This window comes from Mycobacterium sp. (assembly GCF_035314665.1).
In the GTDB taxonomy this organism is placed as follows: Bacteria; Actinomycetota; Actinomycetes; order Mycobacteriales; family Mycobacteriaceae; genus Mycobacterium.
This window is the reverse complement of the sequence record NZ_DATFZD010000065.1, coordinates 1-41461: the sequence shown is the minus strand read 5'-3', so window position 1 is coordinate 41461 and position 41461 is coordinate 1. Positions and strand designations below refer to the sequence as shown.

Annotated in this window: 38 protein-coding genes and 2 pseudogenes; 13 read left to right on the top strand and 27 right to left on the bottom strand. The window is 66.1% G+C overall.

Going from position 1 to position 41461, the window contains the following annotated elements:
• From VKI00_RS04970 to VKI00_RS04930, 9 genes are all read right to left on the bottom strand, one after another.
• The coding region (locus VKI00_RS04970) for a chorismate synthase (protein WP_324435901.1) at window positions 1–104 on the bottom strand (104 nt) is incomplete at its 3' end.
• A gap of 42 nt (window positions 105–146) precedes the next feature.
• A complete protein-coding gene (locus VKI00_RS04965; RefSeq protein ID WP_324435896.1) occupies window positions 147–581 on the bottom strand; it encodes a hypothetical protein in 435 nt (144 codons plus the stop codon).
• An 84-nt stretch (window positions 582–665) separates the two neighbouring features.
• Complete coding sequence (locus VKI00_RS04960; RefSeq protein WP_324435895.1) at window positions 666–1067, bottom strand: hypothetical protein; 402 nt, start codon at window positions 1065–1067, stop codon at window positions 666–668.
• A 24-nt stretch (window positions 1068–1091) separates the two neighbouring features.
• On the bottom strand, window positions 1092–1511 hold the full coding sequence (locus VKI00_RS04955; RefSeq protein WP_324435894.1) for a prepilin peptidase: 420 nt from the start codon (window positions 1509–1511) through the stop codon (window positions 1092–1094).
• 10 nt (window positions 1512–1521) lie between these two features.
• Window positions 1522–2340 (bottom strand): shikimate dehydrogenase, encoded by an 819-nt coding sequence (locus VKI00_RS04950; protein ID WP_324435893.1) that lies wholly within the window; start codon window positions 2338–2340, stop codon window positions 1522–1524.
• Window positions 2318–3559 (bottom strand): endolytic transglycosylase MltG, encoded by a 1242-nt coding sequence (gene mltG, locus VKI00_RS04945; RefSeq protein ID WP_324435892.1) that lies wholly within the window; start codon window positions 3557–3559, stop codon window positions 2318–2320. Before mltG ends, VKI00_RS04950 begins: the two co-directional genes overlap by 23 nt.
• Window positions 3552–4049, bottom strand: coding sequence for a Holliday junction resolvase RuvX (gene ruvX, locus VKI00_RS04940; protein WP_324435891.1), 498 nt, complete (start codon window positions 4047–4049; stop codon window positions 3552–3554). Before ruvX ends, mltG begins: the two co-directional genes overlap by 8 nt.
• Complete coding sequence (alaS, locus tag VKI00_RS04935; RefSeq protein WP_324435890.1) at window positions 4050–6755, bottom strand: alanine--tRNA ligase; 2706 nt, start codon at window positions 6753–6755, stop codon at window positions 4050–4052.
• 134 nt (window positions 6756–6889) lie between these two features.
• Window positions 6890–7279: a secondary thiamine-phosphate synthase enzyme YjbQ gene (locus VKI00_RS04930; RefSeq protein WP_324435900.1), complete on the bottom strand. Its 390-nt coding sequence runs from the start codon at window positions 7277–7279 to the stop codon at window positions 6890–6892.
• 176 nt (window positions 7280–7455) lie between these two features.
• Between VKI00_RS04930 and VKI00_RS04925 the strand changes: the two genes are divergently transcribed.
• Entirely contained in the window at window positions 7456–8082 is a 627-nt protein-coding gene (locus tag VKI00_RS04925) for an antibiotic biosynthesis monooxygenase (protein WP_324435899.1), read from the top strand.
• Between the two features lie 140 nt (window positions 8083–8222).
• On the top strand, window positions 8223–8843 hold the full coding sequence (locus VKI00_RS04920) for an antibiotic biosynthesis monooxygenase (protein ID WP_324435889.1): 621 nt from the start codon (window positions 8223–8225) through the stop codon (window positions 8841–8843).
• An 18-nt stretch (window positions 8844–8861) separates the two neighbouring features.
• Here the strand turns inward: VKI00_RS04920 and VKI00_RS04915 are convergent, their stop codons facing one another.
• The 4 genes from VKI00_RS04915 to VKI00_RS04900 form a co-directional block, all read right to left on the bottom strand.
• Window positions 8862–9197, bottom strand: a complete 336-nt coding sequence (locus tag VKI00_RS04915; protein ID WP_324435898.1) for a hypothetical protein — start codon at window positions 9195–9197, stop codon at window positions 8862–8864.
• Window positions 9198–9446: 249 nt separating this feature from the next.
• Window positions 9447–10367: a CoA ester lyase gene (locus VKI00_RS04910; protein WP_324435888.1), complete on the bottom strand. Its 921-nt coding sequence runs from the start codon at window positions 10365–10367 to the stop codon at window positions 9447–9449.
• A gap of 13 nt (window positions 10368–10380) precedes the next feature.
• The gene (locus VKI00_RS04905) at window positions 10381–11565 is read right to left on the bottom strand and encodes a CoA transferase (protein WP_324435887.1); all 1185 of its coding nucleotides are present in this window, start codon (window positions 11563–11565) and stop codon (window positions 10381–10383) included.
• Window positions 11565–12914, bottom strand: coding sequence for an LLM class flavin-dependent oxidoreductase (locus tag VKI00_RS04900; protein WP_324435886.1), 1350 nt, complete (start codon window positions 12912–12914; stop codon window positions 11565–11567). Before VKI00_RS04900 ends, VKI00_RS04905 begins: the two co-directional genes overlap by 1 nt.
• Window positions 12915–12983: 69 nt before the next feature.
• Between VKI00_RS04900 and VKI00_RS04895 the strand changes: the two genes are divergently transcribed.
• Window positions 12984–13592: a GntR family transcriptional regulator gene (locus VKI00_RS04895; protein ID WP_324435885.1), complete on the top strand. Its 609-nt coding sequence runs from the start codon at window positions 12984–12986 to the stop codon at window positions 13590–13592.
• A gap of 184 nt (window positions 13593–13776) precedes the next feature.
• Here VKI00_RS04895 and VKI00_RS04890 read toward each other — a convergent pair whose 3' ends face one another.
• Window positions 13777–15102, bottom strand: a complete 1326-nt coding sequence (locus VKI00_RS04890) for a replication-associated recombination protein A (protein WP_324435884.1) — start codon at window positions 15100–15102, stop codon at window positions 13777–13779.
• Window positions 15103–15188: 86 nt separating this feature from the next.
• Here VKI00_RS04890 and VKI00_RS04885 point away from each other — a divergent pair, with 86 nt between their 5' ends.
• The gene (locus tag VKI00_RS04885) at window positions 15189–16229 is read left to right on the top strand and encodes a hypothetical protein (RefSeq protein ID WP_324435883.1); all 1041 of its coding nucleotides are present in this window, start codon (window positions 15189–15191) and stop codon (window positions 16227–16229) included.
• On the opposite strand, the gene VKI00_RS04880 is transcribed toward VKI00_RS04885, so the two are convergent.
• Window positions 16216–17052 carry a DUF3097 domain-containing protein gene (locus VKI00_RS04880; RefSeq protein WP_324435882.1) on the bottom strand — a complete coding sequence of 279 codons (837 nt, stop codon included), beginning with the start codon at window positions 17050–17052 and terminating at the stop codon, window positions 16216–16218. The genes VKI00_RS04885 and VKI00_RS04880 overlap by 14 nt on opposite strands.
• Window positions 17053–17159: 107 nt before the next feature.
• Between VKI00_RS04880 and VKI00_RS04875 the strand changes: the two genes are divergently transcribed.
• Entirely contained in the window at window positions 17160–20495 is a 3336-nt protein-coding gene (locus tag VKI00_RS04875) for a transglutaminase family protein (RefSeq protein WP_324435881.1), read from the top strand.
• A gap of 23 nt (window positions 20496–20518) precedes the next feature.
• The gene (locus VKI00_RS04870; RefSeq protein WP_324435897.1) at window positions 20519–23182 is read left to right on the top strand and encodes a circularly permuted type 2 ATP-grasp protein; all 2664 of its coding nucleotides are present in this window, start codon (window positions 20519–20521) and stop codon (window positions 23180–23182) included.
• On the opposite strand, the gene VKI00_RS04865 is transcribed toward VKI00_RS04870, so the two are convergent.
• Entirely contained in the window at window positions 23179–24231 is a 1053-nt protein-coding gene (locus VKI00_RS04865; RefSeq protein ID WP_324435880.1) for a putative zinc-binding metallopeptidase, read from the bottom strand. The genes VKI00_RS04870 and VKI00_RS04865 overlap by 4 nt on opposite strands.
• A complete protein-coding gene (locus VKI00_RS04860) occupies window positions 24224–25177 on the bottom strand; it encodes a transglutaminase family protein (RefSeq protein ID WP_414687117.1) in 954 nt (317 codons plus the stop codon). Before VKI00_RS04860 ends, VKI00_RS04865 begins: the two co-directional genes overlap by 8 nt.
• A 109-nt stretch (window positions 25178–25286) precedes the next feature.
• Between VKI00_RS04860 and VKI00_RS04855 the strand changes: the two genes are divergently transcribed.
• Window positions 25287–25676: an MmcQ/YjbR family DNA-binding protein gene (locus VKI00_RS04855; RefSeq protein WP_324435877.1), complete on the top strand. Its 390-nt coding sequence runs from the start codon at window positions 25287–25289 to the stop codon at window positions 25674–25676.
• Window positions 25677–25939: 263 nt separating this feature from the next.
• A complete protein-coding gene (locus tag VKI00_RS04850) occupies window positions 25940–26383 on the top strand; it encodes a transglycosylase family protein (RefSeq protein ID WP_324435875.1) in 444 nt (147 codons plus the stop codon).
• A gap of 79 nt (window positions 26384–26462) precedes the next feature.
• Here VKI00_RS04850 and VKI00_RS04845 read toward each other — a convergent pair whose 3' ends face one another.
• Window positions 26463–26900, bottom strand: coding sequence for a nitroreductase family deazaflavin-dependent oxidoreductase (locus tag VKI00_RS04845; protein ID WP_324435873.1), 438 nt, complete (start codon window positions 26898–26900; stop codon window positions 26463–26465).
• Window positions 26901–27047: 147 nt separating this feature from the next.
• Here VKI00_RS04845 and VKI00_RS04840 point away from each other — a divergent pair, with 147 nt between their 5' ends.
• On the top strand, window positions 27048–27278 hold the full coding sequence (locus VKI00_RS04840; RefSeq protein WP_324435871.1) for a hypothetical protein: 231 nt from the start codon (window positions 27048–27050) through the stop codon (window positions 27276–27278).
• 5 nt (window positions 27279–27283) lie between these two features.
• On the opposite strand, the gene aspS is transcribed toward VKI00_RS04840, so the two are convergent.
• Window positions 27284–29077, bottom strand: coding sequence for an aspartate--tRNA ligase (gene aspS, locus VKI00_RS04835; RefSeq protein WP_324435869.1), 1794 nt, complete (start codon window positions 29075–29077; stop codon window positions 27284–27286).
• Window positions 29078–29115: 38 nt separating this feature from the next.
• On the opposite strand from aspS, the gene VKI00_RS04830 reads away from it, so the two are divergent.
• Window positions 29116–29997: an oxidoreductase gene (locus VKI00_RS04830; RefSeq protein WP_324435868.1), complete on the top strand. Its 882-nt coding sequence runs from the start codon at window positions 29116–29118 to the stop codon at window positions 29995–29997.
• A 115-nt stretch (window positions 29998–30112) separates the two neighbouring features.
• On the opposite strand, the gene VKI00_RS04825 is transcribed toward VKI00_RS04830, so the two are convergent.
• Window positions 30113–30655 carry a hypothetical protein gene (locus tag VKI00_RS04825; protein ID WP_324435866.1) on the bottom strand — a complete coding sequence of 181 codons (543 nt, stop codon included), beginning with the start codon at window positions 30653–30655 and terminating at the stop codon, window positions 30113–30115.
• A 167-nt stretch (window positions 30656–30822) separates the two neighbouring features.
• Between VKI00_RS04825 and VKI00_RS04820 the strand changes: the two are divergent.
• Window positions 30823–30952 (top strand): annotated as a pseudogene (locus VKI00_RS04820) (SRPBCC family protein); the annotation flags it as partial.
• A gap of 3 nt (window positions 30953–30955) precedes the next feature.
• Here the strand turns inward: VKI00_RS04820 and VKI00_RS04815 are convergent.
• The 4 genes from VKI00_RS04815 to VKI00_RS04800 form a co-directional block, all read right to left on the bottom strand.
• Complete coding sequence (locus VKI00_RS04815; RefSeq protein ID WP_324435864.1) at window positions 30956–32341, bottom strand: hypothetical protein; 1386 nt, start codon at window positions 32339–32341, stop codon at window positions 30956–30958.
• A 164-nt stretch (window positions 32342–32505) separates the two neighbouring features.
• Window positions 32506–33567, bottom strand: a complete 1062-nt coding sequence (locus tag VKI00_RS04810; RefSeq protein WP_324435862.1) for a sulfotransferase — start codon at window positions 33565–33567, stop codon at window positions 32506–32508.
• Window positions 33568–33620: 53 nt separating this feature from the next.
• Complete coding sequence (locus VKI00_RS04805; protein ID WP_324435860.1) at window positions 33621–34631, bottom strand: 3-oxoacyl-ACP synthase III family protein; 1011 nt, start codon at window positions 34629–34631, stop codon at window positions 33621–33623.
• Window positions 34632–34802: 171 nt separating this feature from the next.
• The gene (locus tag VKI00_RS04800; RefSeq protein WP_324435859.1) at window positions 34803–36296 is read right to left on the bottom strand and encodes a carboxylesterase/lipase family protein; all 1494 of its coding nucleotides are present in this window, start codon (window positions 36294–36296) and stop codon (window positions 34803–34805) included.
• A gap of 81 nt (window positions 36297–36377) precedes the next feature.
• Between VKI00_RS04800 and ypfJ the strand changes: the two genes are divergently transcribed.
• On the top strand, window positions 36378–37256 hold the full coding sequence (gene ypfJ / locus VKI00_RS04795; RefSeq protein WP_324435857.1) for a KPN_02809 family neutral zinc metallopeptidase: 879 nt from the start codon (window positions 36378–36380) through the stop codon (window positions 37254–37256).
• Between the two features lies 1 nt (window position 37257).
• Here ypfJ and VKI00_RS04790 read toward each other — a convergent pair whose 3' ends face one another.
• On the bottom strand, window positions 37258–38268 hold the full coding sequence (locus VKI00_RS04790; RefSeq protein ID WP_324435855.1) for an Rv2578c family radical SAM protein: 1011 nt from the start codon (window positions 38266–38268) through the stop codon (window positions 37258–37260).
• 126 nt (window positions 38269–38394) lie between these two features.
• On the opposite strand from VKI00_RS04790, the gene VKI00_RS04785 reads away from it, so the two are divergent.
• Window positions 38395–39423: a hypothetical protein gene (locus VKI00_RS04785; RefSeq protein ID WP_324435853.1), complete on the top strand. Its 1029-nt coding sequence runs from the start codon at window positions 38395–38397 to the stop codon at window positions 39421–39423.
• A gap of 94 nt (window positions 39424–39517) precedes the next feature.
• Here VKI00_RS04785 and VKI00_RS04780 read toward each other — a convergent pair whose 3' ends face one another.
• Together VKI00_RS04780 and VKI00_RS04775 are read right to left on the bottom strand one after the other, a co-directional pair.
• Entirely contained in the window at window positions 39518–40564 is a 1047-nt protein-coding gene (locus VKI00_RS04780; protein WP_324435851.1) for a hypothetical protein, read from the bottom strand.
• A 756-nt stretch (window positions 40565–41320) separates the two neighbouring features.
• Window positions 41321–41461: pseudogene (locus tag VKI00_RS04775) on the bottom strand (type VII secretion protein EsxI); the annotation flags it as partial.

Sequence of the window (41461 nt, the reverse complement as noted above, 5' to 3'; positions counted from 1 at the left end):
TCCGCGATGTCCTCGGACGTCAGGCTGACGCCGGCGACCATGCCTTCCAGCATGGCCACCAGCGCCCGGCCGTGAGATTCACCGGCAGTAGTCCATCGCAACACGTGTCCCATCTTCCCACGACCGGCACTGGGCCGGTCGGGGCGTCAAGCAGCGCGTTGCTCAGTACGCCGCAACCGTCGCAGCGTCGCGAGCTGCCAGACGCCCAGCACAAGCGCAACGTCGCCCGCGCCCGCCAGCGCCCAGTTGCCCGCGGCACTCAGCGGAAGCCAGCCCAGCGCTGCCGCCGCCCACAGCGTGGGTGCCAACAGCAAGTTGGCAACGCCGAAGCCCAACACCAGCCCTCGCGGTGTGGGACGGATCCGGTTCAGACCGAACAGCAGCGCGGGGCCGGCGGCCAGGAACGCCAGTCCGCCGATCAAAAGCTCCGCACGCGGCACGTTCCACCAGTCGCCGAGCCGACCGCTCAAGGCGGCGACCACCCCGCCCACGACGGTCCAAAAGCTGAGGTCGGCGGCGATGGATCGCCAACGCGTGGCGTCGGTTGGGCGGGTTCTGGCTGAAATAGTTGCAGTTGTCATACGGCGATGGTGCGGCCGGAACCACTGCCAACTCGACCAACGGCACTGCCAGAGGCTGCCAGTGGCCGGCGTGACAAGCGTTAGCTATGCCGGTGACAGCCACGGGTAGACCACGTCGACGTATTCGTCGCGGGATACGACAAGCGTTTCGGTGGGGGTGGACGTGTCGACGTAGAAATGGCCGCTGGTTGGACCACCTCCGCTGCCCTTGTCGCTCAGAACAGCAAGGTCTTTGATGATTTCGGCCGCCTTGGCGTGGTCAAGCCGCCACACCACGTGGCTAGAGTCGAGTTCGATATCGGCTGTGCCCGGCTCAATGCGGAACTCATGCGTCACTCCGTCGTGCTCTAGTCGCGACGACTGCTGCGGCTTGGCGTCACTGAGCGCGGCTTTGAACTCGTCGACTCCGCCGCCGTCCAAAGTCAAAAGCACTGCGTCGTCGCCGTAATAAAATTCAGGAAGAAAATTCACGCGAATGACGCTCATGGGTCTCCCTTCACGGCCGGTAGGTTACAGCTGGGCCAGCCCCAGCGCCGCCGCGCTGGCAGCACACATCGACAGGCCGTGCGGCACCGTCGTCGCCGACCAGCCGAGCCGGGCCACCACCCCGATCAGCGCGGTCAGCAGCGGCGCGCCGATCGCCGCGAGCAACCACACGTCGCCGCCGAAGCAGCCGGTCAGCGCACCCAGCCCGAGCGCCAGCTTCACATCCCCGGCGCCCATCGCCGCCGGCGCCGCGGCATGGACCAGCAGATACGCCGCAGCCAGCAGGACCGCCCCCAGCGCAGCGGCCCGGCCGTGCCCCGAGCCGGCCCCGACGAGCATGATTACGACGAAACCCGGCAGGGTCAGCCAGTTAGGCAGCCGACGTTGGCGGATGTCGTAGCCGGTCAGCGCCGCCATCCACAGCAACGCGGCCGCGATCAGCATGCGGGGCAGGCTAATCCAGCGCGGCGGTCATCGCCTCTCGCGGCGCGGGCAGCCCTGTGAATTGTTCGACTTGCGCGAACGCCTGATGCAGCAGCATCTGCAGGCCGCTGATCACCCGACCGCCCGCGGCGGCCACCGCCGTGGCCAGCGGCGTCGGCCATGGGTCGTAGATGGCGTCCAGCAGCACCGGTGCGTCGGCGAAGACCTCGGCGTACCGCCCTGCGACATCGGCCGGCAGCGTGCTGACCAGTACACCCGCGCCGCTCACCGCGCCGGCGACCGCACCGCCGTCCAGGTCGCAGAACCGGGCCGCGACGCCGACCCGGGCGGCCAGTTCGACCAGACGGGCGGCCTTGTCCGGGTTGCGGGCCACCACAGTGATGTCGCCGACGCCCAACTCGGCCAACGCCACAATCGCCGCCGGGGCGGTGCCGCCGGATCCGGATACCACCGCCCGGCCCGTCGCGGTCCCCAGCGCGCCGACCACACCGTCGATGTCGGTGTTGTCGGCGCGCCAGCCGCGCTGCGTGCGCAGCAGGGTGTTGGCCGATCCGACCAGCTCGGCCCGATCGGTGCGCTCGTCGGCGAACCGCAGCGCAGCGAACTTCCCCGGCATCGTCACCGAGACGCCGATCCACTCCGGCCCGAACCCGCCGACCACATCGGGCAGCTCGTCGGCGCCGCATTCGATGCGCTCGTAGGTCCACTCGGCTAGGCCGAGCGCGCGATAGGCGGCCAGATGCAGCTGCGGAGAACGCGAATGCGCGATCGGCGAACCGAGGACCGCCGCCTTTTTGGGGGCTCGGCTACCGCGCGCTGTCGAGGACACCGTTGCGCTTGGCCAGCTCGATGTTCGCCAGATGCTGTTGGTAGTCGCGGGTGAACAACGTCGTGCCCTGCGCATCGATGGTGACGAAGTACAGCCAGTCGCCGGCTTCGGGATGCTCGGCGGCGTTGAGCGCATCGGTGCCCGGCGAACAGATCGGCGTGGCCGGCAGCCCCTCGGCAACGTAAGTGTTCCAAGGCGTTTGCTGCGCCCGGTCGCCGTCAGTGGTGGCCACTTCCCGGCGGTCCAGCGGATAGTTGACCGTCGAGTCGAACTCCAGCGTGCGGTGTTCGGCCAGCCGGTTGTAGATGACCCGGGCGACCTTCGCGAAGTCCTGCGGCTTGGCTTCACGCTGAACCAGCGACGCCACCGCCAGCACGTTGTACGGCGACATGTTCATCGCGGTGGCGGTGTCCAGCAGACCCGATTTCACGTACTGCTCGGTGCTGGCGCTGATCAGCGTCTCCAGAATCGACTGCGGCGAGCCCGACGGGTTGACGTTGAACGTTCCCGGCGCGATCAGGCCTTCGATCCGGCGATGGTCGGCGCCCATCCGGGTGACCGGCTCGATGGCCCACGCCGGCACCGACAGTGAGGCGAGCGGGGTTTTTTCGGCCGCGCCCCGCAGGTCGTCCGCCGAGACGCAGTGCTTGTCCCCATCCAGCTCGACGCAGGTCGCCTTGGCGATCATCGTGAAGATGCCGGGCGTCACGTCGTTGGTCTTGACGTCGGTGGTGTCGTCGAGTTGCTGCCCCTCGGGGATGACCAGCTTGCCTACCCGGCTCCCGGGGTCGACGAGCCGCTTCACCGCCGAGGCCGCCGGGAGTTCGGTCCGCATCCGGTAATAGCCGGGCTGGATTGACGAGATAGCGTCGTTCCCTTCAGCGGCCTCGAGGAACGTTTTGACGGTGCGGACAACGTCGTGCTTCTGCAGCGTCTCGCCGATCGCTGTCGTCGAGTCGCCGGCGTGGACCTGGATCACCAAATCCTTTTTGCCGCTGCCGGCGTAGTCATTCTGCGGGCCGAAACTGTGCCACAGTCGGGAGCCGACGAACACGGCCGCGACAATCACGACGACGAGCAGGCCGAGGGCGAATCCGAGCACGATGTGCCGACGACGACGGCCGCGCTCGGCGCGCAGCCGCTCGGCTCGGGATCGCGCGTGACGCGGCGGCCCGACCGCCACGGGCTTGGCCCGGGCGCGCCCTTCGGTGTCAGACACCGTTGACCTCCCCGGGCGACATGGCACGGCGTTCGTCGAGCCATCCTTGCAGGATCGCCACCGCCGCGGCCTGGTCGATGACCCTACGCTGACCCTTGGCCCGCACCCCCGCCTGGCGCAGCGATCGCTGCGCGCTGACGGTCGTCAGCCGCTCGTCGGCCAGCCGCACCGGAATCGGTGCGATCCGGCCGGCCAGCACGTCGGCCTGCTCGATCGCGTCGAGAGCCGAGGAGCCGGTGCGGTCGGCCAAGGTTCGCGGCAGCCCCACCACAACCTCGACCGCCTGCAGCTCGGCGACTAGCTCGGCCAGCCGTCGCACATGCTTGCCGGAACGGTCGCGGCGGACCGTCTCCACCGGCGTGGCCAGGATGCCGTCGGGGTCGCTGCAGGCCACACCGATGCGCACGCTGCCCACATCGATGCCGAGCCGCCGTCCGGGTCCGGGATCATCCGCGCCGGGCCGATCCGGCAGGCGGTGTGAGGAGTCCACTCAGCCGACCCGCGCTATCTCTGCTCGCACCGCGTCGAGCGCAGCGTCGATACCCGATGAGTCCTTACCCGAGCCTTGTGCGAGGTCGGCCTTGCCGCCGCCCCGGCCGTCCACCGCTCCCGCGAGCTGCTTGACCAAGTCGTTCGCCCGGATCCCCAGGTCCTGGGCGGCCGGGTTGGCGGCGATCGCGTAGGGGACGCTGCCGCCTTCACCCTCGGCGATCAGCGCGACCACCGCCGGGTCGCTGCCTAGCTTGCCGCGGATGTCACCGACCAGCGAGCGCAGGTCGGCGGCGGTCATCCCGCTCGACATCCGCTGCGCCACCAGACGGACGTTGCCGATCCGCTGCGCCCCGGCCGCGGCGTTGACCGCAGCAGACCGCGCCGTCGCCAGCCGGGTGCGTTCGAGTTCCTTTTCCGCGGCCTTGAGTCGCTCCACCAGGTTCGCCACCCGGGCGGGCACCTCTTCGGAGGGCACCTTCAGCGACGAGGCCAGCCCCGCCATCAGGGCGCGTTCCTTGGCCAGGTGTTTGAACGATTCCAGCCCGACGTAGGCCTCCACACGGCGCACCCCGGAGCCGATCGACGATTCGCCCAGGATCGTCACTGGGCCGATCTGGGCTGAGTTGTGCACGTGCGTGCCACCACACAGCTCCAGCGAGAACGGGCCACCGATCTCCACCACCCGAACTTCGTCGGGATAGGCCTCACCGAACAGCGCCATAGCGCCCATCGCCTTGGCCTTTTCGAGTTGCTCGGTGAAGGTGTGCACCTCGAAGTCAGCCTGGACGGCCTCGTTGGTCACCTCTTCGATCTGCGTGCGCTGCTCTTCGGTCAGCGGCCCCTGCCAGTTGAAGTCGAACCGCAGGTAGCCGGGGCGGTTCAACGACCCGGCCTGAACCGCGTTCGGCCCCAGCACTTGCCGCAGCGCGCCGTGCACCATGTGGGTACCCGAGTGGCCCTGGGTGGCGCCCTTGCGCCAGCCCGCGTCCACCGATGCGACGACGGTGTCACCCTCGACGAATTCTCCGGACTCCACGTTGACCCGATGCACCCAGAGGGTTTTGGCGATCTTCTGTACATCGGTCACAGCGGCCCGGGCGCTTTCGCCCGCGCCGGTGCCGCTGATGGTGCCGACATCGGCGAGTTGCCCGCCCGACTCGGCGTAGAGCGGGGTGCGGTCCAGCACCAGTTCCACGCGGTCCGCGATAGCGGCTTCGCCGTGCGCACCATGGGCAATCACCGGCACCCGCTTACCGTCGACAAAGATCCCCAGAATCCGGGCCTGCGACGTCAACTCGTCGAAACCAGTGAACTCGGTGGGCCCGGCGTCAACCAGCTCCCGGTAGGCCGTCAGGTCGGCGTGAGCGTGTTTGCGTGCGGCAGCGTCGGCCTTGGCGCGCTGGCGCTGCTGCAACATCAGCTCGTGGAATCCCGTCCCGTCGACCGTCAGCCCGGCCTCGGCGGCCATCTCGAGGGTGAGTTCGATCGGGAATCCGTAAGTGTCATGCAGGGTGAAGGCATCCGACCCGGACAGCACGCCGGCACCCGATGCCTTGGTGGCGCCGGCCACCTCGTCGAACAGCCGTGAACCGGACTGCAGCGTCCGGTTGAACGCGGTCTCCTCTGCCACCGCGATGCGCCGAATCCGGTCGAAGTCAGCAACCAGTTCGGGATACGACGGGCCCATCGCGTCACGCACGGTGACCATCAGGTCGCCGACGATCGGGTCCTCGATGCCCAGCAGCTTGGCCGAGCGGATCACCCGGCGCAGCAGCCGACGCAACACGTAGCCGCGCCCGTCGTTGCCGGGACTGACGCCGTCGCCGATCAGAATCGCGGCGGTGCGGCTGTGGTCGGCGATGATCCGGTAGCGCACATCGTCGTCATGATTGCCGACGTCGTATCCACGGGGTGCGCGCGCGGCCACCATGTCGATGACGGGGCGCAGCAGATCGGTTTCGTAAACGTTGTGCACCCCCTGCAGCAGCACCGCGACCCGCTCGACGCCCATGCCGGTGTCGATGTTCTTGCGCGGCAACGGCCCAAGGATCTCGTAGTCCTCTTTGCTGGTGCCTTCGCCGCGCTCGTTCTGCATGAACACGAGATTCCAGATCTCGATGTAGCGCTCTTCGCTGGCCAGCGGGCCGCCCTCGGGTCCGTGCTCCGGGCCGCGGTCGTAGTAGATCTCCGACGACGGACCGCACGGCCCGGGGATGCCCATCGACCAGTAGTTGTCGGCCATGCCGCGGCGCTGGATCCGCTCGGGCGGCAGCCGCGCAACATCCTGCCACAGCTGCATTGCCTCGTCGTCGTCCAAATAAACTGTGGCCCAAAGTCTTTCGGGATCAAACCCGTAACCACCGTCGGCAACGGAGTTGGTCAGCAGGGTCCAGGCCAATTCGATGGCGCCGCGCTTGAAATAGTCGCCGAACGAGAAATTGCCGGCCATCTGGAAAAACGTGTTGTGCCGGGTGGTGATCCCGACTTCGTCGATATCCGGTGTACGGATGCATTTCTGGATGCTGGTGGCCGTCTTGTACGGCGGGGTGCGCTGGCCCAGAAAGAACGGCACGAACTGCACCATGCCCGCGTTGACGAACAGCAGGTTGGGGTCGTCGAGGATCACCGAGGCACTCGGCACCTCGGTATGACCCGCTTTCACGAAATGATCGAGGAACCGCTTCCTGATCTCGTGTGTCTGCACTTCTCCGCTTCCTGTTGGGCTGGCCTGCCTGGCCAATTTCCACCCTATTAGGGGGCTTATTCGACCGCATTACAGTACCGGTCCGGTTGCCCGCGCCTAAAAACTCGACGAACCGGACCGAGGCGCGGTGCCGTTCACCCGCTGAGAAAACTCAACCGCACCGAGCGCCGCGGATTGTCCCGGTTGAGGTCGACCAGGACCACGCTTTGCCAGGTGCCCAACTGCGGTTCGCCACCCTCCACCGGCAACGTGATCGACGGCGCAACGATGGCCGGCAGCACATGGTCGGCGCCGTGGCCATGTGAACCGTGAGCGTGCCGGTAGCGGTCGTCGCGCGGCAACAAACGTTCCAGGGTGTCGATGAGGTCGTCGTCGGAGCCGGCGCCGGTCTCTATGATCGCCACCCCCGCCGTTGCGTGCGGGACGAAGACGTTGCAAAGCCCGTCGCCGCGCGGGAAGCAAAACGCCCGCACTGACTCGGTCAAATCCACGATGCGGCGACGCGCGGTGTCCACATCCAGCACATCGGTATGCATCGCACAAGCCTACGGGCGACGCTCGGTGACCTGCCATCTCAAGCCGTGGCCCCCAAGCAACTACACCCATGTCTAACTATTGCCACCGCCGCTCCGGCGGAGGAAGGTGTTGCTTGACCGGTGGCGCCACCGGGGCGCTGCCCCGAGAAGGAAAGGGGTGGGTCGTGTACGCGCGCTCTACCACTATCCAGGCGCAACCATCGTCCATCGACGCCGGAGTTGCGCACATTCGCGATGCGGTCATGCCAAGACTGCAGGAGGTCGACGGGTGCGTCGGCTTGTCGTTGTTGGCCGACAGGCAGACCGGTCGGTGCGTTGTGACCACCTCGTGGGAAACCGAAGAGGCGATGCGCGCCAGCGCCGAGCAGATACGGCCGATCCGCGATCGAGCGGCGGACGAGTTCGGCGGTATCGGCGACCCAATGGTCGAAGAGTGGGAGATCGCGGCGCTGCACCGCGATCACCGCGCGGGTGAGGGCGCCTGCGCGCGGGCCATCTGGGTCAAGCTGCCGCCAGACCAACTCGACACGGGCATCGACTTTTACAAGATGTCCGTCGTGCCCGACCTCGAGGCGCTCGACGGGTTCTGCAGCGCGAGCCTGCTAGTCGATCGCGCATCCGGGCGCGCGGTGAGCTGTACATCCTTCGACAGCCTCGATGCGATGGAGCGCAGCAGGGAGCAGAGCACGGCGTTGAAGAACACGAAGATCGTGGAAGTGGGCGCCGAGGAACTCGACGACTGCGAGTTCGAGCTCCGGCTTGCTCATCTGCGGGCGCCCGAGCTGGTGTGAGCGATTAGAGCGGCGGTAATACCGCCAACCCCGAACAAACGCACCGTCGTAGCCCATTGCCATCGGCAATGGGCCGGAGGAAGGTGGTCAATGGGACCGGTGGCGCCACCGGGGCGCTGCCCCGTTACCAAGGAGGGGATGTGTACGCGCGCTCTACCACTATCGAGGCGCAACCGTCGTCCATCGACGCCGGGATCGCACACGTTCGCGATGTAGTCATGCCCGCACTCGAAAAAGTCAACGGATGCCTTGGTGTGTCGTTGTTGGTCGACCGTGGCTCTGGTCGTTGCATTGTGACCAGCTCATGGCAGAACGAACAGGCGATGCGCGCGAGCGCCCGTGAGGTACGGCCGGTTCGCGATCAGGCGGCGCAAACCTTCGGCGGCAGCCCGACCGTCGACGAATGGGAGATCGCCGTTCTGCACCGCGACCACCCCTCCGGTCCGGGCGCCGGCGTGCGCGCCACCTGGCTCACCGTGCGGCCCGACCAGTTCGACCGGGCCATCGAGTTCTACCGCGAGTCGGTGCTGCCCGCGATCGAGGAGCTCGAAGGTTTCTGTAGCGCGAGCCTGATGATCGACCGCACATCCTGGCGGGCGGTGTCGTCGTCGACATTCGACAGCCTGGAAGCCATGCAGCGCAACGAAGAGCGTGCCCGTTCGCTACGCACCGCCCGGCTTCGCGACCTGGGCGCCGACCAGTTCGACGTCGGCGAGTTCGAATTGGCGATCGCCCACCTGCGGGTGCCCGAGCTGGTTTAGCGCTTCCTAGCGTCGCTGCTATGGCAGCGAGTCGCCGGGAAACCCAAGGCAGCCGTGCACCTCATACGTAAAGACTCCCGCCGCCACTCCGGGGTCGTCGCCCATGATGGCGCTGGTCTCGTCGACGGTCGCCGCAAACACCCCGATGCCGCAGACGTCGGAACCGTCGGTGACCGGCAGGACCACCGCCAGCACGCCGTCGTCGCGCAACCCGAAGTTGCGCCGACCGTGTTCCCAGACGATGCGGGGTGTCGCGTCGTCGCCGAATTTCGGCCCCTGCTTCAGGATGACGACGCTATAGGGCTTGGCGGTGGGCAGCAGTCGGCCCATCTCTTCGTCGGTAAAGGATTTGATGGCTTCCCCCTTCCTCGCGGATGGTCGCGCGCAGGCGCTCGGCGCCATGACGGCTTGGCCGATAGTAGTGCACACCGACCAGCCCGTCGTCGGGTACCGTTGCGCGACAACGCCGTCCGAGTCGCCGCGGGGGGTACGGCTACCCGAGCTCGTCTAGCTGTTTGTTGCGTCGCCGAGCGTCACGCCAGCGTGGCGGCCGACGCCGAGCGTCACGCTAGCTTAGCTAGGGTGACGACGCAGCCGCTCCGGCTAACTTCGCTGCTCGATCAGCGCCGCCCGGGCCAGCGTCGCCTGGGCCATCTTCACGTGTGCGGCGTCGACCAGGACGCCGTTGACGCCGACCGCGCCCAACCCCTTCTGCTCGCCGTCGCGGTAGGCGGCGACGTTGCGCTCGGCGAGCGCGATCTCCTCATCGGTCGGCGAGTAGACCTTGTTGGCCACCGGGATCTGCGTCGGGTGGATCGCCCACTTGCCTGTGTATCCCATCAGCGCGGCCCGTCGCGCGTCGCGCTCGTAGCCCTCGAGGTTTCCGTAGTCGGGGTACGGCGCATCGATCGCGTCGATGCCGGCGATCCGGGCGGCAACGATCACCTTGTTGCGGGCGTAAACCCAGAAGTCGCCGGGATATTCGCCGAGCGGGTCGAAGTTGTTGTCCACGCGCGCGCCCTGCGACAGCGAGAAGTCACCGACACCGAAGATCAGCGCGTCCAGCCGTGGGCTGGCCGTTGCGATCTCCTCGGCGTTGGCCAGTCCCTCGACCTCTTCGATGAGCACTTCGAGGCGGATCGGGCGCGAAAGGCCGAGCTTGGCCTCTAGCTGAGTCAACAGCACGTCGACCCACCAAACATCGCGTGCCCGTAGCGCTTTCGGGATGATGATGGTCTCCAGGTTCTCCCGGGCGTCGGTGACGACCTCGACGATGTCGTCGTGGCACCACGGGGTGTCGAGCCCGTTGATGCGGATCGCCCGCACGGTCCGTCCCCAGTCGAGTTCGGTTAGCGCGCTAATGGCTTTGGCGCGTGCCGCCTCTTTATGTGCCGGTGCGACGGCGTCTTCCAAATCGAGGAATACCAGGTCGGCTTCGGAGGCGGCAGCATGAGCGAACATGTGGTCGTTGCTCGCGGGAACGGCCAGCTCCGAGCGGCGCAGCAGTGATGTCTTCGACGTCATGCCCATTTTCCTTTCACAGCACACCGCGGGCGCGCAGCTCGTCGACGTCGCCGCCAGTGAGGCCGAGCAGTTCGCTGTACACCTCGGCGTTGTGCTCACCGATCCGCGGGCCCAGATGCTGCACCCGCCCGGTCGCCGCCGAGAACCGCGGCACCGGCGCCTGAACGGTCATCGCGCCCAGTTCGTCGTCGCCGACCTTGACGAAGACCTCGCGATGCGCCAGCTGTTCGTCGGCGACCAGATCGGTGATGTCGTAGACAGGCGCGGCGGCCACCTCGGCGGCGTCGAGAATCTCCATCGCCTCGGCCAACGTCTTGGTGGCCACCCAGTCGGCGACCACCTGGTCCACCTCGCGGGCCCGCGCCAGCCGCCGCTGCGGGTCAGAGAAGTCGGCGTCGTCGACCAGGTCGGCGCGCCCGATCGCGCGGAACACCCGCAGCGCCAGCTGCGGTGAGCTGCCCGACATGGCCAGCCAGCGGTCGTCGGCCGTGCGATACGTATTGCGCGGCGCGGAGATGTCCCAGCGGTTTCCCGCCCGCGTCGGCACCAGCCCGAGTTGGTCGTAGCCCAACAGCGTCTGCTCAAGCAGCCGCGCCAGCGGATCGATCAGGTTGATGTCGATCAACTGGCCGGACGCCCCGTGCACGTCGCGGTGGTAGAGCGCCATCATGACCGCGTAGGCGGCGTTCAGCGATGCCACCCCGTCGGCCAGCATGAACGGCGGCAGGGTGGGCGGTCCACCGGCCTGGCCGGTGATGTTGGCAAAGCCGCTCATCGCCTCGCCAAGCGTGCCGAAGCCGGGCCGCTCGCTCTTCGGTCCGGTCAGCCCGTAGCCGGTGATGTGCAGCATGACGATGCGGTCGTTGACGGCCCGCAGCGCCGGGTAGTCCAGCCCCCACTTGCGCAGGGTCGCCGGCCGGGTGTTGACGATCAGCACGTCGGCGTGTTCGACCAGGCGACGCAGCAGCGCCTGGCCTTCGGCCACGCGCAGGTCCAGGGTGATCGAACGCTTGTTGCGGGACAACGACTTCCACATCAGCCCGACGCCGTCAATCTGGTTGCCCCAGCTGCGGATCGGGTCGCCGCTGCCAGGCTGCTCGATCTTGATGACGTCGGCGCCGAACTCGCCGAGATAGGTGGCCGCCAGCGGTGCCGCGGCCAAAGTGGCGGCGTCGAGGACGCGGATGCCTTCGAGCATTATGCTCCGACGGGCGCGCACACCGGCCGTTGCAGGCCGAGGTGCTCGCGCAGGGTCGAGCCACTGTGGGAGTCGCGGAACAGGCCGCGCCGCTGCAACTCCGGGACCACCATTCGCACCACGTCTTCGAACGCGCCGGGCAGATGCGTTGCCGCCAGGACGAACCCGTCGCACGCACCGCCGTCGAACCACTCCTCCATCTGATCGGCGACCTGCGCGCCGGTCCCGACGAAGCGTGGGCCCTGCAGCAGGGTGGCGCGGTGGCCGGCCAGCTCGCGCAGTGTGATGGTGTCGCCGATGTGGGCACGCAAATTCTGCACCAGGCCACGGATACCGGACACCGAGTCGATGAGTTCGTCGGTGATCGGGTCGTCCAGATCGTGCTGGGAGAAGTCGTAGTTCATCAACTCCGAGAGTAGGGTCAGCGACGCCATCGGGTGCACCAGATTGTTGAGGAAGACCTGTTCGCGTTCTTTGGCATGATCCTCCGACTCCCCCACCACGGCGTAGGCCATCGGACAGACCTTGACCGACTGCGGGTCGCGGCCGGCGGCGCCGATGCGCTCCTTCTGGTCGGCGTAGTGGCTGCGGGCCACCTCGATACCCGGGTCGCCGGTGAAGATCAATTCGGCCCAGCGCGAAGCAAATTCACGACCGCGGCCCGACGAGCCGGCCTGGATGATCACCGGCCGGCCCTGCGGGCTGCGCGGCACGGTCAGCGGCCCTCGCACCGAGAAGAACTCCCCGTGGTGGTTGAGTTCGTGCACCTTGTCCGGGTCGGCGTAGACGCCGTTGACCCGGTCGTGCAGGATCGCGTCGTCGTCCCAGGTGTCCCAGAGGCCGACGACAGCGTCCATGAACTCCTCGGCGCGGTCATAACGGGCGTCATGGCCCAGATGCGTTTGGAGGCCGAAGTTCTGGGCTTCGCTGTCGTTGACCGAGGTGACGACGTTCCACGCCGCGCGCCCGCCGGACAGGTGGTCCAGGGTGGAGAACGTACGCGCCACATGGAACGGCGTGTAGTAGGTGGTCGAGCAGGTCGCGCCCAGACCGATCCGCGACGTCGCCTGCGCGAGCACACCGAGCACGATCGACAGGTCCAGCTTCACCGGCCGCGCGCCGTACTTCACCGCGTCGGCGACCGAGCCGCCGTAGATACCGGGCATCGCGAGCCGGTCGTCGAAGAACATCAGGTCGAAGCAGCCCTCTTCAAGTTGCCGCCCGATCTTGGCGTAGTACGAGGCGTCGAGGTAGCCGTGCTCGGTTGCGGGATGACGCCACGACCCCGCGTAGACCGAGGTGCTGCCCGCTTGCATAAAGGCGACAAGCGCCATTTGTCTTGTAATCATTCCTGATGTCTAACATCTGATATATTAGATTTCAAGTGTTAGATTTGAGATTGGCATAAGGTCATCGCTATGCCCAACGACATCGCCGGCACGGTGCGCGAGCGCGCCGCACGCGAGCTGCGCGACCGCATTCTCACCGGCGCGCTGCCCGCTGGTAGCCGGCTCGACCTCGACGCCATCACCAAGGAGTTCGCTACCAGCCGCACCCCGGTGCGCGAGGCCCTACTCGAGCTCTCCTACGACGGCTTGGTGAAGGTCGCGCCGCGCAGCGGGATAACGGTGATCGGCATCAGCCCCGAGGACTTGTTGGATAGCTTCACAATCCTGGGCGTGCTGACCGGCCAGGCGGCCGCATGGGCCGCGCGGCGGGTCACCCACGAAGGCGTCGAGCGCTTGCGCGACCTGGCGACCGACATCGACGCGAATTGGGATTTTCACCGCGAGATCCACCGAGCCGCCCATTCACGGCGGTTGATGGCGCAGATCCGGCAGGCCGTCCGCGTCGTGCCGTCGAACTTCTTGGCAATGTTCCCTGAGCACGAGCATCACTCGTTGGACGATCACCAGGCGCTGGTGTCCGCGCTCGCCGACGGCGACGCCGACAAGGCCCGCGGTATCGCCGAGCGTCATGTGCTGGACGCCGGGCGATCGCTGGCCAGCCGGCTGGAATCTGCCTGAGTCCCACCAGTCTCAGCGGCCTCTTCAGCCGCTGGAAGCAGGTGTCTGCCTTCTACGGTTTTGGAGACACGGGCGATATCACTTTCGCCCGTGATATCGCATGCGCCCACGTTTCCGAAGCCATACCACCTTCCCTGCGGCGGTGCCGGTGGGGCTGCTGTGGCCCGTGTTAAAGAGTCCGACGTTAGCGGCGCCTGATGATCGCCCGCAGTCGCTCGAGGCGGCCGGCGATCTCACGCTCAGCGCCGTGGCTGGTCGGCCGGTAGTAATCCACGCCGACCAGGTCGTCCGGTGAATACTGTTGCGGCACAACACCATCCGGGTCGTCATGGGAGTATTTGTAGCCCTGCGCATTGCCCAGTGCCGCCGCGCCCGAATAGTGGCCGTCGCGCAAGTGCGGCGGCACCAGCCCGGCCTTGCCCGCTTTGATGTCGGCCATCGCCGCACCCAGCGCAGTGGTGACAGCGTTCGACTTGGGCGCGGTGGCCAGGTGCACGGTGGCGTGCGCCAAGGTCAACTGGGCTTCAGGCAAGCCGATCAGTTGCACGGTCTGCGCCGCGGCGACGGCGGTCTGCAGCGCCGTCGGGTCGGCCATTCCGATGTCCTCGCTGGCCAAGATCATCAGTCGGCGGGCGATGAATCTCGGATCCTCACCGGCGACCAGCATCCTGGCCAGGTAATGCAATGCGGCGTCGACGTCGGAGCCGCGCACCGACTTGATGAACGCGCTGACGACGTCGTAGTGCTGATCGCCGTCGCGGTCGTAGCGGACGGCGGCCTTGTCCACGGACTGCTCGACGGCCTCGACGGTGACCCGCTCCCCCGCCTCGGCAGCGACCTCCAAAGCGGTCAGCGCGCGGCGGGCGTCCCCGGCGCCAAGCTGCACCAGCAGGTCGACGGCGTCGGGCTCGACGTCTTGCCCGTTCAGCCCGCGCGGGTCGTCGATCGCGCGCAGCACCACAGTCCGGATGTCGTCGGCGCTCAGTGGCCGCAGCTGCAGGATCAATGACCGGGACAGCAGCGGGGCGACGACCGAGAACGACGGGTTCTCGGTGGTTGCCGCCACCAGCAGCACCACCCGGTTCTCCACGGCGGATAACAGCGCGTCCTGCTGGGTTTTGGAGAACCGGTGGACTTCGTCGATGAACAGCACGGTCTGTTCGCCGTGGGCCGCGGCGCGACGGGCCACGTCGATCACCGCACGGACTTCCTTGACCCCTGCCGACAATGCCGACAGCGCCTCGAACCGTCGGCCGGTGGCTTGCGAGATCAGGGCGGCCAACGTGGTTTTGCCGCTGCCGGGTGGGCCGTAGAGGATGACCGACGCCACGCCCAAGCCCTCGACCAACCGGCGCAACGGCGAACCGAGCTGCAACAGGTGGTCCTGCCCGACCACCTCGTCGAGACTGGCCGGACGCATTCGCACTGCTAACGGCGCCGCGGCCGAACCGCCCTGCGCGCGTTCGGTCAAGCTGGTCGCGTCAGGGACGTCGAACAGACCGTCGGCCACGGTTCAGGCATACCACGCCGCCTCGACATGGAATCACGATGTTCGGGTCCCAGCACGGCCGCCGAATACTTGCTAAGTTCCCGGCTATGAGCCAGCCCCCCGAGCACCCCGGCAACCCGAGCGATCCGTGGGGCGGAAACCCTAATCCCCGCGACTACCCGCCGCCGCCCGGCTACGGCCCACCGCCAGGACCACCCGCCGGACCGCCACCTGGCTACGGACCACCTCCGGGCCCACCGCCAGGCTATGGACCACCTCCTGGACCGCCACCGGGGTACGGCCCGCCGCAACCCGGATATGGCGCGCCCCCACCGCCGCCCGGTTACGGACCGCCGCCTCCCGGCTACGGGCCTCCGCAACCTGGGTACCCGCCGCCGCCGCCAGGGTATCCGCCGACGCCCGGGCAGCCGTTCGACGTGATCGATGCGGTCAAGTGGGCGTGGAACAAGTTCACAAAGAACTGGGTGCCGCTGGTCGTTGCGACGTTGTTGTTCGGGCTGATCGGGTTGGTCGTACACGGGCTGGTGTTCGTGTTGATGGGTGGCGCCACTGCCAACACCGCCGACGTCGAGGGCGATTACGGCGCATCGTTTGCGACGAGTTTGGGCCCTGCCGGCATGCTCGTGTTGTCGATCGTGTCGTTCGTGTTCGGCATCTTCGTGCAGGCTGCGTTCCTGTCCGGGGCGCTCGACCTCGCCGATGGCAGGCCGGTGAGCATCGGTTCGTTCTTCAAGCCGCGCAACTTCGGCAACGTCATTCTGGCCGGCGTGCTGCTCAGCGTAATCAGCGCAGTCTTGGATGCGGTGTCGCTGCTGCCCAGTTTCGTGTTCGCCTTGTTGTCGTTGGTGGCGATCCTTGTCTTCACGTTCTTCGCGCTGTTCACGATCGCGTTCGCAACCGATCGCGCCCTGCCGCCGATCGATGCGCTCAAGGCCAGTTTCGCCACAGTCTGGGCCAATGTCGGCAGCACCCTGCTGTCGTTCGTGGTGCAATTCCTGTTGGTGCTGGTCGGCGCCTTACTCTGCGGCCTCGGGCTCCTCGTGACTTTCCCACTGGCGCTGCTGATCCAGGTCTACACCTACCGTCGGCTCGCCGGTGGCCCGATCGCGCCGCTCACGGCTGGGTGACGAAGTCGATCAGCTCCTCCACCCTGCCGATCAGTGCCGCGTCGAGATCGGTCCAGTCGCGGACCCGCCCTCGGATGCGCCGCCATGCCGCGGCGACGTCAGCCTGGCCGGCGTGCGGCCAGCCCAGCGCCTGACACACCCCGTGTTTCCACTCGATTCCACGCGGTATCACCGGCCACTCCGCGAGGCCCAGCCGGGCTGGTTTGACGGCTTGCCAGATGTCGACGAACGGATGCCCGACCACCAGCGTGTGCGCGCCGCCCGGGCCCCGGCGTACCGCTTCGGCGAGCCGTGCTTCCTTCGAACCGGGCACCAGGTGGTCGACGAGCACACCGAGCCGTCGCGTGGGGCCGGGCCGGAATTGCCCGACAACGCCGACGAGATCGTCGACGCCACCGAGATATTCGACCACCACACCCTCCAGCCGCAGATCATCGCCCCACACCTGCTTGACAAGCTCGGCATCGTGGCGGCCCTCCACGTAGATCCGCCCGGCCCGGGCCGCTCGGGCATGGGCTCCGGTCACCGCCAGTGAGCCCGACGCTGTGCGGGTCACCGCGCTGGGCGCCGGGCGTCGGGGCGCGGTCAGGATCACCGGTTTGCCGTCGACGAGGTAGCCCGGACCTATCGGGAACGGCTTGGTGCGGCCTTGCCGATCCTCGAGCTCCATCCGGCCGTACTCGACACGCACCACGGCGCCGACATAGCCGGTCTGGGCGTCCTCGACGACCATGCCGAGTTCTATTGGCAATTCAACCGACTTGACCCGTCGCGCGCTGTGCGGGTCGCGGGCCAGCACATCCGGACCGTAACGATCATCCACCCGAGCGATCCTAGGAAGGCAGACGCCCAAAACCGGGTACGCCACTCGGGCCACGTTAAATCGGGCTGCGCTGCAGCCTTCTGACTGTTGTGATGGGATCAGCGGTTATGACCATCAAAGTTGCGCTGGAGCATCGCACCAGCTACACCTTTGACCGGCCGGTCCGGGTATATCCGCACGTCGTGCGGCTGCGCCCGGCGCCCCACTCACGCACACCCATCGAGGCCTACTCGCTGCGCATCGAGCCGTCCGACCACTTCATCAACTGGCAGCAGGACGCGCTGGGCAACTTCCTTGCCCGGCTGGTGTTCCCGAACCCCACCAGCCGGCTGACCATCACCGTCGGGCTCATCGCCGACCTCAAGGTGATCAACCCGTTCGACTTCTTCATCGAGGACTGGGCCGAGACCTGGCCTGCCGGTGGCCTGAGTTATCCAAAAGCGCTCGCCGACGACCTGGAACCGTACTTGCGGCCGGTTGACGAAGACGAAGACGGCTCCGGCCCCGGTGAACTGGTCACCGAGTGGGTCCGTGACTTCTCGGTCCGGACCGGCACCCGGACCATCGACTTCCTGGTCGCGCTCAACCAGGCGATCAACGCCGACGTCGGTTACAGCTTGCGGATGGAGCCCGGCGTGCAGACGCCGGATGTCACGCTGCGGACCGGCATCGGCTCGTGCCGCGACTCCGCGTGGCTGCTGGTATCGATCCTGCGCCAGCTCGGGTTGGCCGCCCGATTCGTGTCCGGCTACCTGGTACAGCTGGCATCCGACGTCGAAGCGATCGATGGACCGTCGGGGCCGGCCGCCGACTTCACCGACCTGCATGCATGGGCCGAGGTTTACATCCCCGGCGCCGGGTGGATCGGGCTGGACCCGACGTCGGGGCTGTTCGCCGGTGAAGGGCACATCCCGTTGGCGGCCACGCCGCATCCGTCGAGCGCGGCCCCGATCACCGGCCGCATCGAGCCATGCGAATCGGTGCTGGAATTCAGCAACACCGTTACCCGCATCCACGAAGACCCACGCGTCACGCTGCCCTACACCGACGAGGCTTGGCACACGATCTGTGAAGTCGGCCGCCTAGTCGACGAGCGCCTCGCCGCCGGCGATGTTCGGCTCACCATCGGCGGCGAGCCCACCTTCGTTTCGGCGGGCATCCACCCAGACAAGTCATCCGAGGAATGGACCACCGCCGCCGACGGCCCGCACAAACGCCAACGGGCATCCGATCTGGCTGCCCGGCTCAAGGCGACGTGGGCCCCGCAAGGGTTGATTCAGCGCGGGCAGGGCAGGTGGTATCCCGGTGAACCGTTGCCCCGCTGGCAGATTGGGCTGTACTGGCGGGCCGACGGGCAGCCGTTGTGGACCGACAACGCGCTGCTGGCCGACCCGTGGAGTCCCGACTCCGGCAGCCCATCCGCGGATAACGAGACGGCCTACAAGCTGCTCGCCGACATCGCCGACGGCCTGGGACTGCCGCCGTCACAGGTGCGGCCGGCCTACGAGGACCCGCTGTCGCGGCTGGCGGCCAAAGTCCGTCAGCCCGACGGCGATCCGGTGGCATCCGACGACGACCTCGCTGACGACACCGCCGCCGGCCGCGCCGCGCTGCTGGCACACCTCGACGACTCCACCACGTCCGCGGCGGCGTTCGTGCTGCCGCTGCACCGCCGCGACGACGACCTCGGCTGGGCCAGCGCCGACTGGCGGCTGCGCCGCGGCCGCGTCGTGCTGCTGGACGGGGATTCGCCGGCGGGTCTGCGGCTGCCGCTGGATTCGATCAGCTGGAAGCCGCCACGCACGTCCTTCGCCGCCGACCCGACCGCAGTCGGTGAGACGCTGAGCCTGTCTGAGGGTGACTCGCTGGTAGAGGACGCCGACGATGCGCCGATCACCGCGATGGTCGCCGAGGTTCGCGACGGGCTGCTCTACATTTTCATGCCGCCCACCGAGGCCCTCGAACACTTCGTCGACCTGATTGGCCGGCTGGAGGCCGCGGCCGCGAAGATCGGCTGCCCGGTCGTGATCGAAGGCTACGAACCGCCGCCGGATCCGCGGCTGACGTCGACGACGATCACCCCCGACCCCGGGGTGATCGAGGTGAACATCGCGCCGACCGCCAGTTTCGCTGAACAAGCCCGACAGCTGGAGACGCTCTACGAGCAGGCCCGGCTGGCCCGGCTGGCCACGGAATCGTTCGACGTCGATGGCACCCACGGCGGCACCGGCGGCGGTAACCACATCACCCTGGGCGGCATCACGCCCAAGGACTCACCGCTGCTGCGCCGCCCCGACCTGCTGGTCTCGCTGCTGACCTATTGGCAACGCCACCCGTCGCTGTCCTACTTGTTCGCCGGGCGGTTCGTCGGCACCACCTCGCAGGCGCCGCGGGTCGACGAGGGCCGCGCCGAGGCCCTCTACGAACTCGAGATCGCCTTTGCCGAGATCGCCCGGCTTACTTCGTCTTCCAAGCACGACCGCCCGCAACCCTGGGTGACCGACCGCGCGCTGCGGCATCTGCTCACCGACATCACCGGCAACACTCATCGCGCCGAGTTCTGCATCGACAAGCTCTACAGCCCGGACAGCCCGCGTGGTCGGCTGGGTCTGTTGGAGCTGCGCGGATTCGAGATGCCGCCGCATCTGCGGATGGCGATGGTGCAGTCGCTGCTGGTGCGTTCGCTGGTGGCGTGGTTCTGGGACGAGCCGCTGCGCGCTCCGCTGATCCGGCACGACTCGAACTTGCACGGGCGATATCTGTTGCCGCACTTCCTCATTCATGATATCGCCGACGTCGCCGCCGACCTGCGCGCGCACGGCATCCGGTTCGAGACCAGCTGGCTGGACCCGTTCACCGAATTCCGGTTCCCGCGCATCGGCACCGCGGTGTTCGACAGCGTCGAGATCGAGTTGCGCGGCGCGATCGAGCCGTGGAACACCCTCGGTGAGGAGGCCACCGCCGCCGGGACCGCCCGTTACGTCGACTCGTCGGTCGAGCGCATCCAGGTTCGCATCATCGGCGCCGACCGCCACCGCTACGTGGTGACCTGCAACGGCTACCCGATTCCGTTGCTGGCCACCGACAACCCCGACATTCATGTCGGCGGGGTGCGGTTCCGGGCCTGGCAGCCGCCCAGCGCGCTGCACCCGAGCATCACGGTCGACGGTCCGCTGCAGTTCGAGCTGGTCGACCTGGCCACCGGCACGTCGCGGGGCGGCTGCACCTACCACATCGCCCATCCCGGCGGCCGCGCCTACGACGAGCCCCCGGTCAACGCCGTTGAGGCCGAGTCCCGCCGCGCCCGCCGCTTCGAGGCGACCGGCTTCACCCCGGGCAAGCTCGACCTGTCCGACATCCGGGAAAAGCAGGCCCGAATTTCCACAGATATCGGCGCGCCGGGCATCCTCGACCTGCGGCGCGTGCGTACCGTTCTGCGGTAATGGCATTGGGCGATATGGCTGAAATGGCGTTGCACTCCAGCGAGCCGTCGGCGGTTCCTCCCGACCGCTACGACGCCGACCGGCTGCTGGCCGGGTATCGCGCCGCGCGCGCACAGGAAGCACTGTTCGACCTGCGCCAAGGTCCGGGCGCCGGCTACGACGAATTCGTCGACCAAGACGGGAACGTGCGGCCGGCGTGGACCGAGCTGGCCGACACGGTCGCCGAGCGCGGCCGGGTCGGGTTGAATCAACTCCGCGCGGTGGTGCACAGCCTGATCGACAACGACGGCATCACTTACACCGAAGTCGATCCCCACCGGGACGGGGCCACCGGGGCGTCCAAGCTCCAGGGCGTGGAGCCGAGGCCGTGGAGCCTGGACACACTGCCAGTCGTGGTATCCGCGGCCGATTGGGAAGTGTTAGAGGCCGGGCTGGTGCAGCGGTCGCGCCTGCTCGATGCGGTGCTCGCGGATCTGTACGGGCCCCGCAGCTTGCTCACCGAAGGCCTGCTTCCACCGGAACTGGTGTTCGCTCATCCCGGCTATGTGCGAGCCGCCAACGGAGTCGAGGTGCCCGGGCACCGCCAGCTTTTCATGCACGCCTGTGACGTCAGCCGGCTGCCGGACGGCAGCTTTGCGGTCAACGCTGACTGGACGCAGGCGCCCTCGGGCGCCGGTTATGCGCTTGCCGACCGGCGTGTCGTCGCACACGCGATTCCCGATCTCTATGAGCGGATTGCGCCGCGGCCGATGACACCGTTCGCGCAGGCGCTGCGGCTGGCACTCGTAGACGCGGCACCTGATGTCGCCCAAGACCCGGTGGTGGTGGTGCTCAGCCCGGGCATCTACTCAGAGACCGCGTTCGATCAGGCGTATCTCGCTACGCTGCTGGGTTTTCCGCTGGTGGAAAGCGCTGATCTGGTGGTGCGCGACGGCAAGCTGTGGATGCGCTCGCTGGGCACGCTGAAACGCGTTGATGTCGTTCTTCGCCGCGTCGACGCCGTCTACGTGGACCCGCTGGACCTGCGGGCCGATTCCAGGCTCGGTGTGGTCGGCTTGGTGGAGGCGCAACACCGGGGGACGGTGACCGTCGTCAACACGCTGGGCAGCGGTATCCTGGAAAGCCCAGGGCTGCTGCGTTTTCTGCCCGAGCTGGCCGTGCGGCTGCTGGACGAAGCCCCGCTGCTGGATACCGCGCCGGTCTACTGGGGCGGTATCGCCGGCGAACGCTCGCACCTGCTGGCGAATCTCTCGTCGCTCTTGATCAAATCCACTGTCGGCGGGGAAACCATTGTCGGACCGACACTTTCGTCTTCACAGTTGGCTGAATTGGCCGCGCAGATCGAGAGCACGCCGTGGCAGTGGGTCGGCCAGGAGCTGCCGCAGTTTTCGTCGGCGCCGACCGACCATGCCGGAGTGCTGTCGTCGGCCGGCATCGGCATGCGGCTGTTCACGGTTGCTCAACGCAGCGGCTTCGCGCCGATGATCGGCGGCGTCGGCTATGTACTGGCACCGGGTGCCGCCGCCTACACGCTGAAAACCATTGCGGCAAAGGATGTCTGGGTGCGTCCGACCGAGCGTGCACGCGTCGAAGCGATCACCCTTCCGACGGTTGCGCCGCACGCGAAGACCGCTACGGGCACCTGGGGGATCAGCTCGCCGCGTGTGCTGTCCGACCTGTTCTGGATGGGACGCTATGGCGAGCGCGCAGAGAATACGGCCCGGTTGCTGATGGTCGCCCGCGACCGCTTCCACGTCTACCGGCACCAGCAGGACACCGAAGAAAGCGAGTGCATCCCGGTGCTGATGGCCGCGCTCGGCCGCATCACCGGAACCGACACCGGAGCGGATAACGACCACGCCGAGATGATCGCCATTGCCCCCTCGACGCTGTGGTCACTGACTGTGGACCAGGCCCGGCCGGGATCCCTCGTTCAGTCGGTGGAGGGGCTGGCGCTGGCCGCCAGGGCGGTGCGCGACCAGTTGTCCAACGACACCTGGATGGTGCTGGCGAGTGTGGAGCGCGCGCTCGCACAACGGTCCGACCCGCCGCAATCGCTCGCCGAAGCCGACGCCCTGCTCGCGTCGGCCCACGCGCGCACCATGGCCGGGATGCTGACGTTGTCGGGAGTGGCCAGCGAGTCGATGGTGCGCGACGTGGGCTGGACCATGATGGACATCGGCAAACGCATCGAACGCGGCCTCTGGCTGACCGCGTTGTTGGGGGCCACGCTGATTGCGGTCCGCAGCGCGGCCGCTGAGCAAACCGTTATCGAGTCGACGCTGGTGGCGTGTGAATCCTCGGTCATCTACCGGCGCCGCACCGTCGGCAAGGTCAGCGTTGCCGCAGTGAACGAGCTGATGCTGTTTGACGCAGACAACCCGCGGTCGTTGCTCTATCAGCTGGAGCGGCTGCGGGCCGACCTCAAGGACCTGCCCGGCTCGTCGGGGTCGTCACGTCCGGAACGGATCGTCGATGAGATGAGCACCCGGCTGCGCCGGTCTGGCGCCGCCGAGCTGGGGATGCTCACCGTCGACGGACGCCGTGCCGAGCTGGCGGACCTGCTCGCCGCGATACACGCCGAGCTGCGCGATCTGGCCGAAGCGATAACCGAAACGCAGTTGGCGTTGCCCGGCGGCATGCAGCCGCTGTGGGGCCCCGACGAACGACGGGTGATGCCCGCCTAGCCGCCGACAGCGGCCCTGGGCGAATCCGAGGTCACCTCGTCAATAACGGTGTGGATGAACTGCATCTTGTCCAGAACTTTGGCCGGCAGCACAAACGGATACAGGTCGTCGTGGCCCATCGATCGGTTCACCATGTTCAGCGACCACGACAGCGGCAGCCACAACTCGATGATGTTAGGAAAAGCGCTGGGGCCCAACGCCGGCCGGTCGAAGGTCGCGGTTGCCGGTGCCAGACCGCACCACGCGGAGGTATCTAGAGTGTCGCGGATGTGCAGGTAGTGGGCGAACGTTTCGGCCCAGTCCTCCGCGGCGTGCATGGTCGCATACGACGACACGAACTGCTTCTTCCAACCCTCCGGCGGGCCGTCGCTGTAGTGGCGGTCCAGCGCCTCCTGGTAATCGGCGTCCGGATCGCCGAACAACTCGCGGAACCGCACGTCGTGGTCGCTGGACGGCGAGATCAGCCGATAGAAGTAGTAGTGCCCGACTTCATGGCGGAAGTGCCCCAGCAGAGTGCGATACGGCTCGTCCATCTCGACTCGCAACTGCTCACGGTGTACATCGTCGCCCTCGGCCAAATCGATAGTGATGACGCCGTTTTCGTGTCCGGTCAGCACCTTCTCGTGTGCACTGGACAGCAGCCGGAAAGCCAAGCCGTAGTCCGGATCCTGATCGTGGCCGACAATCGGCAGCTTGAGCTCATGTAGCTCGGCGACCAGCCGTCGCTTGGCTGCTTCGGCTCGGGCGAACTCCGCGAGGCCGGCGGTGTCGGCGTCATTGGGCCGTTCGATAGTGAGCACACACGACGCGCAAAGCAGGCGAGGTTGATTGATCGGGACCAGCCAGTTGCATTCGGCGACATGACGATTGGCGCACAGTTCATATTCGCCGGCGCTGACGAAGCCGGTCTGGTCGGCGTCGTCGCCGGTGGTGATCACCAGCAGGGCCATCTCGTCGAGGGAGAAACCCAGTGTGCTCCCGCACGCCAGGCAAGCCGAGTTCTCGAACGTCAGGCGTTGGCCGCAGTTGGGACAGTGGAAATCACGCATACGGCTCGTCACCTTCGTACGGCACGACGTCCACGGCGACGTCGATCACGCTTTTCTTGGAGTTGGTGTAGATGATCCCGCGCAGCGGTGGGACGTCGGCGTAGTCACGGCCGCGCCCCACGACGATGTAGCGCTCGTCGACCATCTGGTTATTGGTGGGGTCCAGCCCCAGCCACTCGAACCGGCCAGGCGGTTGCGGGGTCCAGATCGCGGCCCAGGCATGGGTTGCGTCGACTCCGATCATTCGATCCTTTCCCGGTGGTGGATCGGTGGCCAGGTATCCGGAAACGTAGGCGGCCGCCAACCCGTTGGCACGCAGGCAGGCGATCGCCAGCCGAGCGAAGTCTTGACATACCCCTTCCCGGGCCATCAGAACCTCATTGACTCCGGTGGAGATCGTCGTAGAGCCGGTTCGGTAGGTGAAGTCGGTGTGGATCCGTGCCGTGAGATCGCGCAGCACCTCGATCAGCGGTCGTCCGGGCGCGAAGCTGGAAGCGGCGTAGTCGCGTATCGCGTCGGTGATCTCGGGCGGATCCAGGTCCAGAGCGAACTCGGTGGCCAACGCGCCCTGCACTCCCACCGGGCGGGACTGCTCCCACGCGGCCTGCGCCGGTCCGCTCCCCCAACGCTCCGGCGGCGATGGGTACACCTCGACGATCGACTCGCTGGTGATGGTCAGGGTCTGGTGCGGCTCGGTGACGTGGAAATACGAGCTGATGTTGCCGTAGGTGTCACGGCTGGTTGAGCTGTCGGCGGGCGCTGGTGAGATCCGCAGCTCGTGAAACAGGCACCGCTGCCGGGCCAGGTCACGCGGGGTCAGGAAGCCCCGCCCGTAGGAGCCGGTCACCACGTGGGAGTAGCGGTATTCGGTGCGGTGGGTGATCCGGTAGCGGGCCCCCGGGCCCGGCGGCTGCTGATCCGGTGCGAGCGGCTCGCCGGGAAGCACGAGATCGGCCACAGCTGTAACACTAGCCAGCCCCGGCCCGACGGGACGACTGAACGACGCTGCGCGGCGTTCCGCGCGCTGGCCACGCGATATGGGAGCACAATGAGTCATGGCCACGTGGGAGGACGTCGCCAGCATCGTCGGCGAGCTCCAGCTCACCGACGAGCGGTCACCGCGCGAATGGCGGGTAGGCAAGAAGCTGATCGCCTGGGAACGCCCGCTGCGTAAGTCCGATCGGGAAGCGTTAGCCGCGTTGGGGAGTGAACCACCAGAGGGCGACATCCTGGGCGTGCGGGTGGCCGACGAGGGCGTCAAGTTCGCGTTGATCGCCGACGAACCGGGCGTGTACTTCACCACCCCGCATTTCGACGGCTATCCGGCGGTGCTGGTCAAACTCGCCGAGATCGATCAGCTGGGACTTCGTGAGTTGATTGTCGAGGCGTGGCTGACGCAGGCCCCGAAGCGGCTCGTGCAGGAGTTTCTGGGCGAGGTCACCTAACCGCCGGCCGGCACCCGCGCGAGCCTCAGAAGTATCAGATGTCACTCTGATAACACCAGCAACTTTAACCACTCTAGATGACTGAATCACGACTAGATAACTCTAACAACTTTAGAAGTCATAAGTAACAATTGCACCAATAACCACCCTAATTAACTTAAATGAACTCCAGCAACTAGAAACGCCGGCGCATCAAAGATCTCATTAAATTGCTAAAGTCCCACCCGTTGACAGTTTTCACGCTGGTTTGTTACACGTGTTAAATGAGTTATTTACGCGGAACACTGAGCATGCAATCGGTGTGCAAGTCGCTGGTGATTTCCGCGTTGGTCGTCCTGGGTATATCGCTGTTCATTGATCCCACTACCGGGGTGGCCTACGCGGAAGGCATGGACTGGGATGCCGTAGCGCAATGCGAGTCGGGCGGCCGCTGGAACGCCGACACCGGCAACGGGTTCTACGGTGGCCTGCAATTCAAGCAGTCCACCTGGGACGAGAACGGCGGCGTCGGCAACCCGGCGACCGCCTCCCGCGATCAGCAGATCGCGGTGGCCAACCGGGTGCTGGCCACCCAAGGGCCCGAGGCCTGGCCCAAGTGCGGCGGCAATCAGGACCTCTTCCCGATTGAAATCGTCAACATCCTGCGGTCCGGGCATCCGATCCGCAGCACGCTGCACAAGCTGTGGTCGCTATCGGTCCCGCAGTAGGGAATTCGCGGGGCCGAAGTAATCGGTCCGTGATCGGCTGGGCCGGTCGCTCGGATCGCCAGCTTGGAAATCTCGCTGGCTAAGCGACCGGCTGCAGCTCGAAAACCGGGATGATCCGGGTAGTCCTCGCCTGATACTCAGCGAAACCCGGGGCCGCCGCGGTGATCTTGGGGAAAAGCTCGTCCCGCTCCGCAGGCGGCAATTCACGGGCAGTCACGTCGGAGGATTCGTTGCCGATCTCGACACGAGCCGACGGGTTTGCGTGCAGATTATGCACCCACGCCGGGTTGACGTCGGCGCCCGCATAAGACCCGAGGATGAGCAGCTTGCCGTCGACACGGAAGAAGGCCAACGGGGACAGTCGAGGCTGACCGGACTTGGCGCCCGTCGTGGTCAACAGCAACAGGTCGGCACCCTCGAATTGGCCGCCGACCTTACCGTCGTTGGCGCGAAATTCGTCGGTGACTGTCTTGTTGAACGCCTTGATCGTCTCGGCATCCGGGATCGGTTGGGCCATATGCTTTGCTCCTCGTTATCGCTTCGCTCTGCATCGACAACCCAGCGGCGTTCTTCGTCTATTCCGTCTCGAGATCGATGCCGTATGCGCCGGCGATTACCTACGTGGTAAAACTTACCTACCTTAACTATCAATTGGATACGAGCCATGACGGACCGCCGGTTTGACCTGCAACTCTCCGACGCCCTCGCCGAGGGAGCCATCTGGGATAGGCGCAAGGGCAACCATGAAGGCGCCGTCGAGATCCTCAAACGCGTCGAGGGCCGGATCGGGACGCGATTTCTTGTCCAAGGTTTGGAGTCAGGGCGCCAGTGGCTCGTCTCCCATTCCACCCTCCTGGGGACCTACGCGCCTAGGAAAACAGCGCCCCCGCTGTGAATCGCTCAGGGCCCGGCAGTTGGGGGCGCAGGTACCACCGACTCGGGCACTATGTCGATACCGGACTCCTTGCGCTGTTGGGCAGTGATCGGTGCCGGAGCGTCGGTCAGCGGGTCGACACCGCCGCCAGACTTCGGGAAAGCAATGACCTCGCGGATGGAGTCCGTCCCGGTCAGTAGCTGGACGATCCGATCCCAGCCGAACGCGATCCCGCCGTGCGGCGGCGCACCAAAGGTGAACGCATCCAGCAGAAATCCGAACTTCTCCTGCGCCTCGGCCGCGCCGATGCCCATCATCGCGAACACCCGTTCCTGAATGTCGCGGCGGTGGATACGAATTGAGCCGCCACCGATCTCGTTGCCGTTGCAGACGATGTCGTAGGCATCCGCCAGCGCGCCGCCCGGGTCGGTGTCAAAGGTGGCCTCCGACTCGGGCTTGGGCGACGTGAACGCGTGGTGCACCGCGGTCCACGCGCCACTGCCCACCGCGACATCACCGGCGGCGGTAGCCTCATCGGCCGGCTCAAACAACGGAAAATCCACCACCCAGGTGAACGCCCACGCGTTTGGGTCGATCAACTCCAGCCGATGCGCGATCTCCACGCGAGCCGCACCCAACAGCGCGCGCGACGCCTTGGCCGGCCCCGCCGAGAAGAAGATGCAGTCGCCCGGCTGGGCGCCGACGTGTGCGGCTAGTCCGTCGCGTTCAGCGTCGGACAGATTCTTGGCGACCGGCCCGCTCAGCGTGCCATCGTCACCGACCAACACGTACGCCAGGCCCTTGTGGCCCCGCTGCTTGGCCCAGTCCTGCCAGCCGTCCAGTGTGCGGCGCGGCTGCGATGCCCCACCGGACATCACCACGGCACCCACATACGGCGCCTGGAAAACCCGAAAAGTGGTGTCCTTGAAGAAATCTGTGCACTCGACTAGCTCAAGCCCGAAGCGCAGGTCGGGCCTGTCCGAGCCGAATCGTCGCATCGCGTCCGCGTAGCTGATCCGCGGCAACGGCAGCGGCACGTCGTAACCGACCAACGCCCATAACGCCTTGAGCACCTGTTCGGAGATCGCGATGACGTCGTCGGCGTCGACGAAACTCATCTCCATGTCGAGCTGAGTGAACTCCGGCTGACGGTCGGCCCGGAAATCCTCGTCGCGGTAGCACCGGGCGATCTGGTAGTAGCGCTCCATACCGGCTACCATCAGCAGCTGCTTGAACAGCTGCGGGCTTTGCGGCAACGCGTAAAACGAACCGGGTTGCAACCGCGCGGGCACCAAGAAGTCGCGTGCGCCTTCCGGTGTCGAGCGCGTCATCGTCGGGGTCTCGATCTCGACGAAGTCATGCGCGGCCAGCACCTCACGCGCTGCGGCATTTACTTTGGAGCGCAACCGAATTGCCCCGCCGGGGCCGTCGCGGCGCAGGTCGAGGTAACGGTGCTTCAGGCGGGTCTCCTCACCGGCCGGCTCGTCGAGCTGAAACGGCAGCGGCGCGCACTCCCCCAGCACCGTCAAGGTCGTTGCGTTGACTTCAATTTCGCCGGTGGCGATCTCGGGGTTGGCGTTGCCCTCCGGCCGGATCTCGACGACACCCTCGACGGCGATGCAGAACTCGGCCCGCAGGCGGTGCGCCTGGGCCAGCACGTCGTCGGCGCGGAACACCACCTGAGAGGTACCCGACGCGTCGCGAAGGTCGATGAAGATCACTCCGCCGTGGTCGCGCCGACGCGCAACCCATCCGGCCAGCGTGACTTTTTGGCCCGCATCGGCGGCGCGCAACGATCCGGAAGCATGACTGCGTAGCACGACAGCACAGTCTAGAGGCGGGTAATTTCAGAGAAGTCATGGATATTGCAGTTGTCGGTCCCGGCGCCGTCGGTACGACGGTCGCCGCATACCTATATGCCGCCGGTCACCCGGTGCTGGTCTGCGGGCGGACACCGCGACCACAGATCGAACTACGGCCCGACGGGGCGGACCCGATCGTGGTGCCCGGCCCCGTCTGCACCGATCCCGCCAAGATCGCCGGGCCGGTCGAGCTAGTCCTAATGGCCATCAAAGCCACCCAAAACGACGACGGAGGTCGCTGGCTGGCGCGGCTGTGTGATGAGCACACCATCGTCGTCGTCCTACAAAACGGTGTCGAGCAGGTCGAGCAGGTGCAGCCGCACTGCCCGTCGTCGACGGTGATCCCCGGCATCGTTTGGTACGGCGCCGAGACTCAGCCCGAAGGATGGGTACGGCTACGCACCGAAGCCCGGCTGGTACTGCCGACCGGGCCTGCCGCAACCACATTCGCCGAGTTGTGGCGCGGCGCGGGCGGCACGGCCGACTGCGATCCCGACTTCACCACCGCCGCGTGGCGCAAGCTGCTGGTCAATGCGGTGGCCGGTTTGATGGCGCTCACCGGGCGACGGGCCGGAATGTTCCGCCGCGACGACTTGTCCGCCATGGCCAGCCGGTACGCGGCCGAATGCCTGGCGGTCGCCCGCGCCGAAGGCGCGCATCTGGGCGACGACGTCGCCGACGGCTCGGTCGAGATGTTTCGTCAGGCGCCCACCGATATGGGCACTTCGATGCTGGCCGACCGCGAGGCCGGCCGCCCGCTGGAGTGGGACATCCGCAACGGGGTGATCATCCGCAAGGCACGCGCGCACGGAATTCCGACACCGCTCAGCGACGTCCTGGTGCCGCTGCTCGCAGCGGCCAGCGACGGCCCCGGTTAGCCGGTCAGTGTTGCCTTGCCCGCGTCCGGCGCTCCGACTCCTGCGTCCGCCGCCGACGACAAACGGTCAGTTGGCTCACCCATGCGCGCCGTCGAGGGGCGGCACCGGTCAACCGTCAGAGCCCGGCGAACCCGCACGCCAACCCGGCGATGGTTTCGATCTGGTCGGGGAGAACCCACTGGTCAAAGGATGATAGGGCGTTGTCGAGCGCAATCAGGCCATAGTCAGTCGTGGGAAGATTTGTGATGTCGGTCGCCAGGGTGACGCCCTCGGTATAGAAGGTTTGCGCTTCGGTGACGGCGGCGGCGTCGCTCGCGGGGGTGGCGAAGGAAAACTCGAAGTCACTGGCGGGGATGACCGGTGTGTTCGTGAGCGCGTCGACCAGACCCACATGGAGGTCGTCCGGAACACCCAGGAGATCGTCGTCCAAACCGATGAAAAGCTGTGTGAGACCAGCCGGCGAATCGCCATCCGTGGACGCGGTTGTGAAAGCGGTCGCAGCGGCGGTTTCCTCGGCCTGGATGTCGGCGAGGATGTCGGAGAAATCGTCGGCGCGAGCGGTCGGCGCGGCTGCTGCCGAGATCATTGCCGCGGCCGCGAAAGCACCGGCAGCCGCGCTTAGGCCGACCAGCAGGGCTCGCGATCTCTTCTGGCCCATGGGAGACTCCAATCTCTCGAAGGCACCATAGATAACGTGCCAGCTGAGAAAATCGGCACCATGCCGCCATGATTTTCTCAGAAAGTAACCTGTTGTTCTCGGCAGGAGGTCGCGATGCGGGCCAGCGAAGGCGCCGGTCAGACACCTTAGGAGTGCCCATGGCGAAGATGTTTCCCTGCGGACGCATCACCGTGAGTTTTACCGAGACCGCGCCGTACACGTTCACCAACCAGTGTCGACCTCGCCATCACACCCGAGCAGCTGTTCGAAGTGCTCACCGACGCGGAGGCCTGGCCAGCGTCAGATGCCGCCGAGCATATCGGTGGCGAGACCTGCGGCGGCGTCAAACATGTTGGGAAGGGTGAAGTCCCCGAGGGGTGTCACCAAGGTGTCCGTGATCGTGTCGGCCCCGCCGGTTGCCGAGACGATGTCGGTGTAGACGTTCTCGAAGCCGCTGGGGCCAAAAGTGACAGTCTCGAATACCGAGCCGACCGGCGGAGCGTCGGCGCCTAGGTCTTTGGTGACTAGGACTGTTTCGGTGGAGTCACCGAACGTGTCCAATGTGTTGCTGACGTCGGCAGTGAATTGTCCGGTCGCGCCATCGGCGTTCGTATAGGCGAAGTCCTGCGTTCCCTGGACGGCGACGTCCCACGGCGGAAGCCCGTTGACCCCGGTGAAATCCAGAGTGCCTAAGGGAGTGAGGTGGTCGCCGCCGGGCAAGTCGATGGCCGGTGTATGTTCGGCTTGGGCGGCCTCAAAGGCGGTGGGAATTTCGAAGTTCCCTAACGGGGTGTTCAACGTATCCGTGATCAGGTCCGGGCCGCCGTTCGTCCCGAGGAGCTCGGAGTACACCAGCTCGATACCACCGTAACCGATGGTGTTGACGATCGAGCCGACCGCCGGAGTATCCAGAGCGGTGGTGCCAACAGTGCCTTCTAGGTCCTTGGTGACGAGCACCGCCTCGGTGTACGTGCCCAGGGCATCCGCGGTAATCGTATCGTCGGCGTTGAAGGCAGGGTTAGCGCTGTTGTCAACGAAGAACTGCTGCGTTCCCTCGAAGGCGACGGTCAGCGGCGAAAGCCCGGTTATTCGATCAACGGCTTGTGAGCCATCGGGATTGATGTCGGTACCGTATCCGATGCTGACGCCATCGGCATCGGCGATGGCGGGATCGGCTGCGTCAAAGGTGACCGGAATGTTGTAGTCCCCCAACGGGGTTTTCAAAGTGTCGGTAATGATGTCGCCGGATGGCGAGTAGATGTCTGAGTACACGTTCACCAAGGTGCCGTTATCAAAGCTATATGTGGCGAACACCGACCCGACTGACGGAGCGTCGGTGCCTGTTGGGTCGGAGGCGACGTAGACCTGTTGGCCGGTAGCGACGACATGGTTAAAGGTGGTCTCTAAGCCGGAGAACTGTCCGCTGTCACCGGTCGTGGTGTCGGTATAGTCAAATTCTTGATCCCCCTCGACGCTTCCCTGCACAGCCGGAGGGGCAAGGTCGAATGTGCCAAAAAATCCGTCGCCGTAAATTCCGGTGACCGTTTCGGTTGAACCTGGGGTGGCAACGATATCCCAGTCGTCGGCCAGGGCGGCGCCAGCCGGCAGGAACGCGGCGCCCAACAAGCCACCTGCGGCCGCGCCCAGGGTGCGAGTGATGCGACGACGAGGACGACGATGACGCACGGGCGACTCCTTCAATGTGCAGGTGGGCTGGCCTGAGGCTAGCGCCCGCAGCGAGCGAACATGTTAAAAACCTGAAGACTTCTCATATTTCTGTAATAAATGCTTATTCAAGTGGTCCAGCTTTCGGTCGAAAGATTCCAGGTTTTCGGACGGCAACCGCGCGATCAGCCGGCCGCGCCCGAGAGCCCGAACGCGTCGTAGACGAACCCGAGGTCGGCTCGGATGCGCTCCGGGGTGAGGCCGAACTGGTCGGGCGAGTGTTCGTGGCGGCTGGTGTAGCTGCGCTGCCGTTCCGCCTGCGCTCGCACCTCCTCTTGAAAGGCCTCGGTGGGCTTGACCTCGATGAAGTCGAGGATCCGCGCCATCGTCGGCTCGAGGTTCTGAATGAGGTCCTCGTAGCGGACCACGCAGAGGTTTTTTTCAGGGATGCGCCCGGTTGAGTTCGCGTCATGGAAGTCGCGGAGCATCGCGCATGAGGCCTGGTAGAGGTTCTCGATCCAGCGTCGTTGGTCTTCTTTTTTCGTGCGGTTCCAGACGTCGTACCCGTTCTCGAGCACGCTGGCGAGCAGCGACATACCGGACGGGATGACCTCGACCGGATCGCGAACGACGTACACCAACCGGCAGTCGGGGTAGCGCCGCAGCAGCGCGTCGAGCCGGAATGTGAGCATGCTCGACTTGACCAGGATGCGGTTGGCGCGCTTGAGCGTCAGGTTCCGTCGCCAGCAGGCCTCGTAGTAATGGAAAAAGCGCTCCTCGTCTCGCGGTGCCACGCCGTCGATCCCGAATTCGCGCCGCGACAGCTCACTCCCCCAAATATCCTGCCAGGCAAGGAAATACGCCCAGGCGAACGGACCGTCGAGGGTACGGAAAAACCACGCCACGTCGTCAGTCTCGATGCCGCGCAGGCTGGTGTCGTGCACGTCTGAAGGGTGGTAACGCGCCGGCGACAGCCGGTCAAGCCGTGGGACGATCCGGCCGAGTAACTTACGTGCCGTAATGGCCGGGAAGAGCATCTCCCACAGCTCGAAGGCGGCCATATCGCCGGCTCCCAGCAGCAGCCGGTGCAGGAAGGTAGTGCCGCTGCGCGGGTTGCCGATGATGAAGATCGGCCGGTCGATCGTCTGCTTGCGGTGGCGGGGATAGACGAGGTGGTCGAGGCCCAGCGTCGTGGTCGAGATCGCCTGGCGCACCTGCAGCAGCGCGAACGCGCCGAGCGGCCGCAACCAGAACCCGAACGTCTTGCCGATGACCCGGTATAGGTGCAGGTAGCGGCTCATCAGCCTTCCCACACCGCGGCGGCAGCCACGATGGTGAACCCGGCCGCGGCGCTGCCGACGACGATTTTGTCGCCGGCCCGCACGGTCCCTGTTTTCAGGCGGTAGTCCAGCGCGAGCGCCCACGAGGTGCTCGCCGTGTTCCCGAACAGCGAGTGGGTGTGGATGCCCGCCTGGGGCCGCGCGCCCAGCTCGCTCAACACTTGCTCCAGGACCGCTTCGCTTGGCTGGTGGAAGGCATAGTGGTCGACGTCCTCCGGCGACCATCCGGCGTCGGCCAGCAGGCGACGGAGCTCCGGCTGCACGTGAACCGAGAGCGCGAACAGCTCCTTCGAATGCGACGTGAAGTGGCCGTCGACAGGCGCCCGGCACAGGGCGTAGTGCTCGGAGAGCGTCTTGTGCAAAATCCCCACCAGCCGCGCGCTGCCTGCCGGCAGCGGCTCCCGCGAAATCACCAGCGCGGCGGCGGCGTTTCCGAGCGTCAGGCCGGCCACACCTACCGCGACGTCTTCGAGCGACTGGATGTCGTGGGTGATCCGGTCACGTGTCAGTTCGCCAGCGCAAATGAGCGCCGTTTGGATGTCGTCGTGCAGGGCGAAATAGCCGGCGGCGACGTGCAGCGCCTCGATGAGTCCGGCACAGGCGCAGGTCACGTCCATGGCGTGCAGTGGCTTCGCGCCGAGGCGCCCTGCGACTTCGGCCGCGGTCGCCGGCTCGAACGCGTCACGGGCAATCCCACCGTAGATCAGCAGGTCGATGTCGGTCGCCGCCACGCCGTTCTCCTGCAGGCAGGCGCTCGCCGCGCGCGACGCGAACTCGCCGGGCGACAGCGCGGGGTCCTCGTCGAGGTAACGCATCTTGCTGTTACATCGGTCAAACACATACCGAATGCTTTGCTGGATCGAATCCCACTCCGATGCCGAACCACGAAACGACTCGCGCACCCGCGACAACACCGCTTCGTTATCAAACGCCGCGTCCGGAAGAACAACCGCCGGCCGCGACAAGTACATACACGGAAGTTTCGAACCCTCACTGGAATTTCTCGACACTTGTGCCCCCGTCCTGGACAGTCGTCAGCAGTGCGCGAACGACTTTCTTAGCCTGCAGAAGTTACCGTGCCCTTGGCGCCGCAGCCACCTAAATCCGGAAAATTGGATGTGCTCGCCTGCGGATCGCCGCGATCAGTAAATACCCTCCCACGCTGAGCGACGTGCAGCGTCCGGGTCGTCGATGATGACGTCGGACGCCGACCGGATGACGCGGGTGGCCCGCCGGCTGTCGTAGCGGGGCCAGTCGTCAGACCACCCCTGACCACCCGACCAGCCCGCGGTGGCGAAGTCCAACCACATCCGCTGCATCCGACGGCCCACGGCGGGTGGTAGCCACCTACCCAGCGGGTGCAGCCGTCGGCCCAGGTACGAGCCGTAATTGTGCTGGATGTGCACGATCTCGCTGCCATGCGTAGCGCCCAAGCCCAGTGCCCGCAGCGTCCACGGCGTGTGGTCGAACCGATAGACATACGTCGGCGCATGCGCACTGTAGGCGTCGGCCAACGCCCAACTCGGGGCGACGAACATGGCGTCGGCGCCGATGGCCTCCAGCGCGCGGCGACGTGGGTAGCCGGGGTAGGCGGCCAGCACCCGATCCCGCATCCCCGGCGCCAGCCGAGTGAAATAGCTGTCGATGTTGGCCGGTGTCGTCGGCAGCATCGGCGGCTTGTCGCGGACGAACAGCGACGCCTCGTTCCGGTTGGTACCGATGATCAACGGGACTCGGGGCACCGTGCCCGCCCGGGCGGCCTCGATCGGATGCCGCGGCAGCAGATCTACCCCGTAGGTCAGCCCATGCGCCAGCGTCGGCGTTGTCGCGATACTCGCCAACTGCAGCGTGCCGGCGGCACGGCGCAACTCGCGCTGCGGCAGTTCTTTCAGCTCGGACGGACTTACTCCCAGTCGGCTCAGGAACCGCTGCGCCTGCTCGGCTCGCGTCGCGTGGTCGGCGATCAGCGGCAAGGCAGGGCTCTGTGCAATCGCCCGGCCGAACAACCCGTCGGCGGCCGGGCTCGCCAGTAGCGCCAATACCGAAGTGGCGCCCGCGGATTCGCCGAACACGGTGACCCGGTCCGGGTCGCCGCCGAACGCGGCGATGTTGTCACGCACCCAGGCCAACGCGGCGATCTGATCGCGCAGGCACAGATTATTTTCGAAGCCTTCGCCGAGATCGCCGAGCTCGAAACCGCCGAACACCCCGACCCGGTATGTCACGTTGACGACGACCACGTTGCCGTTGGCGGCCAGCCGCGACCCGTTGTAGTGCTGCAATTGTCCGGCGCCGTTGAGGAACGCTCCCCCGGGAATCCACACCATCACCGGCACCGCCCCGGATACATCGGGCGACCACACCGTCACCGTGAGGCAGGCCTCGTCGCGGATCTTCGGGTCATTGCGGTCGCCCGCGACCATCGAGCGGCTCTGCAGCGGCAGCGGCGCGTGCTCGACGGCGTCGCGCACACCCGTCCACGGCGACGGCGGCGCAGGCGCGGCGAATCGACGCTGGCCGACGGGTTGCTGCGCATACGGCACACCGCGCCACACCGCGACGCCGCCTTCGACGGTGCCGCGAAGATCGCCGACGGTCGTGTGCGCAAGAGCGGGAACTTCGGCAACCGCGGGCACGCCTGAATCGTAGTGTGCAAAGCTGATCCCGCTGGGCTGAAAGCTCTTGGGAGCCGTGACACACACGCAACGGAGAATGCGATGACCTTCAACGACGGTATGCAGATCGACACCAGTACGACGTCGGCATCCGGCGGAGGCGGGCGGGTGATGGCGATCGGCGGCGGACTGGGCGGACTGTTGTTCATCGTCGTAGCGTTGCTGCTCGGCGTCGACCCCGGCAAAGTGGCGACCCAGCTGCCGATGAACACCAGCCAGGACGTGGCACCCGGCTTCGACCTGAACCAGTGCCGGACCGGAGCCGACGCCAACAAATACGTGCAGTGTCGCGTGGTGGCGACCGGCAATTCCGTCGACGCGGTCTGGAAGCAGCTGATGCGCGGATACACCCGACCTCGGGTGCGGTTGTTCAGCGATCAGGTCAACACCGGCTGCGGCCCGGCCACCACCGCGGTCGGACCGTTCTACTGCCCGGTGGACAAGACCGCCTACTTCGACACCGGCTTCTTCCAGGTGCTGGTCGACCAATTCGGTTCCAGCGGTGGACCATTGGCGCAAGAGTATGTGGTCGCTCATGAGTTCGGCCACCACGTCCAGGATCTGCAGGGAACTCTCGGCCGAGCCCAGCAGGGCGCGCAAGGCTCCGGCGGCAACGGCGTGCGCACCGAGCTGCAGGCCGACTGCTACGCCGGGGTGTGGGCGCACTACGCCTCGACCGTCAAGCAGGAGAGCACCGGCGTGCCGTACCTGGAGCCGCTGAGCGACAAGGACATTCAGGACGCACTCTCGGCGGCGGCCTCGGTGGGAGACGACCGGATTCAGCGAGAATCGACCGGGCACACCAACCCCGAGTCGTGGACCCACGGCTCGTCGGAGCAGCGTCAGCACTGGTTCACGGTCGGCTATCAAACCGGTGACCCCAACCAGTGCGACACCTTCCGCGAACCGAACCTCGGCTAGCTCAGAACAGCGTCGGCTGCGAAACCTCCGCGACCCGATTCGGCGGGGCGGCGTCAGAGCGTCGCTGATCACCGCCCAGCCCGTACTTGGCGACCAGCGGTGCCGCGCGCGTCCGTAGCTCGTCTCGGTACGACGGCGGCAAATATGCTCCGCGCCGGTACAAGTCGCGATACGGCCGCACCAGCTGCGGGTGGGCGCGCGCAAGCCAGGACATGAACCAGCCTCGGGTCGATCCGCGCAAATGCAGCCCGAACACCGTGACGCCCGTGGCCCCCGCCGAGGCGATCTGGCGCAGCAGACCATCGAGGTGCTCGACCGAATCGGTCAGGTACGGCAACACCGGCGCCACCATTACGTGGCAGTCCAGGCCGGCCTCGCGAATCGCCGCGATCAACCCCAGGCGAGACTGCGGGGTGGGCGTACCCGGCTCGACCTGCTTGTGCAGTTCGGGATCAACGACCGCGAGCGAGACGGCGAGGCTGACCGGCACCTGCCCGGCAGCGTCGGCGATCAGCGGCAGGTCACGCCGCAGCAGCGTGCCCTTGGTCAGGATCGACAGCGGCGTGCCCGACCCCGCGAGTGCGCCGATGATGCCCGGCATCAACGCGTAGCGCCCCTCGGCGCGTTGATAGGGATCGGTGTTGGTGCCCAGTGCGACGGTCTCGCGACGCCAGGATCTGCGGCCCACCTCGCGGCGCAGCACCTCGGCGACGTTCGTCTTGACGATGATCTGGGTGTCGAAGTCGTTGCCGCAGTCCAGATCGAGGTATTCGTGCGTGGGTCGGGCGAAGCAGTAGCGACAGGCGTGCGAACAACCTCGGTATCCGTTGACCGTGTATCGAAACGGCAACGCGGCGGCGTCGGGAATTTTGTTCAGCGCGGACTTGCACAACACCTCGTGAAATGTGATGCCATCGAACTGCGGTGTGCGCACGCTGCGGACGAAACCGATGCGGTCCAATCCGGGCAGCGCGCCGTCATCGACCTCGATGCTCTGGCCGTCCCACCTCATACCCTATTCGAACGCTTGTTCTACAAGGTGTCAAGCCCGGCGTCCGCGACCAGGGGCTGCAATTGGCGACGCGAGTCCTCGACAATCCGCCTGCGCATTGCCGGTTGTGATTTAAGGTGGATCATCGTGACGTCTGATTCCGACGCTCCGGGGGGCAACAAAAACCTCAAGTGGGCGATGGGCGCGGTGGGTGCCGTGGCTGTCCTGGCGACGATCGTCGCTGTCGTATTGCTTTTCGGTGGAGGCGGTTCGGGGGCACCGAAAGGGGCTCACCCGGATGACGGTTCGAGTCAAGAGGCGGCGGCCGGCGTGGCGAGTGCGAAAGACAACGGGCCGGTCACCGTGATCACCGAAGACCCCAGCTGCACCGCGTGGACATCGATCAACAGCGAGCTGGCAAACAGCGGCGCAGGTCTCTGGAATGACCGGGATAGGTCTGTTCCGGCCTCGGCGTGGACGCCGAAGCTGCGCGCGCAATTCATCGCAGCCGCGCAGTCGATGCGCGGTGCGGCGGCGCAAGCGGTCGGCTTGGTCAAGTTGACGCCGCATCGCGTGATGCGTGAGCTGTACCAGCAATTCATTGCCTACGCCCGCGCCTATGCCGAACGTGTCCCAAAATACACGCCGGCCGATAACAACCTGGCGGGTGCCGCGAACAGCGCGTCGTCTGCTCTGGGAGCAATCTGCGCTGCAATCAGCGACGGTCCCGCGGCTGCGCGGGGCCCCTTGGTGCCGCCTTCGGCGCCGCCGTCGGACATCGCCCCGGTGGGTAATCCCGTTAACCCGCAGCCCTTTCTCACGACCACCAACCCGGTGTGCGATGACTGGAAGTCGGCGCTAGACCAGTTCGGCAGGGACACCGAGGCATGGCAGAGGCTGGACCCCAACATCCCTGCGATCTACTGGAATCGCGAGCAGAAGGCCGTCAACTATGCGGTGGCCCCGGTGATGAACAGCTATGCGAGCAAGCTCGAACAGTTTGGCCGGCAAAGCGATAACGCGGTCTGGCAGGATTTGGCCAACCTCTCCGCGCAGTATCGGCGCGCATTCGTTACGTCGCTGCCCACCTACACGCCGACCGACAATCATTTGGCCAACGCCGCAAACTACGCGTCGACAACAATCCTCGGCGCCTGCGCAGCGGTGGGCGACTAGTCCAGCCGGCAGAGCCGACCGCAGCGCTGCGGCGAACACCCCTCGAGGCTCCGCCGCAGCGTTACGTTCAGTGCCGGGTTACTGCTGCGAGATCTCAGAACCCCGAGAACAGGTCGACCACCCACCCGCTGGCGTTGGGTGCAAGGTCGCCGCTCAGCAGTGAGGTGATGTCAGCGACGGCGTTGGGGTCGAACGCCGTGGCGATTTCACCTAACGCGGTGTCCGGGTTCAGCAGGGTGCTGATGTCCCCAAAGAGTGCGCTCGAATCCGCGGTCGCGCTGGCGTCGACCGCGTTCAGTGCCTCCTTGGCGCGTTCCCCGAGATCGCCTGCGATCGTCTCAGTCGCCCGACGGATGGTCTCGACCGACCCCTCTTCGCTCAGCAGCCCTTGAGCTCCCACTCTGCTGGTGATGTCCGTCACGTCCGTCCCGAGCATTGTCATTCCGCCACCATCGTCGTCACCGAGGTTGTAGCCGTTGAGGAACCCGTCCAGGATCGTGGAGGGCGCGTTGAGTAGGTCGTTGAAGGCCAAAGTGTCGTCGTTGTTTTGCAACGCGTCGACGATGTCCTGACTGACCCCGGCGAACGCAACCTCGGCGGCACGGGGTCCCAGCAACATAGCCTGCTGAATTTCGGTGAACCATTCCGGAACATTGAACTGACCCAATGAGTCTGAGGCGAAGTTGGTGTAGACGTCGCCCGGGCGCAGGACGTTGTCGAGGTTGTTCGTGATTGATTGAGAGACGTCGAAGAAGGCGTTCTCCAACGGCCGCAGCACACTCAGCGGCGCCTCGGTCAAGAACTGCGAGATGACCTGATCCGCGGCATAGACGTCACCGGACGTCAGATCGCTGGTGAACTTTGACAAAACTTCCGGCAAGTCTTGCAGAGCGTTCACCAGGTTGGTGCCGGAGGTCTCGAACCCCGTCGCGAACTCGTTCGAGTAGTCCAGCTGGTTCTGCATGATCGCCGACAGGATCGGGGTGGGGTCGTTGCTGAAATCCGAGCCAATGTTCTCCAGGTTGGAGAAGGTGTTGGTGAAAACGTCAGCCCAGGTGCTGACTGGGAATTCCTGACCATGCGCGATAGCGGCCGCGCTCACCACATCGGCGACGATGTCCTCGGCGGCAGTGAGCTGCACTGCGCGAGTCTGAATCTCCAGTGCCGGCGGCCCCAGCGGGGCAACGGCAAGCAGGCCGGCGCCCGCTATGACAACACCGGCGGTGACATTAAGGGCGAAGAGCGAGTTCCATGACCATCTCCTTCGACGGAAACCGACCTGTAACGAGCCGCGCTTGTGCGTTCGTGTCGAATGCTAGCTGAGAGCAATCTGAGAAACATCCGAAAACACGAAATCAATTTCCAGAATTCCGGATGTGATGGCCTGCAGGCCGGAGCCCGGCTTTTTGAGCAGGCGGTTAAGCTGGCCGATCGTCGCCGCTCAGCCGGAAAGTAAATAGGCTGTTGCCAACACTCGCGAGCCAGTCCCTACGCTTGTTAGGACAGGGAAAGCCCGCCTTGCCCCGTCGCGCCTGCCTAGGGCATGTGTAGCCCCGATCGCGGCCGGTCTGCGACGTAAAACCGATCATGATTCGGCCCGTTATGAATGCGCAGTGGCTGCATTTGTCGGACGGGCTCAGTCGAACCGTAATCGCCTTTGGCGACGCCCGACTTTCGCCGCGTTCGTATTACTGAACGAAGTTCAATAGCTGCTGAGATTCGCCTGAGAAGCACCGAGTCTCACCAAAAGCAAATGCGCCTGTGACAACGATTACAGAACCTTTACCCGAAATCGAATGATTAACAGCCGCAACAGGTTTCAGCAAGACCTGGGCAGCCGGAAACGACTGTGGCCCGCACACCGGTTGGTGTGCGGGCCACAGTCGGTTGTGTGAGGTTAGGCCCAGCTGCCGCCGACGGCGTTGTCGGTGGAGTTCATGTTGTTCCCCGCCGTTTGCACCTTCTGGCCGTGCTGGTTGGCCTGCTCGTAGATGACCTGGAAGTTACGACCCAACTGGGTGATGAACTCCTGGCAGGC

Excerpts from the sequence above, each read along its gene's own strand:
- VKI00_RS04885 (WP_324435883.1), top strand. The coding sequence starts at position 15,189 with ATGAGCCAGCCCCCCGAGCACCCCGGCAACCCGAGCGATCCGTGGGGC.
- VKI00_RS04850 (WP_324435875.1), top strand. The coding sequence starts at position 25,940 with ATGAGTTATTTACGCGGAACACTGAGCATGCAATCGGTGTGCAAGTCG.
- VKI00_RS04845 (WP_324435873.1), bottom strand. The coding sequence starts at position 26,900 with ATGGCCCAACCGATCCCGGATGCCGAGACGATCAAGGCGTTCAACAAG.
- VKI00_RS04830 (WP_324435868.1), top strand. The coding sequence starts at position 29,116 with ATGGATATTGCAGTTGTCGGTCCCGGCGCCGTCGGTACGACGGTCGCC.
- VKI00_RS04895 (WP_324435885.1), top strand. The coding sequence starts at position 12,984 with ATGCCCAACGACATCGCCGGCACGGTGCGCGAGCGCGCCGCACGCGAG.
- VKI00_RS04955 (WP_324435894.1), bottom strand. The coding sequence starts at position 1,511 with ATGCTGATCGCGGCCGCGTTGCTGTGGATGGCGGCGCTGACCGGCTAC.
- VKI00_RS04840 (WP_324435871.1), top strand. The coding sequence starts at position 27,048 with ATGACGGACCGCCGGTTTGACCTGCAACTCTCCGACGCCCTCGCCGAG.
- VKI00_RS04905 (WP_324435887.1), bottom strand. The coding sequence starts at position 11,565 with ATGCTCGAAGGCATCCGCGTCCTCGACGCCGCCACTTTGGCCGCGGCA.
- VKI00_RS04910 (WP_324435888.1), bottom strand. The coding sequence starts at position 10,367 with ATGACGTCGAAGACATCACTGCTGCGCCGCTCGGAGCTGGCCGTTCCC.
- VKI00_RS04790 (WP_324435855.1), bottom strand. The coding sequence starts at position 38,268 with ATGAGGTGGGACGGCCAGAGCATCGAGGTCGATGACGGCGCGCTGCCC.
- ypfJ (WP_324435857.1), top strand. The coding sequence starts at position 36,378 with ATGACCTTCAACGACGGTATGCAGATCGACACCAGTACGACGTCGGCA.
- VKI00_RS04960 (WP_324435895.1), bottom strand. The coding sequence starts at position 1,067 with ATGAGCGTCATTCGCGTGAATTTTCTTCCTGAATTTTATTACGGCGAC.
- VKI00_RS04865 (WP_324435880.1), bottom strand. The coding sequence starts at position 24,231 with ATGCGTGATTTCCACTGTCCCAACTGCGGCCAACGCCTGACGTTCGAG.
- VKI00_RS04825 (WP_324435866.1), bottom strand. The coding sequence starts at position 30,655 with ATGGGCCAGAAGAGATCGCGAGCCCTGCTGGTCGGCCTAAGCGCGGCT.
- VKI00_RS04875 (WP_324435881.1), top strand. The coding sequence starts at position 17,160 with ATGACCATCAAAGTTGCGCTGGAGCATCGCACCAGCTACACCTTTGAC.
- VKI00_RS04965 (WP_324435896.1), bottom strand. The coding sequence starts at position 581 with ATGACAACTGCAACTATTTCAGCCAGAACCCGCCCAACCGACGCCACG.
- VKI00_RS04855 (WP_324435877.1), top strand. The coding sequence starts at position 25,287 with ATGGCCACGTGGGAGGACGTCGCCAGCATCGTCGGCGAGCTCCAGCTC.
- VKI00_RS04805 (WP_324435860.1), bottom strand. The coding sequence starts at position 34,631 with ATGTACTTGTCGCGGCCGGCGGTTGTTCTTCCGGACGCGGCGTTTGAT.
- VKI00_RS04870 (WP_324435897.1), top strand. The coding sequence starts at position 20,519 with ATGGCGTTGCACTCCAGCGAGCCGTCGGCGGTTCCTCCCGACCGCTAC.
- VKI00_RS04900 (WP_324435886.1), bottom strand. The coding sequence starts at position 12,914 with ATGATTACAAGACAAATGGCGCTTGTCGCCTTTATGCAAGCGGGCAGC.